Origin of the sequence: Pseudoxanthomonas sp. Root630 (assembly GCF_001427585.1) — a bacterium.
GTDB lineage: Bacteria > Pseudomonadota > Gammaproteobacteria > Xanthomonadales > Xanthomonadaceae > Pseudoxanthomonas_A.
In genome coordinates this window covers 172,422-230,092 of the sequence record NZ_LMGY01000017.1, presented here as the reverse complement: position 1 = coordinate 230,092, position 57,671 = coordinate 172,422, and the positions used below count along the sequence as shown (strand labels likewise).

General features: G+C 65.5%; 48 protein-coding genes, 1 tRNA gene and 3 pseudogenes (1 of these 52 only partly in view). 21 read left to right on the top strand and 31 right to left on the bottom strand.

Going from position 1 to position 57,671, the window contains the following annotated elements; translation table 11 throughout:
* The 13 genes from ccmA to ASD72_RS15690 form a co-directional block, all read left to right on the top strand.
* Positions 1–182, top strand: the end of a protein-coding gene (gene ccmA / locus ASD72_RS15750; protein WP_056880893.1) for a heme ABC exporter ATP-binding protein CcmA. It extends 463 nt beyond the left edge of the window; the window shows 182 of its 645 coding nt (coding positions 464–645); its start codon lies beyond the left edge, outside the window; its stop codon occupies positions 180–182.
* Positions 179–865: a heme exporter protein CcmB gene (gene ccmB / locus ASD72_RS15745; RefSeq protein ID WP_056880892.1), complete on the top strand. Its 687-nt coding sequence runs from the start codon at positions 179–181 to the stop codon at positions 863–865. The genes ccmA and ccmB overlap by 4 nt, the downstream gene beginning before the upstream one ends.
* 15 nt (positions 866–880) lie before the next feature.
* A complete protein-coding gene (locus ASD72_RS15740; protein WP_056880891.1) occupies positions 881–1,639 on the top strand; it encodes a heme ABC transporter permease in 759 nt (252 codons plus the stop codon).
* Positions 1,636–1,803 carry a heme exporter protein CcmD gene (locus ASD72_RS15735; protein ID WP_056880890.1) on the top strand — a complete coding sequence of 56 codons (168 nt, stop codon included), beginning with the start codon at positions 1,636–1,638 and terminating at the stop codon, positions 1,801–1,803. The genes ASD72_RS15740 and ASD72_RS15735 overlap by 4 nt, the downstream gene beginning before the upstream one ends.
* A gap of 4 nt (positions 1,804–1,807) precedes the next feature.
* Complete coding sequence (ccmE, locus tag ASD72_RS15730) at positions 1,808–2,272, top strand: cytochrome c maturation protein CcmE (RefSeq protein ID WP_056880889.1); 465 nt, start codon at positions 1,808–1,810, stop codon at positions 2,270–2,272.
* A gap of 222 nt (positions 2,273–2,494) precedes the next feature.
* On the top strand, positions 2,495–4,435 hold the full coding sequence (locus ASD72_RS15725; protein ID WP_056880888.1) for a heme lyase CcmF/NrfE family subunit: 1,941 nt from the start codon (positions 2,495–2,497) through the stop codon (positions 4,433–4,435).
* Positions 4,432–5,028, top strand: a complete 597-nt coding sequence (locus ASD72_RS15720) for a DsbE family thiol:disulfide interchange protein (protein WP_056880887.1) — start codon at positions 4,432–4,434, stop codon at positions 5,026–5,028. Before ASD72_RS15725 ends, ASD72_RS15720 begins: the two co-directional genes overlap by 4 nt.
* Entirely contained in the window at positions 5,025–5,483 is a 459-nt protein-coding gene (locus ASD72_RS15715) for a cytochrome c-type biogenesis protein (RefSeq protein ID WP_056880886.1), read from the top strand. The genes ASD72_RS15720 and ASD72_RS15715 overlap by 4 nt, the downstream gene beginning before the upstream one ends.
* On the top strand, positions 5,483–6,493 hold the full coding sequence (locus ASD72_RS15710; RefSeq protein WP_155944686.1) for a tetratricopeptide repeat protein: 1,011 nt from the start codon (positions 5,483–5,485) through the stop codon (positions 6,491–6,493). Before ASD72_RS15715 ends, ASD72_RS15710 begins: the two co-directional genes overlap by 1 nt.
* 254 nt (positions 6,494–6,747) lie before the next feature.
* The gene (locus ASD72_RS15705) at positions 6,748–7,875 is read left to right on the top strand and encodes a homoserine O-acetyltransferase (protein WP_056880884.1); all 1,128 of its coding nucleotides are present in this window, start codon (positions 6,748–6,750) and stop codon (positions 7,873–7,875) included.
* Between the two features lie 231 nt (positions 7,876–8,106).
* Positions 8,107–8,694 carry a cysteine dioxygenase family protein gene (locus ASD72_RS15700; protein ID WP_081420381.1) on the top strand — a complete coding sequence of 196 codons (588 nt, stop codon included), beginning with the start codon at positions 8,107–8,109 and terminating at the stop codon, positions 8,692–8,694.
* 59 nt (positions 8,695–8,753) lie between these two features.
* Positions 8,754–8,839: transfer RNA gene (locus ASD72_RS15695), tRNA-Leu, on the top strand.
* A 124-nt stretch (positions 8,840–8,963) separates the two neighbouring features.
* Positions 8,964–9,956, top strand: a complete 993-nt coding sequence (locus ASD72_RS15690) for an acyltransferase (protein ID WP_056880882.1) — start codon at positions 8,964–8,966, stop codon at positions 9,954–9,956.
* Positions 9,957–10,200: 244 nt separating this feature from the next.
* Here the strand turns inward: ASD72_RS15690 and ASD72_RS21020 are convergent, their stop codons facing one another.
* Together ASD72_RS21020 and ASD72_RS15685 are read right to left on the bottom strand one after the other, a co-directional pair.
* Complete coding sequence (locus ASD72_RS21020) at positions 10,201–10,683, bottom strand: hypothetical protein (RefSeq protein WP_155944685.1); 483 nt, start codon at positions 10,681–10,683, stop codon at positions 10,201–10,203.
* Between the two features lie 168 nt (positions 10,684–10,851).
* Positions 10,852–11,397, bottom strand: coding sequence for a hypothetical protein (locus ASD72_RS15685; RefSeq protein ID WP_155944684.1), 546 nt, complete (start codon positions 11,395–11,397; stop codon positions 10,852–10,854).
* A gap of 300 nt (positions 11,398–11,697) precedes the next feature.
* On the opposite strand from ASD72_RS15685, the gene ASD72_RS21560 reads away from it, so the two are divergent.
* Positions 11,698–12,147, top strand: coding sequence for a hypothetical protein (locus ASD72_RS21560; protein WP_235578032.1), 450 nt, complete (start codon positions 11,698–11,700; stop codon positions 12,145–12,147).
* A 159-nt stretch (positions 12,148–12,306) separates the two neighbouring features.
* On the opposite strand, the gene ASD72_RS15675 is transcribed toward ASD72_RS21560, so the two are convergent.
* The 9 genes from ASD72_RS15675 to ASD72_RS15635 form a co-directional block, all read right to left on the bottom strand.
* A complete protein-coding gene (locus ASD72_RS15675) occupies positions 12,307–13,242 on the bottom strand; it encodes an SDR family oxidoreductase (RefSeq protein WP_056880879.1) in 936 nt (311 codons plus the stop codon).
* 316 nt (positions 13,243–13,558) lie between these two features.
* On the bottom strand, positions 13,559–14,248 hold the full coding sequence (locus ASD72_RS15670) for a L,D-transpeptidase (RefSeq protein ID WP_056880878.1): 690 nt from the start codon (positions 14,246–14,248) through the stop codon (positions 13,559–13,561).
* Between the two features lie 150 nt (positions 14,249–14,398).
* Complete coding sequence (locus tag ASD72_RS15665; protein ID WP_056880877.1) at positions 14,399–14,668, bottom strand: hypothetical protein; 270 nt, start codon at positions 14,666–14,668, stop codon at positions 14,399–14,401.
* 175 nt (positions 14,669–14,843) lie between these two features.
* Positions 14,844–15,986, bottom strand: coding sequence for an acyltransferase family protein (locus ASD72_RS15660; protein ID WP_162250398.1), 1,143 nt, complete (start codon positions 15,984–15,986; stop codon positions 14,844–14,846).
* 37 nt (positions 15,987–16,023) lie between these two features.
* Positions 16,024–16,710: an ABC-2 transporter permease gene (locus ASD72_RS15655; RefSeq protein ID WP_056880875.1), complete on the bottom strand. Its 687-nt coding sequence runs from the start codon at positions 16,708–16,710 to the stop codon at positions 16,024–16,026.
* A complete protein-coding gene (locus ASD72_RS15650) occupies positions 16,707–17,591 on the bottom strand; it encodes an ABC transporter ATP-binding protein (RefSeq protein WP_056880874.1) in 885 nt (294 codons plus the stop codon). Before ASD72_RS15650 ends, ASD72_RS15655 begins: the two co-directional genes overlap by 4 nt.
* Positions 17,588–18,010, bottom strand: a complete 423-nt coding sequence (locus ASD72_RS15645; protein ID WP_200948908.1) for a GntR family transcriptional regulator — start codon at positions 18,008–18,010, stop codon at positions 17,588–17,590. The genes ASD72_RS15650 and ASD72_RS15645 overlap by 4 nt, the downstream gene beginning before the upstream one ends.
* A gap of 320 nt (positions 18,011–18,330) precedes the next feature.
* Complete coding sequence (locus ASD72_RS15640) at positions 18,331–20,487, bottom strand: TonB-dependent siderophore receptor (protein ID WP_235578031.1); 2,157 nt, start codon at positions 20,485–20,487, stop codon at positions 18,331–18,333.
* A 140-nt stretch (positions 20,488–20,627) separates the two neighbouring features.
* Entirely contained in the window at positions 20,628–21,023 is a 396-nt protein-coding gene (locus ASD72_RS15635) for a YciI family protein (protein WP_255357663.1), read from the bottom strand.
* A gap of 213 nt (positions 21,024–21,236) precedes the next feature.
* On the opposite strand from ASD72_RS15635, the gene ASD72_RS15630 reads away from it, so the two are divergent.
* A complete protein-coding gene (locus ASD72_RS15630) occupies positions 21,237–22,748 on the top strand; it encodes an arylsulfatase (protein WP_056880872.1) in 1,512 nt (503 codons plus the stop codon).
* Positions 22,749–22,928: 180 nt separating this feature from the next.
* Here the strand turns inward: ASD72_RS15630 and ASD72_RS15625 are convergent, their stop codons facing one another.
* The 5 genes and pseudogenes from ASD72_RS15625 to ASD72_RS15610 form a co-directional block, all read right to left on the bottom strand.
* The gene (locus ASD72_RS15625; RefSeq protein WP_235578030.1) at positions 22,929–23,450 is read right to left on the bottom strand and encodes a hypothetical protein; all 522 of its coding nucleotides are present in this window, start codon (positions 23,448–23,450) and stop codon (positions 22,929–22,931) included.
* 250 nt (positions 23,451–23,700) lie between these two features.
* Positions 23,701–29,484, bottom strand: coding sequence for a CHAT domain-containing protein (locus ASD72_RS15620; RefSeq protein WP_056880871.1), 5,784 nt, complete (start codon positions 29,482–29,484; stop codon positions 23,701–23,703).
* Between the two features lie 57 nt (positions 29,485–29,541).
* On the bottom strand, positions 29,542–29,946 hold the full coding sequence (locus ASD72_RS15615; RefSeq protein ID WP_155944682.1) for a hypothetical protein: 405 nt from the start codon (positions 29,944–29,946) through the stop codon (positions 29,542–29,544).
* 620 nt (positions 29,947–30,566) lie between these two features.
* A pseudogene (locus ASD72_RS21555) lies at positions 30,567–30,726 on the bottom strand (IS3 family transposase); the annotation flags it as partial.
* Between the two features lie 165 nt (positions 30,727–30,891).
* Positions 30,892–31,899, bottom strand: a complete 1,008-nt coding sequence (locus ASD72_RS15610; RefSeq protein ID WP_056880869.1) for a LacI family DNA-binding transcriptional regulator — start codon at positions 31,897–31,899, stop codon at positions 30,892–30,894.
* A 92-nt stretch (positions 31,900–31,991) separates the two neighbouring features.
* Here ASD72_RS15610 and ASD72_RS15605 point away from each other — a divergent pair, with 92 nt between their 5' ends.
* The 5 genes from ASD72_RS15605 (at position 31,992) to ASD72_RS15585 (ending at position 36,671) form a co-directional block, all read left to right on the top strand.
* A complete protein-coding gene (locus ASD72_RS15605) occupies positions 31,992–33,044 on the top strand; it encodes a sugar phosphate isomerase/epimerase family protein (RefSeq protein WP_056880868.1) in 1,053 nt (350 codons plus the stop codon).
* 27 nt (positions 33,045–33,071) lie between these two features.
* Positions 33,072–34,298, top strand: coding sequence for a nucleoside permease (locus tag ASD72_RS15600; protein WP_056880867.1), 1,227 nt, complete (start codon positions 33,072–33,074; stop codon positions 34,296–34,298).
* Positions 34,299–34,309: 11 nt separating this feature from the next.
* Positions 34,310–35,434, top strand: coding sequence for a Gfo/Idh/MocA family oxidoreductase (locus ASD72_RS15595; protein WP_056880866.1), 1,125 nt, complete (start codon positions 34,310–34,312; stop codon positions 35,432–35,434).
* Between the two features lie 61 nt (positions 35,435–35,495).
* On the top strand, positions 35,496–36,353 hold the full coding sequence (locus ASD72_RS15590) for a sugar phosphate isomerase/epimerase (protein ID WP_056880865.1): 858 nt from the start codon (positions 35,496–35,498) through the stop codon (positions 36,351–36,353).
* Positions 36,354–36,407: 54 nt separating this feature from the next.
* On the top strand, positions 36,408–36,671 hold the full coding sequence (locus ASD72_RS15585) for a cytochrome c (protein ID WP_155944713.1): 264 nt from the start codon (positions 36,408–36,410) through the stop codon (positions 36,669–36,671).
* A gap of 30 nt (positions 36,672–36,701) precedes the next feature.
* Here the strand turns inward: ASD72_RS15585 and ASD72_RS15580 are convergent, their stop codons facing one another.
* From ASD72_RS15580 to ASD72_RS15530, 11 genes are all read right to left on the bottom strand, one after another.
* On the bottom strand, positions 36,702–37,445 hold the full coding sequence (locus ASD72_RS15580; protein WP_056881077.1) for a DUF1080 domain-containing protein: 744 nt from the start codon (positions 37,443–37,445) through the stop codon (positions 36,702–36,704).
* A gap of 56 nt (positions 37,446–37,501) precedes the next feature.
* Entirely contained in the window at positions 37,502–38,077 is a 576-nt protein-coding gene (locus ASD72_RS15575; protein WP_056880863.1) for a gluconate 2-dehydrogenase subunit 3 family protein, read from the bottom strand.
* On the bottom strand, positions 38,077–39,762 hold the full coding sequence (locus ASD72_RS15570; RefSeq protein ID WP_056880862.1) for a GMC family oxidoreductase: 1,686 nt from the start codon (positions 39,760–39,762) through the stop codon (positions 38,077–38,079). The genes ASD72_RS15575 and ASD72_RS15570 overlap by 1 nt, the downstream gene beginning before the upstream one ends.
* Positions 39,763–39,789: 27 nt before the next feature.
* Complete coding sequence (locus ASD72_RS15565) at positions 39,790–40,617, bottom strand: TIM barrel protein (protein ID WP_235578043.1); 828 nt, start codon at positions 40,615–40,617, stop codon at positions 39,790–39,792.
* Positions 40,618–40,970: 353 nt separating this feature from the next.
* Positions 40,971–41,816 (bottom strand): aldose epimerase, encoded by an 846-nt coding sequence (locus ASD72_RS15560; protein WP_056880861.1) that lies wholly within the window; start codon positions 41,814–41,816, stop codon positions 40,971–40,973.
* Positions 41,806–42,843 (bottom strand): glycoside hydrolase family 43 protein, encoded by a 1,038-nt coding sequence (locus ASD72_RS15555; protein WP_056881075.1) that lies wholly within the window; start codon positions 42,841–42,843, stop codon positions 41,806–41,808. The genes ASD72_RS15560 and ASD72_RS15555 overlap by 11 nt, the downstream gene beginning before the upstream one ends.
* Before the next feature lie 15 nt (positions 42,844–42,858).
* Complete coding sequence (locus ASD72_RS15550) at positions 42,859–44,343, bottom strand: MFS transporter (protein ID WP_056880860.1); 1,485 nt, start codon at positions 44,341–44,343, stop codon at positions 42,859–42,861.
* A gap of 56 nt (positions 44,344–44,399) precedes the next feature.
* The gene (locus ASD72_RS15545) at positions 44,400–47,090 is read right to left on the bottom strand and encodes a glycoside hydrolase family 3 protein (protein WP_155944681.1); all 2,691 of its coding nucleotides are present in this window, start codon (positions 47,088–47,090) and stop codon (positions 44,400–44,402) included.
* Between the two features lie 8 nt (positions 47,091–47,098).
* On the bottom strand, positions 47,099–48,781 hold the full coding sequence (locus ASD72_RS15540; RefSeq protein WP_056880859.1) for a glycoside hydrolase family 43 protein: 1,683 nt from the start codon (positions 48,779–48,781) through the stop codon (positions 47,099–47,101).
* Between the two features lie 71 nt (positions 48,782–48,852).
* On the bottom strand, positions 48,853–50,778 hold the full coding sequence (locus ASD72_RS15535) for a sialate O-acetylesterase (protein ID WP_155944712.1): 1,926 nt from the start codon (positions 50,776–50,778) through the stop codon (positions 48,853–48,855).
* A gap of 53 nt (positions 50,779–50,831) precedes the next feature.
* Positions 50,832–53,015: an alpha-glucuronidase family glycosyl hydrolase gene (locus tag ASD72_RS15530; protein WP_056880857.1), complete on the bottom strand. Its 2,184-nt coding sequence runs from the start codon at positions 53,013–53,015 to the stop codon at positions 50,832–50,834.
* 110 nt (positions 53,016–53,125) lie between these two features.
* Here ASD72_RS15530 and ASD72_RS15525 point away from each other — a divergent pair, with 110 nt between their 5' ends.
* Positions 53,126–54,187 carry a LacI family DNA-binding transcriptional regulator gene (locus ASD72_RS15525; protein WP_056880856.1) on the top strand — a complete coding sequence of 354 codons (1,062 nt, stop codon included), beginning with the start codon at positions 53,126–53,128 and terminating at the stop codon, positions 54,185–54,187.
* Positions 54,188–54,293: 106 nt separating this feature from the next.
* On the opposite strand, the gene ASD72_RS15520 is transcribed toward ASD72_RS15525, so the two are convergent.
* From ASD72_RS15520 to ASD72_RS21550, 4 genes and pseudogenes are all read right to left on the bottom strand, one after another.
* Entirely contained in the window at positions 54,294–55,721 is a 1,428-nt protein-coding gene (locus ASD72_RS15520) for a sugar porter family MFS transporter (RefSeq protein WP_056880855.1), read from the bottom strand.
* Between the two features lie 71 nt (positions 55,722–55,792).
* Positions 55,793–56,503: a hypothetical protein gene (locus ASD72_RS15515; RefSeq protein WP_235578046.1), complete on the bottom strand. Its 711-nt coding sequence runs from the start codon at positions 56,501–56,503 to the stop codon at positions 55,793–55,795.
* 40 nt (positions 56,504–56,543) lie between these two features.
* Positions 56,544–57,422: pseudogene (locus tag ASD72_RS15510) on the bottom strand (xylose isomerase); the annotation flags it as partial.
* Between the two features lie 44 nt (positions 57,423–57,466).
* Positions 57,467–57,671, bottom strand: a pseudogene (locus ASD72_RS21550) (xylulokinase); the annotation flags it as partial.

The following is a 57,671-nucleotide window of genomic DNA, read 5'->3' as shown; positions in this document are numbered from 1 at the left end:
CCTCGCCGCTGTGGCTGCTGGACGAACCCTACGCCAACCTCGACCTGGACGGCATCACCCTGGTCAACCGGATGATTTCCGCGCACCTGCGCGATGGCGGTGCCGCGCTGGTCACCACCCATGGCGCGTACGCGGCCCCACCGGTGCAAACCCGCATGCTGGTGATGGAGCGTCCGGCATGAACCCGACGCCCTCCCTCCTCCAGACCGCCCGCGCCCTGGTCGTGCGCGACGTGCAGCTGTTGTGGCGCCGCCGTGGCGATGCGCTGCAGCCGGCGCTGTTCGCGCTGCTGGTCGTCGTGCTGTTCGCCCTCGGCCTCGGCACCTCGCCGCAAGCACTGTCGAAGGTCGCGCCGGCCGTCCTGTGGGTCGCCGTGCTGCTGGCCGGCCTGCTGTCGCTGGACACGCTGTTCCGCGGCGATGCCGAGGACGGTTCGCTCGAACAATGGATCCTCGCCCCCGTGCCGCTGGCCTGGCTGGTGCTGGTGCGCGTGCTGACCCACTGGGCCACCACCGCCCTGCCGCTGGTGATCGCCGCACCGCTGCTGGGCGAGATGCTGCACCTGCCGCGCAGCGACCTGCCGATGCTGCTGGCCACGCTCGCGCTGGGCACGCCGCTGCTGAGCCTGCTCGGCGCGGTGGTGGCCGCCCTGACGGTCGGCATGAGGCGCTCTGGTATCCTTGTGGCCCTGCTGGCGCTGCCGCTGTACGTGCCGGTGCTGGTGTTCGGCGCAGGCGCCGTGGCCGCCAACGCGCAAGGCCTGGATGCCTCCGGCGCCCTCCTCTGGCTGGCTGCCGGCCTGCTGCTGTCGCTGCTGCTCGCCCCGCTGGCCGCCGCCGCGGCGATCCGCATCGCCCTGACCTGAAGACCGACGCTGCGCATGAATCCACTCGTCCGCTGGTTCCACCAACTCGGCTCGCCGCCCTACTTCGACCGCTTCGCGGCGCGCTGGACGCCGTGGTGCTACCTCGCCGCCATCGTGCTGCTGGGCGTGGGCCTGTGGCAGGCGCTGTTCGTGGCCCCGGCCGACTACCAGCAGGGCGACAGCTTCCGCATCCTCTACATCCACGTGCCGAGCGCGTGGATGAGCATGTTCGTGTTCGGCCTGATGGCGTTCTACGCGGCCATCGCGCTGATCTGGCGGATCAAGCTGTGCGAGATCCTTGCGATGGCGTGCGCGCCCACCGGCGCGGCGTTCACCGTCATCACCCTGGCCACCGGCAGCATCTGGGGCAAGCCGATGTGGGGCACGTGGTGGGACTGGGACCCGCGCCTGACCACCGAACTGATCCTGCTGTTCCTCTACCTGGGCGTGATGGGCCTGTACGGCGCCATCGACGACCGCCGCAACGCCGCGCGCGCGGCCGGCCTGCTGGCCATCGTCGGCGTGGCCATCCTGCCGGTGATCCGCTATTCCGTGGTGTGGTGGAACTCGCTGCACCAGGGCCAGACCATCCGCGTGTTCGGCGATTCCAGCATGGACGACAGCATGGTCCTGCCGCTGGTGCTGATGGTGGTGGCCACCAAGTTCTGGTTCGCCGGTTCGCTGCTGGCGCGCGCACGCGCGGACAACCTGCGCCGCGAAGCCGGCAAGGACTGGGTCGCCAAACTCGCCGCCGCGAAGGGGGCTACGCCATGACCTACCTGGAATACGTCATCGGCGCCTACGCCGTGTTCGCCCTCGTGCTGGCGTGGGATTTCCTCGCGCCGCGCCTGCAGGTGCGCCGCGAACTGCGCGCCGCGCGCCTGCGCGCATCGCGCGAGACTCGTCGCAACGCCGCCCCCGCCGACCTGGAACGCTGACCGCATGAATCCCGTCCGTCGCCGCCGCCTGCTGTTCGTGCTGCTGGCCCTGCTGGTCGCCGGTGCCGCCACCGCGCTGATCGCGATGGCCCTGCAGCGCAACGTGGCCTATCTGTACACGCCGGCCGAAGTGCTGCGCGGCGACGCCAGCGAGCGCGCCCGCTTCCGCCTCGGCGGCATGGTCGAGAAGGGCTCGTTCAAGCGCGAGTCCGGTTCTCTGGTGTCGCAGTTCCGCGTCACCGATGGCGACGCGCAGCTCACCGTGCGCTACGGGAAGATCCTCCCGGACCTGTTCCGCGAGGGCCAGGCCGTGGTCGCCACCGGCACGATGCAGGATGGCGTGTTCGTCGCCGAAGACGTGCTGGCCAAGCACGACGAGACCTACATGCCCAAGGAAGTCGCCGACAAGATGGGCAAGGCGCACCAGAAGCACGACGTGCAGGCCGCACCGACGGGGCCGGCGAATTGATCCCGATACCCGCCGCGACTTCCCTTCTCCCCGCGCGCGGGGAGAAGGTGCCCGAAGGGCGGAGGAGGGGCGCTCGCGCTTCTCGGCGCGTGACCCGCGGACAAGCTTCTGGCCAGCGCATCCGGACGTCTTCCCGTCACTCCCACCTCGGCGACTCCGCTCGCCCCTCACCCGCCTTCGGCACCCTCTCCCCGCAACGCGGGGCGAGGGAATGGACGACTGATGCTGCCTGAACTCGGACAAATCGCGCTGATCCTCGCGCTGCTCATCGCCGTGCTGCAGGCGCTGCTGCCGCTGGCCGGCGCGCACCGCGGCAAAGCCGCCTGGATGGACGTCGCGCGCCCGGCCGCCTATGCGCAGCTGTGGCTGGTGATGCTCGCCTTCATCGCGCTGACGGTCGCGTTCGTGCAGCAGGACTTCTCGGTGAAGTACGTCGCCGACAACTCCAATTCGCTGCTGCCGATGGTCTACCGCTACACCGCGGTGTGGGGCTCGCACGAAGGTTCGCTGCTGCTGTGGGCGCTGGTGCTGGCGATCTGGACCGGCGCAGTGGCGCTGTTCTCGCGCGGGCTGCCGGACGTGGTGATGGCGCGCGTGCTCGGCGTGATGGGCGTGGTCGCGGTCGGCTTCCTCGCCTTCCTGATCTTCACCTCCAACCCCTTCATCCGCCTGCTGCCGTCGCCGGGCGAAGGCCGCGACCTCAACCCGCTGCTGCAGGATCCGGGGATGATCATCCATCCGCCGCTCCTGTACGTGGGCTACGTGGGCTTCGTGGTGCCGTTCGCGTTCGCGATCGCCGCGCTGCTCGATGGCCGCGTGGATGCGCGCTGGCTGCGCTGGACGCGTCCGTGGACGAACGTCGCCTGGGGCTTCCTCACCCTCGGCATCGCATTGGGCAGCTGGTGGGCGTACTACGAGTTGGGCTGGGGCGGCTGGTGGTTCTGGGATCCGGTCGAGAACGCCAGCTTCATGCCCTGGCTGGTCGGCGCCGCGCTGATCCATTCGCAGGCGGCCACCGAGAAGCGCGGCACCTTCCGCGGCTGGACGCTGCTGCTCGCCATCGCCGCGTTCTCGCTGTCGCTGCTGGGCACGTTCCTGGTGCGTTCGGGCGTGATCACCAGCGTGCACGCGTTCGCCGCCGATCCGAGTCGCGGCGTGTTCATCCTGATTTTCCTCGGCATCATGATCGGCAGCTCGCTGCTGCTGTACGCATGGCGCGCACCGCAGCTGGCCGATGACGCCTCGGAGAAGTCGTACTTCGCGGCGAACTCGCGCGAGACGCTGCTGCTGGCCAACAACCTGCTGCTGACCGCCGCCTGCGCGATGATCCTGCTGGGCACGCTGTACCCGTTGATCGCCGATGCGCTGGACCTGGGCAAGATCTCGGTGGGCCCGCCGTACTTCAGCCTGTTGTTCATCGTGCTGATGGCGCCGCTGGTGGCGCTGGTGCCGTTCGGCCCGCTCACCAAGTGGCAGCGCGACAAGGCCTCCCGCCTCGGCGCGATGCTGCTGCCGTGGGCGCTGTTGGCCATCGTGCTGGCGGTGGTCGCGTACTTCGTCGCGCCGCAGGGCAAGCTCAAGGCGGCCGCCGGCATCCTCGGCGCGATGTGGGTGGGCCTGGGCACGCTGCGCTTCATCTGGTCGCGCCTGCGCGCCAATGGCCGCTTCACCCCGGAAATGCTCGGCATGACGCTCGCGCACACCGGCATCGCGGTGTTCCTCGTCGGTGCGTTGCTGGTGGAAGCGCTCAACGTGCAGCGCGAACTGGCGGTGAAGCCGGGCCAGACCGTCGAGGTCGGCCGCTGGGGGTTCCACTTCCAGGGCGTCGATGAAACCCAGGGCCCCAACTACCTGTCCGACCGCGGCCACGTGCAGGTCCTGCGCAACGGCACGCCGGTGACGCTGCTGCACCCGGAGAAGCGCGCCTACGCCAGCGGCGGCCAGGTGATGACGGAAGCCGGCATCCGCCCGGGCGTGCTCGGCGATGTCTACGTCGCCATCGGCGAACCGCTCGGCGATGGCGCCTGGTCGCTGCGCGTCCACATCAAACCCTTCGTCCGCTGGATCTGGCTGGGCGCCGCCCTGATGGCGCTGGGCGGCTTCGTCACCGCCGCCGACCGCCGGTTCCGGAACCACAAGACATCCGAGGCGCGTCCCGCATGAACAACGCTTCCGAACTCCCGCCGTCGCCGCCGCGTTCGCGTGGCGCACTGACCTTCGCGCTGGTCATCATCGGCCTGTTCTTCGTCGGCCTGATGGGCCTGCTGTACTACGGCGTGAAGCAATCCGACCGCGCCGGCCGCGATGCGTTGCCCTCGCCGCTGATCGGCAAGCCGGCGCCCGCGTTCGACCTGCCGCTGCTGCACGAACCCACCAAGCGCGTCACCAACGCCGACCTCGCCGGCCAGCCCTATGTGATGAACGTGTGGGGCAGCTGGTGCCCGGAGTGCCGTGTCGAGCATCCGATCCTCACCCAGTTCGCATTGACCAAGCGCGTGCGCTTCATCGGCTACAACCTCAAGGACGAGCGTCCCGATGCGCTGCGCTGGCTTGAGCAGTTCGGCAACCCGTACATGATGGTCATCGCCGACGTGGAAGGCCGCGCCGCGATCGACTGGGGCATCTACGGTGCGCCGGAAACCTTCCTCGTCGACGGCAATGGCGTGATCCGCTGGAAGCATGTCGGCGCCATCGACCAGGCCACCATCGACCACCAGCTGATTCCCGCGCTGGAAAAGATTGAAGCCGGCCGATGAACGCCTCCCCCGTCCTCCTGGTGCGCGCCTTGCTGCTGGCCCTGCTGGTCGCCGTCGCCGCGCCGGTCTTCGCGCAGGTCAGCGACCCCACGCCGCTGCAGTTCCGCGACGATGCCGAGGAAGCCCGCTTCCACAGACTGACCGCCGAACTGCGCTGCGTGATGTGCCAGAACCAGTCGCTGGCCGATTCCAACGCGCAGATCGCCCACGACCTGCGCCGCGAAGTGCTCGACCTGATGCGCCAGGGCAAGGACGACGCGCAGGTGAAGCAGTTCCTGGTGGAGCGCTACGGCGAGTTCGTGCTGTACAAGCCCGACGTTGCCCCCGGCACCTACATCCTCTGGTTCGGTCCGCTGTTGCTGCTGCTCGCCGGCGGCGTCTGGGTGGGGCGCATCGTCGCGCGCCGCGCGAAGCAGCCGGCCCCGACCACCGACGACAACGACCAGGAGTGGTGATGACCACCTTCGTGATCCTCGCCATCGTGCTGTCCGCGGCGGTGCTGCTGGCGGTGCTGTGGCCACTGTGGCGCAGCGCCAAGCCGCTGGTGATCGGTGGCGTGGTGACGCTCGGCATCGCCACGTTCGCGCTGTACCGCGTCGTCGGCACGCCCGCCGCGCTGGAACCGCAGGCCACCACCCCCGGCCCGGCCACGCTGGAAGAAGCCATCGGCCAGCTCGAAGCCGAACTGAAGAAGAAGCCGAACGAACCGGAGGGTTGGCGCCTGCTCGGCAAGTCCTACGCAGCGCTGCAGCGCTACGGCGATGCGCAGAAAGCGTTCGAGCGCGCGGTGCAGCTGATGCCCGACGACGCCGACCTGCTGGTGGAAGCCGCGCAGGCCCGCCTGTTCAACAACGCCGACCGCAAGCTCGATGCGCAGGCGATGGCGCTGCTGGACCGCGCGCGCCAGATCAATCCGGGCCACCAGCGTGCCGCATGGTTCGTCGGCCTGGCCCAGCGCCAGGAAGGCAAGCCCGCCGAGGCCGCGAAGACCTGGGAGCCGTTGCTGGCCCAGGTGGATCCCAACACCGCCGCCACGCTGCGCACGCAGATCAACGAAGCCCGTGCCGAAGCCGGCCTGCCGCCACTCGCCGATCCTGCACCTGCGGCGGACGCATCACCCGCGCTGCTGACGGTCACCGTGGACCTCGCGCCCGCGCTGAAGGAGAAGCTGGCACCGGGCGATACGCTGTTCGTGTTCGCCCGCCAGGTCGGCGGCCCGCCGATGCCGGTCGCGGCCAAGCGCCTGCCGGTGGCCGCGTTCCCGATGACGGTCGCGCTGAGCGACGGCGACAGCCCCATGCCGACGCTGAAGCTCTCGCAGCTGCCGCAAGTGCAACTGGTGGCGCGCATCTCCAAGGGCGGCGCCGCCACCTCGACCGCCGGCGACCTGGAAGCCACCGCCATCACCGCCGACGTGAAGGCCGGCAACGCCTACACGCTGACGATCGACCGCGTGGTGCCGTAAAGCCTCTACGCAGTGCTTCGCACTTCCTTCTCCCCGCTTGCGGGGAGAAGGTGCCCGGAGGGCGGATGAGGGGCAGAACGCGGTCTTCCTGCGTGCGCCGAGCCACTCCCCACACCGTTCGCCCCTCACCCGCCTTCGGCACCCTCTCCCCGCTTCGCAGGGCGAGGGAAAGCGGAACGTCGTGACATCCGCACGCAGCCCCGCGATGCGCTGGCGAAATAGCATCGCCCGGCGGCATTGCCTACACTGCCCGGATGACCGAATTCATCCCCCCCGGCACCCGTTTCCATCCCCTGCCCACGCCGTTCCGCATGAAGCGCGGCGGCGAGCTGCATGGCGCACGGGTGGCGTACGAAACCTGGGGCACGTTGAACGCGCGCCGCGACAACGCGGTGCTGATCGTCACCGGGTTGTCGCCCGATGCGCATGCCGCGCGCAGTGCCGGCAATCCGGACGAAGGCTGGTGGGAGCCGATGCTGGGCCCGGGCAAGCCGATCGACACGGACCGCTGGTTCGTCGTCTGCGTGAACTCGCTCGGCAGCTGCAAGGGTTCCACCGGCCCGGCCTCGATCAATCCGGATACCGGCGCGCTGTACCGCCTCGACTTCCCCGAGCTGTCGGTGGAGGACGGCGCGAATGCGGCGTTCGACGTGGTGCGCGGGCTGGGCATCGAGCAGCTGGCCTGCATCATCGGCAATTCGATGGGCGGCATGACGGCGCTGGCCTACCTGCTGCTGCATCCGGGTGCCGCGCGCACGCACATCAACATCTCCGGCAGTGCGCAGGCGCTGCCGTTCTCCATCGCGATCCGTTCGCTGCAGCGCGAGGCGATCCGCCTGGATCCGCACTGGAACCACGGCCAGTACGACGACGACACCTATCCGGAATCCGGCATGCGCATGGCGCGCAAGCTGGGCGTGATCACCTACCGCTCGGCGCTGGAGTGGGATGGCCGCTTCGGCCGCGTGCGGTTGGAGTCGGACCGCCCGGACGAGGAGCCGTTCGGCCTGGAGTTCCAGGTGGAGAGTTACCTGGAAGGCCATGCGCGCCGCTTCGTGCGCCGGTTCGATCCCAACTGCTATCTCTACCTCAGCCGCTCGATGGACTGGTTCGACCTGGCCGACTACGCCGGTGAAGATCGGGCAGACGGCGACGTAGTGAAGGGCCTGGCGAAGATCCGCGTGCAGCGGGCGCTGGCCATCGGCGCCACCACCGACATCCTGTTCCCGCTGCAACAGCAGCAGCAGATCGCCGATGGGCTGGCGGCGGGCGGGGCGCAGACGGAGTTCCTGCCGCTGGAATCGCCCCAGGGCCACGATGCGTTCCTGGTGGACTACGACCGGTTCGGCCCGGCGGTCCGGGACTTCCTGGCCGGCCTCTGAGCCGTATTTCCTTCTCCCCGCTTGCGGGGAGAAGGTGCCGAAGGCGGATGAGGGGCGAGCGCGGTCTCGGCCCATGCACCGATGCGCCCCCACTCCGTTCGCCCCTCACCCGCCTTCGGCACCCTCTCCCCGCAAGCGGGGCGAGGGGAAAAGCGGGCTATTCCGCACCGCACGACGCCCTGCCCGGCTGGCCCGGCTAAAATGGCCCCACTTCCTGACCCGGGCCATGTCATGACCCTCGATTTCCCCGGCGCCGACAAACTGGTCGCCTCGCTGGACGCCGCCGTTGCCCTGGGCAACGACCGCGCCATCACCGATGCGCTGCGCAAGTCGCTGTGCGAACTGATCTGCGACGAGGACGTCCGCCTGCCGGCCTGCGTGCTGGAGCCGATCTCCGACCATTACGCGCGGCGCGAGCTGTACACCAGCCCGGAGCACGGTTACAGCGTCATCGCGATGACCTGGGGCCCCGGCCAGGGCACGAAGATCCACGATCATTCGGGCATGTGGTGCGTGGAAGGCGTGTGGCGCGGCCGTCTGGAGATCACCCAGTACGAGTTGGCCGAGCACGACGAGGTGCGTTACCGCTTCATCCCGGCCGGCACGATCGAGGCCGGTACCGGTTCGGCCGGCAGCCTGATCCCGCCGCACGAGTACCACACCATCCGCAACCCCAGCGACAAGGCGGTGGCGGTCAGTCTGCACGTCTACCAGCGCACGATGGTCCGCTGCGGCATCTACACGCCGGAGGAAGAAGCAGGCACCAGCGGCTGGCAGCGCCGCGGCGAGCGTCTGTTGGGCACCGACCAGGTCAATTGAGCCCTGCGCGGCCCCGCTCTGTCGGCGGGAGGCCTTGCTCGGCTATACTTCGCGTCCGCGCCGGAGTGGCGGAATGGTAGACGCAGCGGACTCAAAATCCGCCGCCCTTAAAAGCGTGTGGGTTCGAGTCCCACCTCCGGCACCAAGATCAAACCCTGGACCTCCAGGGTTTTTTCGTTTGTGGCCAGCCCATCTAGGTAGGATGGGTTGAGCGCGGCGATACCCATCGCTGGAGGGGGTGAGGGTGAGATGGACGCTATAGTCGCGCCGTGACCTACAACCCTGCCCTGGACGGAATCAGAGCGCTGGCCGTGATCGCGGTCCTGCTGTTCCACGCGAGGATTCCATGGGCGCAGGGCGGTATGGGCGGCGTGGACGTGTTCTTCGTACTGTCGGGCTACCTGATCACCCGGATACTTGCCGGCGAGGCTGCGGCCACCGGCACGATCCATCTGCGCCGCTTCTACGTGCGCCGCTTGCGCCGGCTCTACCCCGCACTGCTTGCGTTACTGGCGACGTACTTGGTTTTTGCTCCGATGGTTTTCCCGGCGGTGACCAAGGATCAGTGGCTGATCGAGCCGCTGGCCGGCTCGCTCTACCTGTCCGACTACTACCGGGCCTTCGGCCTGGAACCGAACTATCTGACCCACCTGTGGAGCTTGGCGGTCGAGGAACAGTTCTATCTGCTTTGGCCGCTGCTCCTGCTGGGAGTGACGCGACTCGAGCGAGGTGCTGCGATACGCGTGCTGGTGGTGGTTTTCATTGTGGCTACGGCGTGGCGTGCGTGGTCCGCACTGAACTGGGCGAACGACGAACAGCTTTACTACCACTTCGATATGCGCCTCTCCGGGCTGGCGCTTGGTGGCGTGCTGGGATACTCGCGCATCGAGGCGCGGCAATGGGTGGGGTGGCTGGGACTCGCGGGCACGATCGCGTGCGTCCTGATCGTCAGCAAGGACGACGCGCTCTACTACGTGGTCGGCATCACCGTGACAGAAGTCGCTGCCGCACTGCTCGTGGTCGGCGCGCCGGCCGCGCTGGGCCGCCTGTCGTGGCTCGGGAAGATGTCCTACGGACTTTACCTTTGGCATTACCCACTAGGTCGATGGGCGCGCGATCTTGGTGCCACTCCGTGGGAACAGTTCGCCTTCAGCTTGGTTGTAGGCCTTGCTCTTGCGGCCATCTCTTTTCATACGATCGAAGCCGCTTTCCGTCAGGTGTCGGGAAGGGCTTCGTTAGACGGCGTGAAACTGGACGCGTAGCCCACCAGCTACTGGGGGCAGCCTCGTAGGATGGGTTGAGCGAGGCGATACCCATCACCATGACGCCTACAAGCCGTGACTTATGTGTGTCGCTTCACCCAACCCATCCTACGTAATGCGCACGTCTAGGGGAAACTCATTAGTTAGGACAAGCTTTGCTAGCGCAACATCATTGCCGCGTGACGATACCGATGTCGGGACTCACTTCGTTGACCACAATCTATGCGATGGCGCCACCTGCACCCTACTTGCAGGATGGGCTGTTCCGGGTGGCAGGCGGAGTAAAGATCCGCTTGCGACTATCGATTGGCGAGGGCGCAAATGCAGTCGTATCAGTCAGCTGGATAGTGCACTGATTTGGCGCGCCGTCGTGTTTGTAGACTGCTGCATAGCTATGACTGGCGAGCGGGGTGAAGGTCAGGACAATACGACACTGCGCCCAAGTCAAGCCACCCTCGTATCCGATGGACTCCATGCTGAAACTCAGGGGCTTTCCGGCCGGGATCGGCACTATGCGCTCGCGCACCTTGATCAGTTCACCCGGCGAGCGCATTCCGCGACATGACTCGGACTCCTCGTAAATCGTGGCTCCCGCAAACACACCTCCCGACGCCACAAGCTTCAGCTCAGCTCGCGCACCGTCAGCGGGCGAGACATACGGAGGCGTGGCACAACCGCCAATGAAAAAACAGGCCAACACCAGACCACTGCTCTTCCAGTACTTCATGAGTTTCCTTGAGGGTGGAAATACGGGACAGAGTGCAATTACTTGCGCGCGGCACCACCATGAGCTAGCTGCTGTTGCATCAATGGCAACCTGACGGCTGATCGGAAGATCAGTTGCTGAATCAAACTGCTCCGCGAAGCGGCTTCCGCTTGAACGAATTGTTGGGTGCTACTTCTTTGGCCGCTTGATCTTAAGCAGGTCGGCGTTGAGAAATGATCTGCCTGCACACGTGAGATTGTATTCTTCTGCCGCCAGACGCTGCTTCTCTGATATTTCAGCCATTCGCAACTTGTAATCGTCGTGTCGATCGCCGATTTCGTTGTACTCTTCGATTTTTGCATTGTAAGCATCCATGCGAAAACTTTCGCCAGCCTCGATAGCCATCTTCATCTGATCGAGTTCACCGCGGATCTGCGCTTGTTGTTTGACGAGATCGTTGCTCTCCCTTACCTGCACGTTGTACGCCTTCCTCTGGCGTTCCATTTCATCGTCCAGAGACACGCACTGCCTGAGCTCGGCTTGGTTGAGTGGCGGCTTCGTTTGATTCCCCTTCGAGAGCACAGCTGGTGCGACGCTCGAGAGTGCAAGTCCTGTTGCAAGCAGCAGATAACGCATGATTTCCCCGTAGTAATGCCCAACTGCCTGATGGCCGGATCTTGGTCCGGCTATACAACCTGCCCACAGCGCACCGTAGCGCACCGTTTGGCGGGCCATCCCCTTGATGCGGTTCGATCTTAGGGTGGCTGGGCCTGGCTAACAAGCCGACGCATAACCGCACCCCGCAGCGCGCAGCATGTGCACCCTGACTGACGTCTGCCTGCCAGGGGTACGGCATTCCGAGTCGCAGCCTTCCCAGATGCGCCACTTCGTACCGCAGCAGCACCGCAGGTCAAGTCCGCGACCATCGGACTCATCGCCGCGGGAGATATCGCGTTCACCACCATAGGGAAATCGCCCCGCCAGACGTCTACCTTGATGATGGGGCGCTGTTCGCAGCCCGTGCACTGTCGAACGATGATCAAAGACCACCCGAATCCTTACCTCCAGGCCTCGCTCCGCGAGCTATCCGCCGCCCTGGATCGGTGTGCACGCCAACTGCGTGCGGCGAATGGGACCGTAGAGCGCGAGGACATAGCACACCTGCTCCTCGCCGCCGCCCAGCGCCTCGCCCCCCAGGACAAGCGCCCGGGAGAGCCGATCAATCGCGTACGCGCGGGTGCGGAGGTCCTTCCAGACTTTTGGCCACGCTACGAACGCGAGAAGCGCGCGATGCGCTGGCACCTGTTCCACCAAGCCGCCGAGGCCGCCGGACTCACGCCTGCGGACTTCGGCGAGTACCTCACGCTGACGGGGCGTCCCCTGATGGATCGCGTCCTGGAAAGCGAGGAAGGCTACCGCGAAGCCCTGGATTGGATTGAAGAGGCCCGTCGTGTAGGTGATCGGGCCTCTCGCCAAGCCGAGTAAGACCACGCAGCGACCCTGCAGACAAACAAAGGGGCCATACGGCCCCTTCGCTTTGCGAAACAGGAAACGGGGGGCAGAGTGCGATCTCGCAAGAAACGCACCTTGAGCCCCACTCCGGCGGCACAACGCGATCCCCTGCGGCTCAACCCTTGCTTCGCACTACGCGCTTTGCGCCTGGCGACTGCCGAACGCCGTACCCGTCAGACGCTCCGATTCCAGCCACAGGCGCTCGGCAACAGCGATGTCCTCGGCTTGCGCAGGTACCTTGGCGATGACCGGATGGCCGCGCGTTTCGCTCAGCTTGTCGGGACCGTAGTAACCGCCCGCCTGCGCCGTCGGCGCGGTCGCGGCGTACAGCGGAGGCAACGCGCCCTGATCGGCGGGTTGGAACAGGAACCACAGATAACGTCGGGCCAGCGCCTGCGGGCTGCGGGGGCCGGCACCGTTGGGGAGCAGGTCCGTGCGCGATATTCCGGGGTGCGCGGCCAGGCTCTGGATGCCCCACCCTTCCGTCGCACTCCGGCGCTGCAACTCGAACGCGAACAACAGGCACGCCAACTTCGACTGACTGTAGGCAGCCATCGGCACATAACGATGCCGCGATTGCAGGTCGTCGAAATCGATCGCACCGCTGCGCGCGGCGATGCTGGACAGCGACACGACCCGGGCACCGCGTCCCTCGCGCAACAAGGGCAACAGCCGGGCCTTGAGTGCGAAGTGGCCCAGATGGTTCGTGCCCAGCTGCAATTCGAAACCGTCGGCGGTTTCCTTCCGCTGCGGCGGCGTCATCACCGCCGCATTGTTGACCAGCAGGTCCAGGCTGCCATGCGACCGCAGCAGGGTGTCGGCGAAGCTCTCGATCGAGTCCAGATTGGCGAGATCGACGGCGCCGAAGCGCACGCGGGCCCTGGGCAACGACCGGCTTATCTGCTCGACGGCGGCCGCGCCCTTGGCGGCATTCCGGCCTGCCACGATGACCGTGGCGCCCGCCCGCGCCAGCGCCAGGGACACGTGGAAGCCGATGCCGCCTGTTCCGGTGACCAGAGCGGTTCGCCCTACCTGGGACGGGATATCGGATGTGGTCCAGCCTGCCATGACAGTTACCTTGATGGGGGGAAAGATAGGCGCGCAAACGCGGCGCGACGCGGGCAATGCGGCGCAGCACAGGAAGTGACGAATGTTCGCGTGGTCGTCGCGATGCAGTGTTGCGGCGCGACTTTAAGAAGCCTTTAAGGCGTGCTGGACGATCCGGAATCGCTCAACGGACGTGCGCGCGATGTTGGCAGGAAGCCGCTTGTGCGCGATATCGCAATCCGCGCACAAAAAAAAGGAGGCGCGCTGCGCCTCCTTCCATGAATCTGTATGACGCCGGGGGCGTGCGGCAAGACCCGCCGCGATGCCGACGCGCCTGTCACTTGCGGGCTGAGCGTCCGCGCTTCTTGCCGGCGTTTGCCGCCGAGTCCGCGCGGCTCTGCGCGAACTCCGGGAAGGTCTCCTCGATCGAGTCCTTGTCCGGGAGGATGTAGAACACCCCGCCCTTCTCGAACGTCGGCTGCATGATCCGCTCGTAGAACTCGGGCGCCACGTTGATGCAGCCGTGCGTGATGCGATTGTCATCGGGCGTGGGCGATGCGAGGCGTTCCACACGCTTCTCGGCCGGGACGCCGGTGGCGGTCGGATGGATGGAGACCGCGGAATCGTAGTCGACCCACAGCACGCGCCCCGCATCGATGGACGGGCCGAAACCGCCTACGAAGCGACCTGCAGGCGTCGTGCGATCGCGGCCAGGAATTTCGCGAAGCGCGAGACCGGCGACACCGGGAGCCGTGTGATCGCCAACCGCCGATCCGAAAAGTCCGGGAGCCGCGCCGCGAGGCCGGCCGTCGCCACCGAACACCAGGATCTGCGCAGCGGCCTTGTCGATGATCGCGAAGGGATAGCCCTGGCTGTCCTTGGTCGCGACGATCCAGCCTGCGAGCGCGATCACCGTGTCGGAGACGTCCTGGCCTTCCGGAAGCTGGTCGGCGGCAGCGGCCGTTTCTTGCTGGGCGTCACGCTCGGCCTTGGGCGCCGCGAAACTCGCGAACGTCAGCGTCAGCATCAGCGCGCCGGTGGCGGCACGGATTGCAGGGTGTAGGCAGGTACGAATGGCGCAGGTCCTCAAGAAAAACGGAAACAAGAGAGCCCGGTGGCCAGCCATGGCCACCGGGTCCCGGGTTCACTCTGTGCGTAACGAATCGTGCAAGCGCGATCAGCCGCGCGGCACACGGCGCGGCGCCGCTTCGAGCTGCCGCACGCGGCCTTCGATCTGATCCAGGCGCTGGTTGGCCTGCTGCGCGGACTGATTTGCAGCGTCGGCACTCTGCGCCGCGCCCTGCACCTTCGTATCGAGCTGATCGAGGCGCGAGTTGATCCCGGCGAACTCGTCGTCGTAGGTGGCACAGCCGCTGAGAGCCACGCCCGCCACCATCGCCACACCGAGCACACGCGCCGTCGTCATGAATCGCTTGTTCGTAAACATTCCAATCCTCCTTCGTCTGGGAGCAGGGAATATAGCGGCCTTTCCGGTGGGTGCCGCAACGTACCTTCAGCCTGGATTGGCGTACGTGGACGCAGCGTGAAATTGCCGGAATTTTTGCGTATTCCGGCTCCAACCCAGCGATTCAATGCGTGCCAGCGCAGGACGTGACCGACGATCACAACGTATCCGTGCCGACCATCGCAACTGGAGGTGTGGACGGCCGCACCGTTCCATTCAACAGCCGACCGATCACCGTGCGCCGAACCAGCCACTGGTAGCTGGCGAACGACACCAGCAGCGTGACGATGAGTGAAGACACAAACTTAACAATCCAGTGCAACGGCATGTCCAGCAGCCGATACTGGACCGCCAGCAATACTGGCAAGTGGACGATGTAGACCCAGTAGGCGCTGTCGGCGAGCCAACGCATCGTCGCGCTGCGCGACCTCAGCCATCGCCTTGCGGCGAGCAGGCACCAGAGTGTCATCCAGAAACCTGCGCAGGCTTCCAGCAACGCCCTCACGCCACGCGCTACGGCCGATGGCGGCGCGTCCATGAAACCATCGGTCCACCGGAACAACACGCCATACGAAATCACCGCGCCGGCCAACAGGAAAGGCGAAAGCGACCGCAGGCGATCGAGCAATGCGCCGTGGTGGAACAGTTGGTAACCGAATGCGAAATACAGCCCGAAGAAGGCCAGTGCCCATAGCGCCGGGATGAAGAACTCCGGTGCCGGCCACGGCGTTCCGACCAGCGCCAATGCAGGAGCCGTCAGGAACGGGAACAGCACGACCAGCATCGTCGCGGGCATCGCGGCGATCCGGTTGCCGATGCGACCCAGTTCCAGGGTGGACGCCACCCACACCATGAGCGTGAACAACGCGAGGTAGAACAGGAACCACAGGTGCGCCCAGCCGGGCATCGACGGCATGGCGCCGTGCTGATCGACATACGTGCGGATCCACGCCAGCGCCGGCGATGGCCGCATGACGGTGTCCGCCGCATGTTCCGTCAGCCACGCCATGCTGGCGAGCACCGGCGGCGTGAACAACGCCAACGGCAACAGCACGCGTGCGCAACGATTGCGGAACAGGCCCGCCATGCCGCGGCGCGCCACCAACAGGGCCGCGAAGTAACCCGCGAGCGCGAAGAACAGCGGCATCCGGAACATGTGCATGAACCAGGCGACCGCATCGACGGTCCTCGATCCTCCCGCGTCCGCGGCAGGCCAGACCGGATGCATCAGCGGACTGTAGGCAAGCGCCGCATGGAACACCACGCCGGCCAGCATGGCCAGCGCGCGCAGGTTGTCCATGTGATGGACGCGTTCACCGGTCTGCATCGCATTGCGCTCAGAGGAACGAGGCCTTGCGCGCATGCACCCAGCCCGCGGCGAGGATGGCGATGGCCATCACCGCGAGTTCGCCGCCGATCAGGCCCAGCACCTGCGGACTCCAGACGATGGCGTCGCCCTGCAGGTGTTCGCGGATGCCGTGCATCGTGCTGACCCAGTAGAGGAAGGGGCCGATCAGCGTCATCAGCGCCAGCATCGCGAACACGTTCCAGCCTTCGGAATCCACCGCGATCACCACGCACAGCGAGACGCAGAAATTGGCGAGCATGAACAACGCCACCACCACCAGCCACGGCACCGCGCCGTCGGCGCGCGGCGTGCCCAGCACCAACGCCAGCAGGCCGCCGCCGACCAGCAGGAACGGCACCAGGAAGATCGCGAAGTTGGCCAGCAACTTGCCCCAGAACACATCCATCGGCGTGACCGGCAGGCTCATGACGAAAGGCTGGGTCTGCTCTTTGCGCTCGGCCATCACCGAGGACTGGATGGCATAGGAACCGACCACGAGCAGCAGCACCAACAGCAGCAGCGCACCGGCCGAGGCCAGCAGCGGCGTGCCCATGCCCACCAGCCCCATCGCCAGCAGCATGCCGGCGACGAAGCCTGCGAGCTGCTTCTGGTAGACCTGCCAGTCCTTGACGATCAGCTTGCGGACCATCGCGGCATCGGATGCGAGCCAGTTCATGCGTTGTGCCCTCCGCGGACGGTGGTGACGAAGATGTCTTCCAGCGACATCGGTTCGACCGATTCGACGGCGAACCCGAGCGCTTGCAACGCGGGCAGCGTGCCGGCATCGAACGTGCCGGTCTTCACTTCGAACAGCGGCGCGCTGTCGCGGACCGAGGCCACGCCCGGCAGCCGGCGGATCGCATCCGCCCCTTCGCCGCGGCACAGGATCCGCCGCCAGCCATCGAGGAAGGATTCCTTGTCGCGCGACGCGACGACCCGGCCGCCGTGCAGGAAGGTGATGGAATCGGCGATCTGTTCGATGTCGGCGGTGTTGTGCGAGGAGAACAGGATCGAACGCTGCTCATCGCGCAGCACGTCGGCCAGCGCGTCCAGCACCTCCCCGCGTGCGACCGGGTCCAGGCCGGTGGTCGGCTCGTCCAGCAACAGCAGGCGCGGATGGCGCGCGAAGATCAGCAACAGCAGCGCCTTGACCCGCTGTCCGTGCGAAAAACCACCCAGCGCCTGCTGCGGCCGCAGGTCGAAACGCTTCAGCAGGTCCTGCGCATAGGCCTCGTCCCAGCCGGGATAGATGTTGCGGACGAAATCCATGTGCCAGCGCAGCGTCTGCCCCCGGTACAGGCGCATGTCGTCGGAGGCATAGCCGATATCGCGCTTTACCGCGACCTGCGCTTGCGGCAGTGCCTGGCCGAGCACCGCGACCTTGCCGCCATCCGCACGGACCAACCCCATCAGCATGCGCAGCAGGGTCGATTTGCCGGCGCCATTGACGCCGACGAGGCCCATCACCTGGCCCTCGGGAAGTTCGAGGTCGATGTCGTGCAGGGCGAACGCGTCGTACTGCTTGCGCACGCCTTCGAGCGCGATGGCGGGTGTCATTCGGGTTTCCTTCGGTCGGGATTCATGGGCTTCGACATGCCCGGATCGCTGGACAAGGCTTGCTCTACGCGCTCGATGATCTGTCGTCCGTCGAGCCCGAGTTTCCTGGCCGCCTCCAGCAAGCCGGCCAGTTGGGATTGGAACTCCTGCGCGGCCAGCGTCTGCGTCGCATCCAGGGTTTCGGCGACGAAGGAGCCCTTGCCTTGGCGCGTCACGATCACGCCGGCCCGTTCCAGTTCCAGATACGCGCGCTTGACCGTAATCACGCTGACCCGGCTGCCCGCCGCCAGTTCACGGATGGAAGGGAGAGGCGCGCCGGCCTTCCACGTTCCCGCCATCACCTTGGCGATCACCTGCTCCATGATCTGCGCGTACATGGGGGTGATCGAATGCGGCGACAGCAGCAGATCGGTATCCATGCAACCCTTGCGTGGTGGGATTCAGCCGCGTTGCGGAGGCTTGTCTTCGCACCGACCTGCGGCCTGAGCGCCTGACCCGCGCCCGTAGCCGGTTGTCCAGACGCACCACAGTCTGTGCATAGTCAGTATACACAGAGATTAACAGTCGTCAACGGGCCAGGCATCCAGGCGGGGGGGCCTCGGCGCCTGGATCCCGCTGCGCCAACGACCTGGCAGGCGGCTCAATGAGCAAACGGGATCAGAGCGCTGCCCGGCGTTGACCACGCATCCAGGACAGCACTCTGACCCCTGCTTCAGATGCCGCAGCGGCCCTGCGCGGACTACCAGTCGATACGCAGGTCGAGGGAGGCGTTGCGTGCCTCACCCAGCATGTCGAGGTTCCAGTACTTCCGGTTGAACACGTTGTTGAGGTTGCCGGTGAGCGTGGCGCTGCGCCCGCCGATCGTGGTGCGGTACTGGACACCGGCATCGGCCACGGTGCGGCCGGGAATCAGCACGCGGTTGGCGTCCTCGTAGTACTGGTCGCCGGAGTAGCGGACATTGCCGTGCAGGCTGAGCCCATGCAGCGCGGCAGGACGGTATTCGATGTTCGCGACGTACTGCCGCCGCGAGGAGCCTGCCGGCCGGTTGCCGATCAGCGCCGCATTCTCGGGAGACAACTCCTCGAGGCTGGCATCCATCCACAAGCCGCCGACACCGATGTCCAGCCGGTCGGTGATGCCGACGCTGGCGATCGCTTCGAAGCCGCGATACAGCGTGAGGCCGTCCTGCACCAGGTAGCGCTCGTCGCCGCGCCACTGGTCGATCTGCGCGGCGCGTTCGACCCGGAACGCCGCCGTCGTGATGCCGAAACGACCGGTCTGGTACTTGGCGCCTACCTCGTACTGCTTGCTGGTGGTGGCATCCAGCACTTCGCCTGCATTGGCATAGGGGGGCTCGCTGTCGAAGCCGACACGCCCGGCCGATTCGAGCGATTCCACGTAACTCGCATAGACCGAGACCGCATCGACGGGCTTGTAGATCAGCGCGACGGTGGGCGTGAGCGCGGAGGTCGCATAGCGCGAGTCGACGGTGGGGTCGCCGTCCAGGTCGCGCTGTTCGTAGTCGACGTAGCGCGCGCCCAGGATCGCCTGCCAGTGTTCACCGAAATGCACGGTGTCGCTGGCGAACACCGACATCTGGCGTTCGTCGCCGCTCACCGGCGCGAGGCTGAAATCCGGCACGTGGGTCGAGAGGAAATCCAGACGCTGGTACAGGTTGCCGGAGAAGTCGTTGCTCCAGTACCAGTCGTTGCCCCACTGGTCCCACGTGCGCTGGGCCGCCGCGCCCAGCACGAGGTCGTGCTCGATGCCGCCGGTGACGACCTGGCCGGTCACCAGCGCCTGGGCCACGGTGTTGCGCATCACGCCGGCGAAGTTGTAGACGCTGCCTTCGTAGTCGCCCGCCTGGTTGAGCAGGTTGGCGAACATCTTGTTCGAATAGTGCTCACGGCGGCTGCCGCCCACGGTGACGTCCACGTTCCAGCGTTCGTTGATCCGCCATTCCAGGCCGGTGGTGACGTTCGTGGTCACGGCCTTGTAGTACGAATTGCGCACGCGGACGTTTTCGTAGTCGTAGGTCGGCCTCGGCAGGCGCTCGCCTTCGTACGTGTCCCAGTAGAAGTACAGCGGCTCGTGCTTGAGCTTGTTGTCCTCGCGCAGCACTTCGGCGTGCCACAGCAGGTTGTCGCCGATCGGCTGGTCGACCGCCAATGCGATCAGGGTGCGATCGAGGCCGGCACCGTTGTAGGCATCACCGCCCTCCTTCACCACATTCACCCGGTAGCCCAGCGAATCCGGTCCGCCGATGTGGTCGCTGGCATCGACGTGCAGCGAGAACGCGCTGTCGTTGCGCCAGCCGAGCGCGGTGGAGAACAGCGGCGCGGCGGTGGGCCGCTTGGTGCGGTAGCTGATGATGCCGCCCGGCGCACCGAACCCGTACATGAAACCACCCAGGCCCTTGAGCGCCTGCACCGACTCCACGGCCTCCAGCGGGTATTCGCCGCCCCACTCCATCAGCATCGGCACGCCATCGACGTAGTGGTTGGTGACGCCGATGCCGCGGATCTGCGTGCCCCACCAGGCCGTCGTCGCCGAGGGTTCGGCGGCGTAGACCGAGGGATCGTTGATGAAGACCTGGCCCAGCGTGGTGGCGCCGCGCTTCTCGATGTCTTCCTGCTCGACCACGGTGACCGAGAACGGCGTATCCAGCAGCCGCTTGGTGCCCAGCGCGCCGGACCTGGCATCGAGATTGAGGTTGAGCCCCAGGCGTTCGCCTTTGACGTGCACGGCGTCGAGGGTCACCGCCGGGTCCGGGGTGTCCTGCGCGGTGTCGATGGCCTCCTGGGCCGTCGCGGCGAGGGGTGGGGTCAGCAGGAGGGCGAGCGAGAGGAACAGCGGCGTGCGCGCAGGCGCGCGCGGGGTGCGGATCGTGGACACGGAATCAGCCTATGGCGCGGAAGTGGCTGACTGCGTGGCGCAGCGGCTGATGGGTGCAGTTTACCAAATGCGAACGGATCGCAATTGACCCAGATCAACGGCGGAGCCCATCGCCCCCGCCCGCGGGGGGCACCCAAGCCTTATCCGGCCAGGTAGAACGCCATGGGGATGAGCTCGACGGCCCAGCCACCGGCTTCGCCCAGCGTGGCCGCCGGGTGCATGGAGGCGATACGCAGCGCTTCGTCGTGGCTGTCCGCCTCGATGATGAAGAAGCCGCCAACCACTTCCTTCGACTCGGTGTAAGGGCCGTCGCTGATCCGGGTCTTGCCGTCGACCGGACGCAGCGTCCGCCGGCCCTCCAGGTCGCCCAGCGACGCGGACACCCGCACCCGGCCGGTCGCGCGCATCTTCTCGTCCAGCGCAGGGCACTGGCTCACCAGCGCCTCGACATCCTCGGGACGCATCGCAGCGAACTTCCCGGGGGTGAAATAGGCGAGGCCGAGGTATTTCGTGGGAGCTCCTGAGGGCGGGGATATCTCGGCGACGAACCTGCGGGCGGGGAATCGACATGCGCCGACACGGCATGCGGAGGACCGCACCACGCCCAACCGCTACCGGCAGGAAGCGGATATCGGAGCATCCGGTCGCTCCAAGTAGATTTACCGACGGTCACTACGTCTTTTTGCTGTAGCTCGGGCCTGACGAGGTACGCCACGCTGCCAGGCGTCCTCAACGGTGACGACTGGGCCATGGCCACCAAGGCGAAAAATCAGAAGCCGAACATCCTGTTCATCATGGGCGACGACATCGGCTGGTTCAATGTCAGCGCCTACCATCTCGGCACCATGGGGTACGAGACGCCCAACATCGACCGCATCGGGCGCGAAGGCGCGCAGTTCACCGACTGGTACGGCCAGCAGAGTTGCACGGCCGGGCGCGCCGCGTTCATCACCGGCCAGTCGCCTATCCGCACCGGCTTGACCAAGGTCGGCCTGCCGGGGGCATCGCTGGGGCTGGGGCCGCAGGATCCATCGGTGGCGGATGTGCTCAAGGACCTCGGTTACGCCACTGGGCAGTTCGGCAAGAACCATCTGGGCGACCGCGATGAGCACCTGCCGACCATGCATGGGTTCGATGAATTCTTCGGCAACCTCTATCACCTCAATGCCGAGGAAGAGCCGTTCTACGCCGACTACCCGAAGGATCCGAAGTTCCGCGAGAAGTTCGGGCCGCGTGGCGTACTGCGCTGCAAGGCCGACGGCAAGGGTGGACAGTCCATCGAGAACACCGGTGCGCTTCCCAAGGAACGGATGGAGACGATCGACGAGGAGTTCCTGGCTGCCGCGCAGGATTTCATCAAGCGCAAGCATACCGAAGGCGTCCCCTGGTTCTGCTACTTCAATTCCACGCGGATGCATGTCTTCACGCATCTCAAGAAAGAATCGCAGGGCGTCACCGGATTGGGCCTCTATCCGGATGGCATGGTGGAACATGACGGGCACGTGGGCCGGTTGCTCGCGCTGCTCGACGAGCTTGGCGTAACGGAGAACACGGTCGTCGTCTACACCACGGACAACGGCGCCGAGGTATTCACCTTCCCGGATGGAGGCGCGACGCCATTCCGCGGCGAGAAAGCCACCAACTTCGAGGGCGGCTTCCGTGTTCCCTGCATGATTCGCTGGCCTGGCGTCATAAAGCCCGGTCAGCGGATCAATGGCATATGCGCGCACGAGGACTTCATTCCGACCTTTGCGGCAGCCGCAGGCGAACCCGACCTTGTCGACAAGGTGAGGAAGGGCCACACGCTGAATGGCCGTCCGTTCAAGGTCCATCTTGATGGCCACAACCTTCTTCCGTTCCTCAAGGGCGACGAGAAGCAATCACCTCGCGAAGGTTTCCTGTACTGGAGCGACGATGGCGACTTGCTTGCCGTCCGCGTCAACCAGTGGAAGATCGCGTTCATGGAGCAACACACCGAAGTCTCGGCGGAAATGCCCATGGGCGTATGGCAGGGGGAATTCACCAAACTGCGCGTCCCGATGCTCTACAACATCCGTTCGGACCCGTTCGAGCGCGGACCGTCGAGCTTCATGTACGGCCTGTGGAATGCCGAACACGTCTGGGTACAGGTGCCGGTTCAAGGCCTGGTCGCCAAATGGATCGAGACGTTCAAGGAATTCCCACCACGCAACAAAGCCGCGAGCTTCACCGTGGGCGACGTGATGGACAAGATCACGACGGCAAGCGCCAACCAGAACTGAGGCCGCATCGGTTACCGGAAAGTGGGCGAGCTTGAAGGTGGCAGCAACGCCCGCTTTGGTTCAAAGGTGGAGACAGACGGACAAGGACGTCCGCTTCCGGGCAGAAGCGGACATCAGCGAACCCATGAACTAGGCAGGCCCACGAATCGGGTTCGGCTTGAACAAACTGCCAGGAATCATCTAGCGACTCTTGATGGACTCCACCACATCCACGACGTACTTCTGATTGAATCCGGCCACAAACGCCCAGAAAATCAGTTTTGCGTATTCAGAAGGACCATCAGCATGCTGGAGAAAGATCGCCTCGAATCCTTCAGGACTCAATCCTTCGTCGGGAACAATTTTTGGAAAGAGCTCGCCACTGATGATGCCGGAAATGAAGAGTGTATAGAGTAGGCACGCCAGTATGCCCCCCACGAGCGACGGGATGACCAGGCCTAACCATGAGCCAGATAGCTCTTCTATCTCAGCGTCCGAGAGATTGGAAAGGTTGCGATGCATGCCAACGTAACCGCCGATGTTCCCCACGATAAACGTCAAGACGGGAACGGTGAATGGCCCTGCTTGTAGTGCCGCGATGGTAGATAAACCAAGCAAGACGATGAACAACAGCAGTAGCTTGCGCCAAACGAGCTTGAGTCCTTGTTGCCGAGTCATAACGGCCTCCGATGTCATATCCAACTGCCAAATGGCCGAATCCAAGGATCCGGTAATACGACCAGTCCACATGCCCCGCGGTACAGCGCCATCCTCTTGATACTGCTCGATCCTAGGGTTTCAACACGTCGTGCGGGCAAGGCCAAAGATCGTGTTGCATGCCCGCGTGAAGGAAGCCCGCGAGCGCTGCGCTTGGCCGCCCCGCCCCGTCCAGGGCGGGGGCAGTAGCGAGAATGCGTCCCGAGGATTGGCGGGGCCGCACATTCGATGGCGCTTTGCATCCGCGGTGAAGCAATCACTTCTTGCGCGCGCCCTGGGTGGCCTTGCGCGCATTCGTCTTCTTCCTTGCCGTCGTCTTGCCACCCGTTGTCCTGCGACCCGTTGTCTTGCTGGCTTTTGCCGGTCTCGCGGTTGTCTTCCTGGCAACTGTCCGCGTTGTTCCGGCTTGAACTGCAACGCCGGGCACAGCCACTGCCTTCTTTGCCTTCGTTGCCTTCTTCCGGGCGGCAGGCGTGGGCTTGTTGGCGACGCGTGGCGAGCGAGCTTTCGCTGTTGCCGCCGGCACGCCTGGCAGGTTGGCGTGCACCAAGGCGCGGCGCAGCCGATCCCAATGCCCCTGCTCTTCCGTTGCGGAGTCTTCCGCAAAGAAGACCGCAGCCTCGTACCAGAAACGAATATAGGCGGCGATGGAATCTCGCTGCCCTTCGGTCGCAGATAACGACATCCCGAATTGGTACAGCGCGCTGATGTGGCCTGCCTGTCTGTCGTACTCATCCTGGCTGACGTGTTTGCCGCCGGCCGGCAGCAGCGATGGCGGCGTGGCCAGCAACAATAGCTTGAGGTCCGCCAGATCGACGTCATCCCAGAATTCCACCGCCGCTTCGTCGCGTTCGAGCTTTGCCGTGCAGTGCTCCATCATGGCCGCATAGCTGGGTAGCGTTGCCCCTGCCTTGGCGCCTTTCCTACCCTTGACCGCGATCAATCCGGCGATGATGATCGCCGACAATGTCTTTTGTGCCTGCGCATCACTGGTCTCGATCACCAGTTCATCGTGAGTAGGCACATGCCCGAGTCGCTGTTCGATTCCCTTCTGCGTGGCATCCCATGCTGCTTGCGCCGCCAGCACCAATCGCGCCAATGCGGCCTGGCGGTCCGCGCGGGTGTGCTGCAGCACGAACCAGCGTCGCAGGAACGTGCTCAGATCGAACCAGAGCAAACCGCTGTTTTCCAGGTTGGCCAGCGATTCCACTTGTGCCAGCGCCTTCCTCGCGGCAGCTTGCCAGGACTGCATCTGCTTGCCAGGATGCGCTTGCGCCTGCATCGCAATGCGCAGGCAGAGACGGGCATGGATGACCCGCGTCCGCGCACTGATTGAACGTCTCGCGTTAATGCGCCCCTGGATCAGCTCCGCCGAGAACTGATATGCGCCCATGCTTTCGCAGGTGGAGATCGCCGCATCGAATACATTCTCAGACCCCAGCCAGCGCGCCGCTTCGCCGGCCAATGTCTCCAGCAACGGCGCCCGGATCGCCTCCAGTGCACTCCCTGTGAGGCCCATGCAGGCCGTGGCCCTTTCGCGCAACCAGTACTCCAGTTCGCGTGGGGTGCTGAATTGCGGCGGTCGCGAAAAACCGCTCCTGCGCAAAGCGCCATAGCTCGGATCGCCATAGCATTGGTACGCTCCCCAGGTCGGCGTGCTGTCGCTGTGACGGGCGTACGTCACCTCGCGGGCACGACGGACGGCATCAATGAAGCGATCGCCATGGCGGACCATGCATGCATAGAACGTTTCCGCGAAACGCTGTGCCGCAGTGTCTTCGACGGCCCATCCGGCGGCGACAACGGCACGGCAACCGATCTCCATGAAGCTGTTGGCGAAGCTCGAGGCCATCTTGGGTGCATTGCGCGCCACGCCTGGTTGGCGCCCCAGATGGCAGCAGTTGATGAACACCATCTCGGGAACCTGTGCTACGCACTCGCGCACGTCATCCGGGGTCAGCAGGAGCCATTGACGCTGCGCTGTTCCGTCAGCCTGCGCCGCATTGCGCTCATCGGACGCACCACGTGTGCCCGTCGATGCCGCAGAGATTCCTGCTCCCAAGGGGGCTTTGGCACTGGATTCTGCATCCGCCGCATTCACCAGCAAACTGCCGATGACCATGCCGGTACGGGGCGTGGCGCCCGCGCCACTCAGGGGTCCGAGGTAGTCCACTACGCCATGCCCAGCGAAATGGATGACACGGTAGGGGCGCCGCCCGAGCTCGTCACGTACCTGCATCGCGGTGGGCTGGTCCAGATAGGTCACTTCAAAACCAGCGGTTCTTAGCACGTCCGCAACCACCTCCGCTTCGCGACGGGCCCCCGGCAATGGCGGAAGACCCTCCACCACGGGCTCGCCGATCACTAGTGCGCTGTTGTGGCTGACGCGCTCGCGAGGCGTGTAGCGCGCACTGCGCAGCTGGCGGATCATGCCTGACTGCACAGACAATGGCAGCTTGGAGCCAGCATCAGCCAGTTCCCAGGGCAGGCTGGCCGCACTCTGGTTGAGGGTAAGCAGGACATCGTACTGCTCAAGGGCGAAGTGCTTGAGCTCAAGGGGAAGGAGTTGATTGAACAACACTCGTCCCAGCGTTCGGTCCGTACTCAGTTGTTGGTCTATCTCGCGTGAGTAGGCTTGGATTTCCGCGATGTCGATGTCGCGTTTCATGACCGGGACGGCCGCCTGGATGCCTGGCAACGAATAGCGCAGGCGCCCACCGATGGCGCGTATGTCGAGCCGCCGCACCGTGGTCGCGCCACGCCCTTCGTCACGCAGACGGCGCAAGGCATCGGCCCGCTCTTCCAAGCCGGCGGCAACACGGAACCGATCGCGGAACTCTTCGGTATCGATGAGCTTCGGCAACTCTGCGACCAGCTCAAGGGCTTTGTCTTCGTATACCTCGATCAGCTCGACTTCACCTATGCTCTGCGAGGTGTCGTTGCCATCGGCTGCCTGCTGGCGCTCGATAGCGACGGACTGCGCGTCCTGTACCCCTTGCAGTATGGCGCGGGCGCACTCGCTGACGGACATGCCGCTGACAGATGACCCAAGCAACACGATGCTGAACGCCGTACGCTCGTTCGATCTTGCTCCGCTCAACGCGGTGCCGAACCATCCCAGGATGCCCCGCCTGACCGTGCCGCGAAGCTCGCCTACAGACAACTCTCCCGGGCGACCGAGGCCTACGACGATCGCGAATGGCGAGCGCCTGTCGTGGGTATCCTGCCTGCGCTCGAACACCTGGAAACTCTCCACCGGCCCCGGATAGACGCCCAGCTCCAGCGCTGTCTGCATCTGTCCGTCGAACTGGCGGTCGATCTCCGCTTCCGATCCCTGCATGACGTCGCCCTGGTAGTGGCCCACGATCAAGGGATAGCGAGCGAAGCGCAGTCCGCCATTCACGACGCGCAACGTGATGGGGTCGGCATGGCTCGCCGTCAGCATCGCAACGTCGGGCACGGTAGCGCCCAGCAGGCTGTACAGCAGTTCCCGACGGCTTGGGCGATACGGTAGTTGCTCCTGTTCCAGGGTCTCCAGCTGCACGCCGCGCCGTGCTTCTTGCAGGCTCTTCCAGTCCTTCGGCAGCAAGTTGGTCTGGCCCCGCTCCAACAGCTCGAAATACGCGCTGAAGGCACGCCGGAACGCGGGCAGGTCACCATGCTTGGCGTTTGCGTAGTAAGTCGGAATTCCAGGGACCAAGCCACTCTCGTACGAGACGGTGCCATCGCCCGGCCCCCTCACGTAGCGCCCCTGTTGGTCAATGTCGACCACAGTGGCGTCGCGCGATTCGGGATCAACGAATCCAGCGACGTAGACGGCATGGCCCAGCGGCAACGCGGCAATGCTGTCACGCAAGGCCTGGCGACCGCGGGCGGCCAAGGTCATCGCGCCAGCGGACAGGCTCGGGCGTTCACTGGCCGGGATCCCATTCTGGTCGTACAGCTTGTCCCAGACGGACTGGTTCGCCCAGATGCGCCCCGACTGCGGCAGCAATTCGTGGAAGCCCGGAAAGGTCGCCGCCACCGTCAGGAGTTCCGTTTGCGTTTGCGGGGACATTCCGGCAATCAGCCCGATCTGCTTGTTGTCCCGCAGGAGGGCCCTGACGATGGCCATGCTGCCGGCATTGGGAGTACCCAACATCAGCAAGCGATTGCGGGCCGACAGTACGAATCGCTCGCGCAGCCTAGGGTGCCGCGCGAACAATGCACGCGCCACCAGCCCACCCATCGAATGCGCCACCAGCCGCAGTGGCCGAGGACTGCCCTCCGGCCATTCGCTGGCAAGCCGTGCGGCCAGCGCATCCGCGGCTACGTGAATCGGCTTGCGCCAGTCGTAACCTGCCGACAAGACAAGTTCGCCACGCATCTGCAGCGCTTCTTCCAGGTCGCCATAGAACTTGTCCATCGGTCCAAGTGGATACACCTCACGCGTGCCCGGACGCGGATACGGCGCGTCCTGCGATTGCGCATCCAACACAAGCTTTGGGAAACCGCCGCAGAAGAAGTCGATCAAGTCGACCCACAGGCGATTGTTGTCCTTGTAGGCCAGTTCCGTCCCCATGATCCCCGGCAAAACCACGTTAAGTGGCGCATCGGGCTTGACGGCACGGTTGGCGACCAGGCGCGGCCGCTCGGTGATCCGCGACAACAACTGCAATCTTTCATACTGCGCGTCATCGCCGATCAAACCAATCTGAACGCGCTTCAGCGATTCGCCCTGGCTGAAGTAGTGGAAATGATCCACGCGCGGAGTCTGGTGGAAGAAATAGCGGACCCCGCCGCTACGTGGCGCCCCGCCAAACATGCTGGAGGTTGGAACCACCAGATCGTGCGGCTCGCCGAAGAATCCATCGGTGATCAGCAGTTTCAGGCGCTGCACCAGTCCACTTCCCACGCAGTCGCCCGCAATCACTGTCAACCGCTGGCGCAGTTCGGGCGCTGCATCATTGAGCAGGCCCATCAAGGGACTGGTGGGGCTCATCGCCTCAATCCCAGGAAAGTGCTCGCGTTCAAGGCGCTTCTTGACTACCGTCGCAATGACGTCGAACACACAATCGGCCACGAACCGGGGCCCTTGCGGCACGGCCTGGCGCACCACATTGTAGAAAATGCTCAGCCAGCGATCCAAGCGATTGCTGGCCAGCCACGTACCCCGAATCGGGGAGCCCGCTCGCACCAGTCTTTCTACCCGCAACTCCTTGGTCCGCATCACTCGGATCAGTTCGCGCAATCTTGCGGCATCTTCGGGCTGGCGACTTTCGAACAGTTCAAGCTCGCGCGGAAGGATTCCGTCCTGGCCGAACTGGGCCCGCGACAGCAGCTCGCAGACCAAGCCTCCACGCGAATGGGCCAGCATGTGCAATCGGGCACCTTCGGGCAGGCCCTTTGCCAGAGCAAGTGCATTGGCAATCGGGTTTTCGCCCAGGGTGGCGTGATCGAAGCCATACATTGCGCCTTGGTAATGCCTGAGCAATGCGTCGCGGACCCCGCTTCCCGCCGGTTTCCACAGACCTTCGAATGCCCCACCCGTGCTGGAGAAGAAACCGTGTACGAGCACCAGCGCCTCGCCGCTCGAGGATAGCCTGGCAGGCGCTGAGAGCCGCTCCGCATACGCCGTCCGCCCATCGCACTGGTAAAGCCCCAAGCCTCCCGAGCGGCCAGCGACCGCGCGTCCGTCGGCCAGCAGCGCAGCCCTGTCTGCAATGACGCTGGATGCGTGGTTCTTGAGAGAGTCGATGCCCAGCCATGCCTCCACATCCACACCCAGGATCTTCAGGCCCTTGATGACCAGGCCGGCCGCGCCGCGCTGGGTCGGCGCATCCGAGCGCAGAACCAGTGACGTTGCGTCATCGCGCTGTCCTGGCAGATAGCTCACCTGGTTGTCGAGTTCGCCGCCTCCGGCGGTAAACAACGACAAGCCGTCCCCCAGCTCGAGTTCCACCATCTCGCCTTCGGCCGCAAGCGCCGCCAAAGCATCACCGCCACCCCGCATCTCCAGAAGATGGCTGGATTTGACGAATCGACGAACATGCTCACTCATCGCACTGTCCTCTTCGCTGGATGCCGGGATCACGACGGCGCCGTGCGCCGGTGAGCTTTACTCGTTCGAATCGCCTTCCTCGGCGGTGATGCCGTTATCCGAGGCGCCTTTTGTCTGGGGTGACTCCTCCAGTGCGCCAACATCTCCTTGCCAGCCCGTGAATTCTTCGCGGATGAATTCTTGCCCGACGCGACGACTAAGCAGCGGACGTATGCGCTCGTTCCTTGACAGCATTTCGTACAGTTCAGTGCTTTCCGCCTGTATCTCGATGTTCAGACCAGGCGCTCCGATATGCCCGCCCAGCCTGGATTCCAGCAGCTCGAGGATGCTTTGATCGTTCGCTATGTCCGCTTCGGAACTACCCAGAATGGACTCATCAATCCCTCTGCCGCGTTCGTCTATCCAAGCGGCTTTCAGCCACTTTCCGTCTACATGAAGAAGTATCGTCCGACGCTGGCTCATGACGCGCTCCATACAAGAAACCCGGATTGCTGAAGGTCGAGGCTAGAAACCGTGTACAGAAAACTCCCGGAATCTTCCGCTGATTGCGCAAGTCAGGATTGCGACCTGCGGAGAAGGAAATCTGCAATGAGACGTCATGGAGGGCCCTCGTCAGCGCTTTGAAGGCTTACGTCGCATGGAAGCCACAATGTCTCTGCGGCCAGCGCAGGGTGACGCGCACGCACCTCGGAGCCGACGGCCTTGAAGATGCATGGAGTTCTGGGGATGCAGCCCAAGAGAAGCGAGGCCGCCCCCGATGATCCTTACGACCGCATCACGCGACTACCGGCTGAAGCACTTCCCCCCCCAGCGCGGCTCCGATTGGAGCCGCCTCAGCCAAGGTCAACGACCCCTCTTCTCTTGGCAGGACAACATTCGCCAAGTAAATGCATGTATACGATGAGCGGTCGTCCCACTCGCGCACCTCAACATTCCTCGCGTGGTGCTCGCGCCAGCCGCCCAACCGTGGGGGCCGTGGAGCCTCGGCCACAGGGTCTTGCTGTGCTCGTGGTTGAAGCGATGCCAGTTGTCGCTACTGTATGGCACGCTTGGTCGTAGTGGTTGGCGACACCCGGAGTATGTCGACGGCGCCAGGCGGCCTTCAACAGTGCATCCATCGCCGGTTCGCGCGCCGAAACGCACTTCATCGACCCTCCAACGACCGCGCGCATAGGGGTCGATCATCACGGCCGGATACAGGCAGCCTTCGGCGGTACGCAGGCCGGTGATATCGGTGACCCAAGCAAGATCGTGCTGCTTGACCCTGAACCGCCGATGCAGGCGATTGAGTACGAAACATCAGCAGAGCGATATCGAAAAAATGTTGCGTCGGTCGGTCGGATCCAAGGCCGGAAGCCGACATGGGCCCAAAGCCCACTGACGTTCTGCTGCGCACCAGTGCCCTGGCTACTCCACACGCTTAGCCGTGGACCCACGCAGCATCAGGGCAAATTCCAGCGTCTGCTGATGCGGCACGTCCACACCATCGATGATGGCAAGCAACAGCTTTACGGCTCGGACGCCGATCTCGCGCATGGGCTGGCTGATGGTGGTCAGGGGCGGGTTGAGGTACCGGGACGACGCCAGATCGTCGAAGCCGACGATCGAGACGTCATGAGGCACGCGCAGGCCGAGGTCGCGACAGGCGGCCAATACGCCCAGCGCCATCTGGTCGCTGAAACAGAACGCGGCCGTTGGTGTACCGCTGCCCTGCCCCAACACTTGAGTGGCCGCCGTGTAACCGGACTCAACGGAGAAATCCCCTGGAACGAGCGTCATCTGCCGAAGGCGGCCGCGCGCCCTGGCGGCGCGCCTTGCTCCTTCCAATCGTTGTTGATGCAGGGGATTGTCGGGTGGTCCACCCACCACGACGATATGTTCGTGCCCCAAGCCGTACAGATGCTCCATCGCGGCACGCGCGGCGGCGGCGTTGTCGATATGGACGCTGGGAATGCCCAGCGCCGGATCGAATTCGCAGCCATTGACCACCGGCGCATGCGGGCCTAGCTGTTTGACGATCTCGCGTGCCGTCGGCGGCAGCCGATGTCCCAGGACGATCAAGCCATCCGCCTCGTTTCGGCGCAGCATTTGCGCGTAGCGCTCTTCACGATCCGGCTGGTGCTGCGTATCGCCCAGCAGCACGGCATAGTCGGCCGCCTGTGCCGTTTCTTCCGCGCCTTGCAGGATCTGCGCGAAGAACGGATTGGCGATGTCCGGCACGGTGACCAGAATCTTGGCGCTGCGCTGCGTCTTGAGCGTCCTGGCGATCGTGTTGGGGACATAACCCAGCGTGGCCGCCGCCTGCTCGATACGCGCGCGCGTCGCCGGAAGCACTTTTTCCGGCCGCGAGAGCGCACGCGATACCGTCCCTGCCGAGACCCCCACGTGTTTGGCGATGTCGTAGATCGTTGCCATATCAGCCCTGGCACCTCCGGTGCGCTGCACAACGCATCCTCCGATGACCCCATGCTAGGATGATGCAATCGATTGCATCAAGGCCTATTGCCGTGAAGACAGTCAAGGGTCCCGCGCTGTTCCTGGCGCAATTCATCGGTGACGAGCCTCCTTTCAATCGATTGGACACATTGGCCGAATGGGCCGCCGGACTTGGCTATTCTGGCGTACAACTGCCCACCAGCGCGCCCTCCATCTTCGATCTGGCGCAGGCGGCCCACAGCCAGGCCTATTGCGACGACATCGCCGGCACGCTGTCCCGGCACGGCATCCAGATCACCGAGCTGTCCACCCATCTGCAAGGCCAGCTGGTCGCCGTCCATCCCTCCTACGACCACCTGTTCGACGGCTTCGCCCCACCGGAAAAGCGCGGCAATCCCGCAGCGCGCCAGGCATGGGCGGTCGAACAGGTGATGATGGCGGCCCAGGCCAGCCAGCGGCTCGGACTGACGGCGCACGCGACATTCTCCGGCGCGTTGGCCTGGCCCTACTTCTATCCCTGGCCCCAGCGGCCGGCGGGGCTGGTGGAAGAAGCGTTCGCCGAGCTTGGGCGTCGCTGGCGTCCCATCCTGGATGCCTTCGACGCACGAGGGGTGGACCTCTGCTACGAAATCCATCCCGGCGAGGATCTGCATGACGGAGCGACCTTCGAGCGCTTCCTCGACGCGGTGGATCATCATCCGCGCGCCAAGATCCTCTACGACCCCAGCCATTTGCTGCTGCAGCAGATGGACTATCTCGGTTTCATCGACCGCTATCACGAGCGCATCGGCATCTTTCACGTCAAGGACGCCGAATACCGCCCCAGTGCGCGCAGCGGCGTCTATGGCGGGTATGAAAACTGGATCGATCGTCCAGGCCGCTTCCGCTCGCTGGGCGATGGCCAGATCGACTTCAAGGCGATCTTCTCCAAGATGGCGCAGTACGACTTCCCCGGCTGGGCTGTACTGGAATGGGAGTGCTGCCTGAAGCATCCGGAAGATGGCGCGCGCGAAGGGGCCGCCTTCATCCGCGACCATCTGATTCGCGTGACCGGGCGCGCCTTCGACGACTTCGCCGACAGCGGCACAAGTCCCGAAGCGCTGCGCGGCATGCTGGGGATTTGAACGAACACCGACCTGGGAGGGGAAGTCATGACGTTCGCCATGTCGCGCCTGAGCGCGATGATGTTCCTGCAGTTCTTCATCTGGGGGGCGTGGTTCGTCACCCTGGGCACGTATCTGGTGCAGGGTCCGCTGCAGGCCAGCGCAAGCCAGGTGGCGACCGCCTTCCTGAGCCAGTCCATCGGCGCCATCGTCGCGCCGTTCCTGGTCGGACTGATTGCCGACCGGTACTTCGCCGCGCAACGCATCCTGGGCGTGCTGCATCTGGCCGGGGCGGCGTTGATGTGGTTCGCGTCCACGGCGGACAGCTTCGATGCCTTCGCCGCCTACGTGATGGCTTACATGCTGTTGTTCATGCCGACGCTGGCCTTGGTCAACAGCGTGGCGATGCGGCATATGCGGTCGCCCGAGAAACAGTTTCCACCGGTGCGGGTTGCCGGCAGCATCGGCTGGATCGTGGCAGGCGTGCTGATCGGCTGGCTGGGTTGGGAGCAGGCGCACCGGCTGGAGCTCACGTTCCGCATGGCGGCGGCCGCTTCGTTGATGCTGGGGCTGTACGCGTTCACCCTGCCCCATACACCCCCGCTCGCGCAGCAGCGCAACGCCACGTTGGGCCAGGTCGTCGGACTGGACGCGCTGCGCCTGCTGAAGTCGCGCTCGTACCTGGTGTTTTTCCTGGCCTCGATCGCCATCTGCATTCCGCTGTCGTTCTACTACAACTTCACCAATCCGTATCTCAATGACCTGGGCGTGCGGGGCGCGGCCGGCTTGCAATCGCTGGGCCAGGTGTCCGAAGTGCTGCTGATGCTGGCCATGCCCTTCCTGTTCGCGCGGCTGGGGGTCAAGACGATGCTGGCGGTCGGCATGGCCGCCTGGGTGCTGCGCTACGGGATGTTCGCCTATGGCGATGCCGGCAGCGGATTCGCGCTGCTGGTCATCGGCATCGTGCTGCATGGCATCTGCTATGACTTCTTCTTCGTCACCGGCCAGATCTATACCGACGCCCACGCAGGCCCGGCAGTGCGCAGCAGCGCGCAAGGTTTCATCACGCTGGCCACCTATGGCGTGGGCATGTTGATCGGCACCTTCCTTTCGGGCGCGGTGGTCGAGCACTACACCACGCCGGCGGGCCCCGACTGGCAGAAGATCTGGCTGTTCCCGGCCGGCGTGGCCTTGGTCGTGTTGGTGGCCTTCTTGCTGTTGTTCCGCGAAGGCCCGGCGACCGCCGCTGCGCCCTCTTCTTCGTCCGCAAGCTGAGGAGCCGGGGCATGGGTAAGCTGGGGGTCGCCATCGTCGGTACCGGGATGATCGGCGCCGTGCATCGCCGCGCGGCCTTGCTCGCCGGTGCCGTCGTCCGCGGTGTCAGCGCGTCCTCACCGGAACGTGGCGAAGACGTGGCGAAGGCCTGGGACGTGCCGCGCGCCTATCGCGATATCGGGGAGGCCCTCGCCGACCCGCAGGTGCAGGTGGTGCATGTGTGCACCCCCAACCATCTGCACCGTGCGATGGCGCAGGCCGCGCTGGAAGCCGGCAAGCACGTGATCTGCGAGAAGCCGCTGGCCACGACACGGCAGGACGCACAGGCCTTGGCCGACCTGGCGGCCTCCACCGGCCTGGTAGCCACGGTGCCGTTCGTCTACCGCTATCACCCTGTCGTTCGAGAGGCGCGCGCACGCATCGCCGAAGGCGAACTGGGCCCGCTGCGACTCATCCATGGCAGCTACCTGCAGGATTGGCTGCTGGATCCAGCCAGCAACAACTGGCGCGTGGATCCAGCGCTGGGTGGCGCTTCCCGCGTGTTCGCCGACATCGGCTCGCACTGGTGCGATCTGGTGGAATGGGTCAGCGGAGAACGCTTCGTGGAGGTCACCGCTGCATTCGAAACGGTGATTGCGCAACGGGCCGCCACCACCGGGCTGAGCTTCGCCACGCCGGCGGCGGGCGGCACCCTGCAATCGGTCGCCAGCGAGGACGTGGCCGCGGCCCTGTTCAAGACCGGCAACGGCACGCTGGCCTCGTTGACGGTCAGCCAGGTGTCGGCCGGACGCCGGAACCGCTTGTGGTTCGAAATCGACGGCGCGAAGGCGAGCGTGGCGTTCGATCAGGAGGACAGCGAACGGCTCTGGATCGGCAGGCCCGACCAGCGCGAAGAGATCTTCGTGCGCGGTCCGGGTGCGGGAAGTGCCGAGCAGCGCCGGCTGTCGGTGCTGCCGCCCGGCCATGCGCAGGGCTATGGCAACTGTTTCGACGCGTTCGTCGCGGACACCTATCGCGCCATCGTCGCCGAGCGGCCTGAAGGGTTGCCGACGTTCGAAGACGGACTGCGCTCTGCGCTCATCGTCGACCGCGTCATCGCCTCGGCCAGGACGCGTGCCTGGACATCCATCCTTTGATCGACCCAGAACAGGATCGGCTCTCCGCCTTGTCCGCATCCATCCGACCGCCGAGTACACCATGACCATCACGCCATTGCGCAGAATCGCAACCGCCATGCTGCTGTTCTTCTCCTCCTTGCCCGGCTTCGCCAAGGACGCCGCTACGCCAGCCAAGCCCGTTGCGGTGCAGATGTACACGCTGCGCCATGTGGCTTCGCTCGACGAGCAATTGAAGATCGTGCACGACGCCGGCATCCGGGCAGTGGAAACCGTCGGTACGCAGGGTGTCGACGCGGCGGAGTTGAAGCGATTGCTGGACAAGTATTCGATCAGGGTCATCTCCAGCCATGTGCAACTGGCGGATCTGCGCACGAATCTGGATAGCGTGGTCGCCTTCAACGAGGCGATCGGCAACACCGTGCTGGTGGTGCCGTATCTGAGCGAGAAGGAACGGCCGACCGACGCGGCCGGCTGGACGGCCCTGGGCGAAGAACTGGCCGGCATCTCGCGACAGGTGCAGGCCAAGGGGATGACGCTGGCCTACCACAACCACGACTTCGAGCTGGTCGATTTCGCCGGCAAGACAGGGCTCGACTTGCTGTTCGAAGCGGCCGGCCCCGGGCTCAAGACCGAGCTGGATCTGGCCTGGGTGGCACGCGCCGGACTCGACCCGGCGGCGACGCTGGGCAAATTTCGCGGACGCCTGTTCGCGGTCCATGCCAAGGACAATGCAGCCCAGGGCCAAGCGCAGGACGAAGGCGGCTTCGCTGCCGTCGGCAGGGGTGTGCTGAACTGGACGTCGATCCTCTCCGCCGCCGAAGCAGCGGGCGTGCAGTGGTTCATCATCGAGCATGACCACCCGCACGATCCTGCTTCGGTCATCAAAGCCGGCGCGGACTACCTCGACGAACACCTGCCTGCGGCCGCAGTGCGCTGATACGGGAGTCACCCCATGCGGAAACTTGTCATGCTGGCCGGCCTGTCTCTCGTGATGGCGACCTTCGTCCCCGTCCTGGCGGCTTCGCAGGATGCGCCCACGGGCGCCCGGCTCTATGCCGCCCAGTGCTCGGCGTGCCACGGCGCGAATCGCGCCGGCATGCCGGGTACCTTTCCGGCCCTTACCGACGTGGGTGAGCGGCTGGACGAAAAGCAGATCAAGGAAAAGATCGTGAAAGGTGGTGGATTGATGCCGCCCTTCGCTCAGCTCTCGGAGAAGGACATCGACGACCTGATCGCCTTCCTCAAGCAGAAGTAGGCAAGAAGCGGGCAGCGGCCCACCCGCTGCCTAGAGTTCACGCACCCAGATATTGCGGAAGCTGACCTTGGCGTCGTGATCCTGCAGGACGATCGGCGCGCAGCCGTGGGGCGGGTACGAGGGGGCGCCGATGTACTCTGTCCTGCCCGACACGACAGTATCATTCTGCACCAGCACGCCGTTGTGCAGCACCGTGATGCGTGCCGGCGAAACAAGGCCGCCGCCTTCGGAGAATCGTGGTGCCTTCCAGATCACGTCGTAAACCTGCCATTGGCCCGGTGCGCGCGACGCGTTCACCAGCGGAATGGCCTGCTTGTAGATCGACGCCGCCTGCCCATTGGAGTAGGTCGGATTGTCGTAGCTGTCGAGCACCTGCAGCTCGTAGACCTCCTGCAGGAAAATGCCGCTGTTGCCACGCTGCTGCCCATCGAAACCCCGGGTTTCGGTGGGAGTACGCCATTCAACATGCAGCTGGATGTCGCAGAAGCGCTGCTTCGTGCGGATCCCCTTGCTGCCCGGCACCACGGTGAACGCACCGTCGGCGACCGCCCAGCGCGCCTCACCGCCCTGCTCCGCTTCCCAGGCTGAAAGATCCTTGCCGCCGAACAGCACCACGGCATCGGAAGGCGCGCCGTCCCTGGGGGTCGCCACCGTCGCCGGAACCGGTTTCCAGACTTCCGTCCTGGCAGGATCGCCTTGCGGCCCACCCGCGCCTTGCGCAGCCGCGGGTGCTGCGGCCAGCAGGCAGGTGGCCAGCAGGATCGGTTGTGTCATCCGGGTCATGGCGTTTCCAGTGAGGGAGTGAGGCTCAGGCGGATCGCATGGCCCGCTCATTCGGTGGCCCATGCGGGCGTGCCCGGCGTGTACGCCAGATCGCCGTCATAGCGCCCCGGCACGGCGACGTACTGCAGCGCCTCGGTTGCACCCTGGCGCGAGGTGAAGAAGCTGAAGATGGCCAGTTGCTTGAGCATCGTGAAGTAGTGCGCCTTCAATGGCCCTCGATTGCCGCCGCCGCCCCTCGCCGTGGCGGCCAGCTGCGTCCTGGCTTCGGCATCCAGCGTGCGCAGGAGCGCGGTGCGCGCCTCGTGCGTCAGCGCAAGAAAACGCCGGCCGCCGCGTCGGTCCAGATCGGCCAGACCGTCCCGGAGAATCGCCTGGTTCTCAGGCGTGTAGCAGTCGACCACGTACCGGGCGATGAAAGCCCCCGCACCCGCATCTTTGGCGCCCGGCGTCCTGGTACGCGGCAGAATGGTATCGGCCACTTCGTCCAGCAACGCGACATCGCTAGCGGAAAAGGCGCTCGCGCCGCCCGGAACAGGCCCTTGCGCGTAGGCGGACGCAGGCAGGCCGATCATGGCCGCGCCCGTGGCAGCGGCGATCATCTTCAGAAGTTCTCGACGCTCCATCACAGGTTCCCCGCCTTGAGTTCGCGCACCGCGTGGTCCGCCGCCCTTGCGGTCAGCGCCATGTACGTCAGCGACGGATTCACGCAGGCGCTGGAGGTCATGCAGGCGCCGTCGGTCACGTAGACGTTCGGCGCATCCCAGACCTGGTTGTGCATGTTCAGAACCGAATTCTTCCTGTCGCGTCCCATCCGTGCGGTTCCCATTTCATGGATGCCCATGCCAGGCGCGTAGTCGTTGTCATGCGCCTTCACATCCTTGATGCCTGCGGCCTCGAGCATTTCGGCGGCATCGCTGCCCATGTCCTTGCGCATCGCCAGTTCGTTCTCGCGCATGGACACGTCCATCGCCAGCACCGGCAGGCCCCACTTGTCCTTGCGGCCCGGATCCAGGCTGATCCGGTTGTCGTGGTACGGCAGCATCTCGCCGAATCCGGTCATGCCGATTCGCCAGTCGCCGGGCTGGGTCAGTGCGTCCTTCAACTCGGCGCCGATGTTGAGTTCGGCGATCTCGCGGGACCAGCCGGTGCGGCTGGCGCCGCCCTGATAGCCGAAGCCGCGTGCATAAGCGCGCTTGTCGCTGCCGACGTTGCGGAAGCGCGGAATGTAGAAACCGCAGGGACGACGACCGGAGTAGTACTTGTCCTCGTAACCATCGACGCGGCCCGATGCGCCCACGCGGAAATGATGGTCCATGACGTTGTGTCCCAGTTCGCCCGAGGAAGAGCCCAGGCCACCTTCCCAGACATCGGTGGCCGAGTTCATCAGCAACCACGTGGAATTGAAGGAAGAAGCATTGAGGAAGACGACCTTGGCCGTGTACTGGTAGGTCTGGCCACTTTCGGCATCGATGATCTCCACCCCCCGCGCTCGCTTGCGATCCTTGTCGTACAACACCTCCTTGACGATCGAGAACGGCCGCAGCGTCAGGTTGCCCGTCTTCATCGCAGCCGGCAGCGTGGCCGATTGGGTGGAAAAGTACGCACCGAACGGACAGCCCAGGATGCACTTGTTGCGGTACTGGCAGTTGACCCGGCCCTGTTCGGGCTTGGGCTGGGTGATGTTGGCGGTGCGCGAGTGGATCAGATGGCGCGTACCACCGAAGGCCTGCTTGATACGCAACGCCACGTCTTTCTCGACGATGTTCAGCGGAATGGGGGGAAGGAATTCGCCGTCGGGCAGCACATCCAGACCCTCACGCGTGCCGGCGATACCCGCGAACTTCTCGACGTAGTCGTACCAGGGCGCGATGTCGGCATAGCGGATCGGCCAGTCGGTAGCGACCCCCTCTTTCAGGTTCGCTTCGAAATCCAGATCCGACAAACGATAGCTCTGTCGGCCCCAGAGCAGCGATCGCCCCCCGACATGGTAGCCGCGGTACCAATCGAAACGCTTGGTTTCCGTATAAGGGCAATCCTGCTCGTTCGCCCACATGTCCAGCGTGCTCTCGCCAAGGCCGCCATCGCGCACGCGGACCGGGAACTTCGCCCGCATCTCCTGGGTGGGATGATTGCGATGGGGAAAGTCCCACGACTCCTTCATCGCGTTCACGTAGCCCTTGACGTGTTCGATGTTACGCCCGCGTTCAAGCATCAACACTTTGAGGCCTTTTTCGGTCAGTTCCTTGGCGGCCCAGCCGCCGCTGATTCCCGAGCCGACGACGATGGCGTCGTAGTGATTGTCTACCATGGGTGTTTGCCTCGGTGGATATCGGATTCAGACGTCACACAGGCGTATCGCTTCGCGCAGCGAAGAGATCGGATCGGCGGCGGCAGGCACGAATTCCTGCGCGATGTAGCCGTCGAAGCCGGTATCGCGGATAGCGCGACAGATGGCGCGATAGTTGAGCTCCTGGTCCTCGCCGATCTCATGTCGGCCAGGCACGCCCGCGGTGTGGTAATGCTTGAAGAAGGCATGGTGTTTGCGGATCGTGGCGATCACGTCGCCTTCCATGATCTGCATGTGGTAGATGTCGTAAAGCAGGCCGAAACGATCGGAGCCCAAGCGCTCGCACAGCGCCACGCCCCAGCCGGAGCGATCGCACAGGTAGTCGGGGTGATCCACCTTGGAATTCAGCAGTTCCATGACCAGCGTGACGCCGCGCTTCTCCGCATGGCCCAGGATCCGCTTCAAACCGGCTTCGGCGTTGGCCAGGCCCTCCTGCGGGTCCATGCCGTTGCGATTGCCCGAGAAGCATATGAGATTGTGGTAACCGGCGTCGGCCACCAGATCGATGTGGCGCGTATAGCGGTCGACCAGCTCATCATGGAACTGCGGCGCGGCAAAGCCCTTGTCCAGGCCAAGTTCTGCGCCGTTGCACATCGAGCTGAACACCCCATGCGTCTTCAGCGTCGGCCAGTCTTCAGGCCCGACCAGATCGATGGCGGCGAATCCGATGCCCCTGACTGCTTCGCACAACTGAACAATCGACAGTTTCGGGAAAGTCCAGCGCGCAACGGAGTGCTTCAGCCTACCCTTGAGCGGCGTCGTTTCACCGGTTCCGGCTACCAACCCGGCACTGGCCAGCCCAACGCCGCCCACCACGGCGGCGCGCAGCGCATCCCTGCGTGTGAACCCCGTGCCCTGCACGCTCACACACCGGGCCTCGGAGCGGCGACGCCTGGAATCCGTGTTCCAGACATCGCGGTCATCACGGAAGAAGATGCATCGCACGCGATGCGAAATGCCGGCCCGATCGGATAGACATACATCGATTTCCCGGCCTCCCAACCGGCACGAAGCTTCGACGTTTCGCCTCAATGCAATCGATTGCACCATAAAGCAGCCAAGTGCTCACATGCAAGACGTGGCGCACGAATTCTTATGTTGCGAGGCACAACAATCCGAGTACTGCGCGTGCGCCGCAGTGCCACTCCCGGTGTCCTTGTGCTCCTGCTTTACACCTCAGCAGGATGCCACGCGAGCTCGAACGTCAGGGCGAGCCGCTGGCCCGGTGACAGGATGTGCGGCGCCAGACTGAAGGCATCTGGCGGGCCCGTCTGCGGCTCTACGCACGTGGCGAGTGCGGCACCATCAAAGACGACCCAGTGGTCCGTATCGGCACGCAGGCAGAGGCGCTGCCTCTCCCGCTCGAGCACGATCTCTTTCCGCACGACGAAGCAGTCGTCCCAAGGCCCAGGCGTAGGCGGCACGGTGGGCAACGTTGCGATGCCCGACGCGTCGAGGGGATACATCGCCTCAGGATGGAATTCCAGGCCATCGGGCTTGCGAAACCAGGGATGCCAACCCAATGCGGCTGGCATGGCCAGGTCTTCCGCCTGCACGGACAACATCAGGTGAAGGATGTTGCCGGTGAGCGTCACGGACTGCTGTGCAACGCCGCCGAAGGGCCAATAGCCGTCGCGTGGCAGTGCCAGCGACAGGATGGCCTGCGAAGGATGCGGTGCATCGAGCCGCCATGCGCGCGAGTAGCCGACGCCATGGATGGCGTGCGAACCGAAGTTCGTCGGTACCCGGTATGCGCGCCCACCGAAGTCGAAGCGCCCTTCCCTCACCCTGCCCGCCCACGGCACCATGGGATAGCAGCCCCACCCGATCGTCGCAGGTGCTTCGTCGGGGCCGAGCAGCCAGTCCACGCCGGCGAACCTGATCTGCGCGAGACGGCCGCCGGCCTCGGGCGCCAAGGCCACTTCCAAAGGGCCGCGCCGCAACCAGTGCAACGGACCCGGAGGCATCGGCGCCAGCGCGTCATCCCATGCGTCGCGAGGCCCGTCATCCGCCATAGGGATCGATCGTGCGGATGCTTCCATCTGACTCATGATGCAGCACCGTGCACTTGGCCGTGCGCAGATGCGTGACGCCACCGGAATGCAGTGCGTCGTGATAGAACAGGTGCCACTGGCCACCGAACGCGCAGATCGAGTGATGGGTAGTCCAGCCGACGACCGGCTTCAGGATCACGCCCGCATGCCGGAAAGGCCCGTACGGGTTGTCGCTTACGGCGTAGCACAACAGATGCGTATTGCCGGTCGAGTACGACAGGTAATAGCGGCCTTCGTACTTGTGCATCCACGGCCCTTCGAAGAAGCGCCGTGCGTGATCGTCAGCGCGCAGCGGTTTCCCGATTTCGTCGAGAATCACCACCTCGCGCGTCGGTTCGGCCAGCGCCGTCATGCTGGCATCCAGTCGCGCGATACGGGGACCTAGCGCGGGCGCATCGCCGGCAGGCTCCTCGTGTGATGCGTCGTAGTGGTTCTCCCGGTATTTCTGCAGCTGTCCGCCCCAGATCCCACCGAAGTACAGGTAGTGCGTGCCGTCATCGTCCTGGAATACGGCCGGATCGATCGAGTACGCGCCGGGAATGGGCTCTCGCTCGGCTGAGAAAGGCCCCTCCGGACGATCGCTGACGGCCACGCCGATGCGGAACAGGCCGCTGTCGTCCTTGGCCGGAAAATACAGGTAGTACCTGCCATCGCGCGAGGCCGCGTCCGGCGCCCACATCTGTCGGTCGGCCCACGGCACGTCGCGCACGTGCAGGACCACGCCGCAATCGGTGACCTCCCCGTCCGGTGTATCCATCCTCAGCACGTGGTAGTCCTCCATGCCGAAATGCCCGCCTTCGTCGTCGAACGGCGCACCGCCATCGATGTCGTGCGAGGGATAGATGTAGAGCCGCCCCTCGAACACGTGGGCCGAGGGATCAGCGGTGTAGATATGGGTCACCAGCGGCCTGGAGATGGCGTGCGCCGCCAAGTGCTTGAGGCGTGCTTCATGCGTGGTGGCGTCGTCGTGGAGGAGCGTGTCGGTCATCGTCGGCATCCAGGATCAGGCCACCGCGCCGGTGGTGCGGCGACGCTGGTCGAGTTCGTGTTCGATGCGCGTCTCCATGCGCTTGTCGATTTCGTAGATGAAGAGCAGGGCCACGGCGGCCAGGAATGGAAGGGAGCAATAGAGGCTCACCGTCATGCGGATGCCGTCCACGACGGCCGCGGGCTGCTGGTCCGCGCCTGCCTGGTAGCCGTGGTGCGCCAGGATGCCGGCCACCAGCGCGCCACCCACGCTGAGCCCGATCTTCAGCCCGCACAGCATCGCGGAGAAGATGATCGCCGTGGCGCGGCGGTCGTTCTTCCATTCGGAGTAGTCGGCGACATCGGCGGTCATCGCCCACAGCAGCGGGATCGTGATGCCGTAGCAGAACCCGTGCAGCATGAAGGCGCCGAACACCATCGGTACCGCGGTCGGCGGGAAGACGTAGAACGCCAGCAGGAAAAGGGTGGATACGAACAGCGCGCCGCCGAACACGTCGCGCTTGCCGAACCGATCCGCCAGCCGGCGCGACGCCCCGATACCGAGGATCATGCAGAGGATGCCGCTGCCGTTGAACAGGCTGAAGGCGGAGGTGGCCGGATCCTCGGGCCACTGGAATCCGGCCAGGCCCGCGCTGGTCAGCGCGGCGTTGAGACCGGTGATGAGAGCATTGAACCCCGAAGCATCGAGGAACGACGCGAGCGCCGCTTCGCTCATGTAGTACTGGAAATAGTAGATGTAGGTGCCGCCCTTCAAGGCCAGGTTGACGAAGACCAGCACCGTCAGCACCAGCATGACCTGCCATGGCCGGTTGCGCAGCAGGTCGGCCAGGTCCTGCAACACGCCGGAGGACTGCGCCCTGGTCGGCACCACCCGTTCCCGGGTCGTCAGGAACGTGACCAGGAAGAAGACCGTGCCGACGATGGCGAAAACCGTCATCACCCGCTCGAACCCCTGGACGCGATCGCCATCGCCGAGGATGAGCACGAGCGGCATCAGCAGGACCTGGATGACGAACTGCGCAATCATCACGGCGACGAATCGGTACGCCGACAGGCTGTTGCGCTGGGCCATGCTGCCGGTGAGCACGCCGCTCAATGCGGAGTACGGCAGGTTGTTCGCCGCGTATACGAGCACCAGCAGGCTGTAGGTAGCCAGCGCATACGCGATCTTTCCGCGTTCGCTGAAATCCGGCGTGCTGAACGCCAGCAGCGACAGCACGCCGAACGGGATCGCCGTCCACAGGATCCAGGGCCGGAACTTGCCCCAGCGCGTCGCAGTGCGGTCGGCGGCGATGCCGATCAGTGGCGTGAAGACGAAGGCCCCCACCAGGCCGACCACGAAGATGATCGTCGCAGCGGTCGCGGGTGGCAGCCGGTAGACGTCGGTGTAGAAGAAGGCGAGGTACGTGATCAGCGTCTGGAAGATGAGATTCGCGGCCAAGTCGCCCAGGCTGTAGCCCAGCTTTTCGCGGATCGAGAGGCGGTGTTCAGCACTGGCCATGCGGCGGTTTTCCCTGGGTTGGAGAAGGTGGCAGGTCAAGCATGGGGCACGGCGTGTCACTCACGGCGCGCCTCCACGTCGAAGGTGGCGCGTGCGCGTACATCGGCGCTCGAACCGCCGACACGCAGCTCATAACGCCCCGGCTTCACCAGGTATCCCCCGGAGGCCTCGTCGTAGCGGCGCAATGCGCTCGCGGGTGCCAGCTCGAACGACACCGTGCGCCGCTCGCCTGGCGCCAGGTGGATACGCTGGAACCCGCGCAGGTCCTGCTGCGCATCGCCGGGACTGGCGTGCAGCGGACGCAGGTACAGCTGCACCACCTCCTCGCCCGCGCGCTTTCCGGTATTGGCCACGTCCACCTCGACGCGCAGGCGTCCGTCCATGGCAACCGAGCGCGCGTCGGTACGCAATCCGCGATAGTCGAACCGGGTATACGAGAGACCATGTCCGAACGGATACAGCGGCGTGCCGCGGAAGTACCGGTAGGTACGCCCTTCCATCGTGTAGTCGTCGAACGCCGGCATGGCCTGGTCGGCCCTGTAGAACGTGACCGGCAAGCGACCCGCCGGATTGATGTCGCCGAACAGCGCCTCACCCACCGCGGTGCCGCCGCGCTGTCCCGGATACCAGCCCATCAGGATCGCCGGCAGTTCCGCATCGGCCCACTCCACCGCCAGCGCGGAACCGCCGGTCAGCACCAGGACGACGGGCTTGCCGGTGGCATGGAGCGCTTCCAGCAGGGCGCGCTGCGTGGCGGGCAGGCGCAGGTCCGTGCGGTCGCCACCGGCGAATCCGGGATAGTTGACCGTCATCTCCTCGCCTTCGACATCGCCGGTCAGGCCGCCGACGAACACCACCACATCCGCCTTGCGCGCGACCTCCAGCGCCTCCTCGAACGGCGGCTTCGCTCCCGGCATCCGCCAGGCCAGGCGTACGCCCGCGTCGCGCTCGGCGTCGTAGTACTCCAGCCGCAGGTCGTACGCGCGCCCGGCCTGCAGGTCGAGCTCCACGCCGTCGCTGCGCAGGCGATCGCTGTTCGTCCAGTGGTCCAGCACGCGCTCGCCATCCACGTAGAGGCGGAGGCCGTCGTCTGCAGCTGCTTCGATCCGGTAGCGGCCTGAAACAGGCGGCAGCAGTTGCCCGCTCCAGCGGATGCTGAAGTGGTCGCCGGGAATACCCTGCCCGGGTGCCGCCTCACCCCGTGCCAGCAGGTTGTCGGTCGGCGAACCGCGGTCCCAGCGGAACCCGATCTGCGCATCGGTACGTACCAGCGCGGGCGCACCGGACAGGTCCTGGGTGCGGAAGTACTCGCCGCGCAGACCGCGCTCGGGGGAGTCGGCGGACGGCCGCAGGTACGCGGCCTCGATCAGCGGCGTCGCCGCCGGATCGTCGCGACCCTCCACCAGGTCCACGCCGCGCGCATAGGTCACGTCGACGCCCTTGGCGGCCTCGCGAATGCCCTGCAACACGGTCACCGGGGCAGCCGGCGTACCGAAGTAGTTGCCCAGCAGCGCCATCGTGTCGTCGGCGGTGGGGCCGATCACGGCGATACGCTTCAGGTCGCGCGACAGCGGCAGCAGTCCATCGTTCTTCAGCAGCACGAGCGACGAACGTGCGGCCTTCAGCGCCAGTGCGTCGTGCGCGGGCGCCTGGTTGACCGAATACGGAATGCGCGCCCAACGTACGCGCTCCGGCGGATCGAACATGCCCAGCCGCATGCGTGCGGCGAACAGCCGGGTGACCGCATCGTCGATCTCGGCCTCGCTTATCCGGCCCTGTCTCACGGCCGCGGGCAGCATGGCGTACTCCTCCCCGCATTCGAGTTCGGTACCGTTCTTCACGGCCAGCGCAGCGGCCTGCTCGCGGGTATCGACGATCTTGTGGTTCTTCCAGACGTCGACGATGGCCCAGCAGTCGGAGACGACGTAGCCCTTGAAGCCCCAGTCGCCGCGCAGCACGTCGCGCAACAGGAACCTGCTCGCGCTGGCGGATTCGCCATAGACGCGGTTATAGGCGCCCATCACCGCATCCACCCTGCCCTCCTTCACCAAGGCTTCGAACGCCGGCAGGTAGGTGTCGTACAGATCGCGTTTGCTCGGCCGCGCGTCGAAATGGTGGCGGTCGGCCTCGGGGCCGCTGTGCACGGCGAGGTGCTTCGCGGTGGCGTCCAGCTTTCGATACACGGGGTCGTCGCCCTGCAGGCCGCGCACGAAGGCGACGCCCATGCGCGCGGTCAAGTACGGATCCTCGCCGTACGTTTCCTGGCCCCTTCCCCAACGCGGGTCGCGGAAGATGTTGATGTTCGGCGACCAGAACGTCAGGCCCTGGTAACGGCCATGCTGGCCGTCGCGCAAGAATTGGTGGTGCTTGGCGCGCGCTTCGTCGCTGATGGTGGTGGCCACTTCGTCCATCAACGGCACGTCGAAGGTCGCCGCCAAGCCGATGGCTTGCGGGAACACCGTCGCCTGCCCGGCGCGTGCGACGCCGTGCAGGGCTTCGTTCCACCAGTCGTAAGCGGGAACACCCAGGCGTTCGATGGCCGGCGCAGCGTTCTGCATCTGCGCGGCTTTCTCTTCGAGCGTCATCTGCGCGACCAGCGATGCGGCACGCGCCTCGAAACTGCGGGAGGCATCGAGCCAGGGCTTCGCGTCGGCCGCCTGCGCGGACCAGGAGGTCCAGGCGGCGACACACAGGGTCAGCGCGCACAGACCGGGCGCAACGCGGCGGGCGATGGAAACGGAAGGCATCGGCATCATCATTCGCTCCTCGAAGCGCGCTCGTCGCGCGCGAACGGTCCCAACAGGGCACCGACGAAACCGCCGGCGCGATCGGTGCTCAGCACGGTGCCGTCGACCCGGTCGGCGAGCCTCTGCCAACCCCGTCCATCGCCGGCGTCGAATGCAAACCCATAGTCGCCCTCGTCGCCTTCGATCTTCAGGCGCAGCGCATGGGTCACCGCGATCTCGCGCGTGGCAAGCGTGCGCGTGGCCCCGCTGCCGTCGCGGGCGTCCAGGAAAACGGCGATGCGATCGCCGGCCAAGCGGCGGACGCCGAGGAAGTACCAGTACGCCTCGCTCTGGAACGCCGCAAGTCCCGCCGCTACGCCGGCAGCGGGCACGCTCATCGCAGTGCTCGCCTCGAAGCGCAGATGCTGCTGGCGGCGGCCGAGGAACGCCGGGTTACGCAACGTCTCAAGTCCTTCCGTCAATGGATGCACGGCGAGCGCGCCTGGGCGCGAGGTCAAGTCGGCCCATGCGGTCTTCGGCACGCGCACGCGCAGCCATTCCGCTGCCAACGCCGGGGCGTCGAATTCGTCGCGGTGGACGAAGTTGCCGGTGGCTGGTGTTTGCATGGCCTTGCCACGCATCCATGCGGGGGCACGCACGGCATACGGAATGGTCTGGCCAGCAGGCAGGATCTCGGGCCAGCCGTCGCGCCACTGCACCGGCAGCAGATAGGTTTCGCGCCCGGTGTTGTAGTGGCGCCCCTGATAATTTCGACTGGCCAGGAACACGGCCCACCATGAGCCATCCGGCCCTTCCACGAGATCGGCGTGGCCGGCATTGGTGATCGGCAATGGCCTGTCCGACGGAAGGTCGCGCTGGGTCAGGATGGGATTGCCCGCATACGGCATGTACGGTCCCCAGACTTCGCGGCTGCGGAGCACCACCTGCGAATGCTGGGGACCGGTACCCCCTTCCGCGTCGGAGAGGTAATACCAGCCCTCGCGCTTGTAGAGGTGCGGACCTTCGATCCAGATCGGATTCTTCTCCGGCTCCACGCCGCCGTCGATCAGCACCTTGCGCGGGCCAACCGGCTGGAATCGTGCCAGGTCGATCTCCTGCATCCAGATGGCGCGGTGTCCGTCATAGCGAGGTGGGCCTGGCGGCTCGTCGTTGTTGAGCAGATAGATCTTGCCGTCGTCGTCGAAGAACAGGGATGGATCGATGCCGCCGATGCCGGACAGCCAGTGCGGGTCGGACCACGGTCCGGCCGGATCGCGCGCCGTGCTGATGAAGTTGCCGCCACTGTCCGTGGCGGTGGTAACGACGTAGAACGTGCCGTCGCGATACTCGATGGTCGGCGCGAAGATGCCGCGCGACACGCTCAAGCCGTCGAAGTCCAGTTGCGTGGGGCGGTCGATGACGTTGCCTATCTGCTTCCAGTGCACCAGATCCGCGCTCTCGAAGACAGGAATGCCCGGGAAGTAGGTAAAGCTGGAGTTGACCAGGTAGAACTTGCCGTTGGCGGCCACGATGCTGGGGTCGGCGTGGAAGCCGGCCAGCACCGGATTGCGGTAGTAGCCGGCCGGCAGGGGCACATCGAAGGCGGCGTCGCGCCCGGCGTACTCGAACCAATCGAAATAGACCGGTGGCGCCTTCGCGGGCGTTTGCGCATGACTGACGGCGGCGAACAGCAGGAGCGTCGTCCACAGCACGCTTCGCCCCGTGCAGCGAGATGCGCGGCTTCCATGGGTCTGTCGATCGAGACGGTGCTGGGTGAATGGCTTCATCGCGGCGGCTCGGCCGAAGTGATGGGAAGTTCGAAGGGACCGGCCGGCAATCCCGTGGCATCGCGCAGCGTGCACACCGGGCCATCGGCCCAGCAGTAGCGCACCCGTTCGGCGTAGCCATCATGGCCACTGCGCAGGACGACCGCGCGCCCGTCGAGGGCCGCATCGGCGTACTCGCAGCGGCGTTGGGCATCGCAGAGTTCGAAGCCGATCGGGCCGTTCGCGCCGGTGGTCGCCAATGCGACCGGAACGTCGTCGAAGGCGATCCTGATCCCTTCCCGCGTGCGCGATGCGGAGCGCGCGACCGGGCCGGACGGTGGCAACGCCCGTTCGCCATAGACGACATGGCGTGCGGCGCGTGCCAGACGGCGGCCGAGCTCCTGCTTGTTGGGTGGATGGATGTCGTAGGCATCACCGATATCGACGGCGACCACCAGACCGGAGTGCGCATCCTCGCCGACCACACGCCGTTGCGCCTCGCGCACCTGCGCCCAGCCACTTTCGATGGGTGCGGTCGGCGGCATGCCATAGCCGGCCAACTGCACCACCAGCATCGGAAGATCGCGTCCGAACCGATACCGCCAGTCATCACGCAACGCGCGCAGACGCGCGGCATAACCGGCGCCCTCCCCCGTGTTGGATTCACCCTGGTACCACAGCATGCCGCGCAGGCCGTAATTACCGAGCGGCGAGATCATGCCGTTGTAGAGCGTCGATAGCCCGGTCGCCGCTTGCCACGGCGCGCGCGGTGGTTCGCCCACGCCGCGCGCAGGACGATACTGCCACGGAACATCCAGCACCACGCGCGTGCCATCGTCGAAGCGCAGCGCCTGCGCCTCGGCGGGGCCGGCCAAGCCGCCGTCGCGGTAGGTGTCCAGCACATTGACCACCACGATGTTGACGCCCGCGTGGAGCCGCCCGGCAGGAAGCGCATAGCGTCGCCCTTCGCTGGCGCCGTCATCGCTGCCGACGACGGTACCGTTCACCCAGGTCATGTCCGTCTCGTCCGCCGCGCCGAGTTCCAGCGTGGCGGCGCGGCGGGCTTGCGCGGCCGTCAGCGTCACCTGCGTGCGGTACCACATCATGCCGTTGTAGTCGGCCAGTTCGGTCACGCCCCAGCGCTCCCAGGCTCCCAGTGTGGCGGGCGCCGCTCGCCAATGCGTGCCGGGCGCATCGGCGCGCCACGGCATGTCGTCCGGGGCGACGCCCGAATGGCCGGTCCACCACTGTTCCCAGTGGCGCCCCCAGCGGGCCACGGCCGCAGAGGTATCGGTGGCATGGAGCGACAGCACATCGAGCACGCCGTCCAGGTCACCGCCGGTTCGCAGAGCGGCCACGCTGGTCCAAGCTTCGATGCGCGAACCGCCCCATGCCGCCTGGATCAACCCCATCGGCACATCCACCGTCTTGCGCAGTTCGCGCGCGAAGTACAGGCACGCTGCCGAGAAGTCGCGCACGCTGTCGGGCGACGCGGCCCGCCAGCGCACCTCACCGGCGAAGCGCGATTGCGGTGTCACGGCGCCGCCCTGCGGAACGACGAACAGGCGGATGTCCGGATCCGTGGCGGAAGCGATCTCGCTGCTCGCATCGAGCGCGCGCCACACCGGCAGTTCCATGTTCGACTGTCCGGAGCACAACCACACATCGCCCACCTGGATATCCCGGAGGACCTGCGTGGCCTGGCCCGCCTTGACTACCAGCGTGTGCGGACCACCGGCCGCCTGGGCAGGCAAGGTGGCCTTCCAGCGTCCATCCGCGCTGGCGCGCACGTGGGTCGTCTTTCCTGCGAACGTCACCGTTACGCCGCTGCCGACCTGCGCTTGGCCCCAGAGGCGGATGGGTGCCTCGCGCTGCAGCACGGCATGATCCTGGAACAGCGGATGCAGCAGCACCGTCTGCGGCGGCTCCTGCGCACGCGCCATGGACGCGCCGAGCAGCAACAGCGCAACGCCGGCCGAGCATGCGTGCAGCACGCTCATCGTCCGTCTCCCGGCGCGTAGGGGGACTGCAGCGCCTGGTAGTACGCCAGCGGGTGCGGCGGCGGCGCTTCGTCCGCCGGCAGCGCAAGACCGTTGATCGACTGGAAGTACGCCACGCTGGCATCGCGCCACCACTGCGCTTCGTCGCGCTGGATGCGCAGGAACGCCGCGACATGCTGGTGACGCGGTGCGTCCACCCTGCCGCGCAACCCGTCCCAGGTGGCCTGCATCGCTTCAACGTAGCTGACGCCGCGGGTGTAACGGTGGACCAGCTCATTCCACAAAGGCCGCCCGGAGCCCATGCGGTGTTGCCACGGCACGCGATGGAACCAGAGCAACAGGTTCTCCGGCACCTGTCCGATGTCATCGAAGGTTCGAGCGACCGGGGGCGCGTACTGGGACACGCTGCCGCTGCCGCGCGAGGTGCGGTCGAACCCGACGCCATGCCGGTTTGCACGATGGTAGTAGACCGACGTCCAGTCTGCGCGTGGTCCTCCGTCGACCCAGGGTCCTGGCCCGTAGTGGTGACCGCGCGCCATCAGGTGATGCAATCCGAGCGGCGTCATGTAGTCCACCGCCGCTTCGCGCGAGCCCATCATCATCCCGACCACGGACGCCACCACATCGGGAGCGCGGGAGAAGGTCATCGCCACCCAATCAGTCGCGATGTCGCGCGCGGACTGGTGCGGGTTCCAGGCCAGGCGACCGAACGCGTACCAGTTGGCCTGATCGAAATGCGACCCGCTCCACGTACGGTCGTCGCCGATGTTGGCCACGCCCGCGATACCGGACAGCGCATGGCCCTCCAGCGATCCCTCGATCACCCGCGCCACGGTGGAGCCGGAACCCCGCGCATGCGTATCGGCCCGCAAGACCTCTTCGTACAGGGGGCCCAGGTAAACCAGGTGGGTGGCGAAGCCCAGGTACTCCTTCGTGATCTGGAATTCCATCATCAGCGGCGTGCGCGGCATCGCACCGAACAGTGGATGGAACGGTTCGCGTGGCTGGAAATCGACCGGGCCGTTCTTGACCTGGACCAAGACGTTGTCGTGGAAGTTGCCATCCAGGCCCACGAACTCGTTATAGGCCTGTTTGGCGCGATCCTCCGGCACCTCGTGCGCGTAGACGAACGCCCGCCACATCACGACACCCCCGTGCGGTCGTACCGCGTCCGCCAGCAGGTTCGCACCTTCGGCGTGCGTGCGACCGTAGTCCTGCGGGCCGGGTTGCCCTTCCGAATTCGCCTTGACCAGGAAGCCGCCGAAATCCGGGATGAGCGCATAGATCTCGTCCGCCTTCTCGCGCCACCAGCGTTGCACGCCGGGATCGCGCGGGTCGGCGGTAGCCAGGCCGCCCAGCTCGATGGGCGCACTGAAGCGCGCGCTCAGGTAGACCCGGATACCGTATGGCCGGAACAGGTCCGCCAGCGCCACTGCCTTGCGCAGGTAGCGCGGCGAAAGACTGAGTGCGTCCGCATTGACGTTGTTGAGCACGGCGCCGTTGATGCCGATAGAGGCGTTCGCGCGTGCATAGTCCGTATACCGGGGATCCTCCCAGTCCGGCAGCGTCTGCCAGTCCCACAGCGACCTGCCCGCGTATCCCCGCTCGACGTAGCGGTCGAGGTTGTCCCAGTGATTGAGCACGCGCAGCTTGATGCGCGGCGCCTCCCTGACGTGGAGTCCATCGAGCGATGTGCCTGTCTGCAACAGGCGCAGCAGGTGGAACACGCCATACAGCACGCCGATGTCGCGATGGGCCGCGATCACCAGCGCGTCGCGGCCATCGATGCGCACCTCGCGAAGGAGGAAGCCTTCCTCGCCAAGTCCCTCGATCTCCTGCCGAAACGGCAAGATCCACGGGGACGATTCCGGCGTGCCTATCAGCAGGGCGCGTGCGGCAGGAGGCGCCACGTGCAGTCGGGGCGCTGTGCCCAGAAACCCGGTGAGGCCACGGCGCAATTCGTCGCGGGCGGCGCGCTGGGTCTGCGTGGCGTCGGGCGCGACCACATCGCCGAGACGGACGCGGTACCCGTCCAGCCGGGCCGGATCTGCGTGCACATACCGCATCCATACGTCATAGCCGTCTTCGGCCCGCGCGTCCGCTACGCACAGCAGCAACGCCAGCAGGCCAACGAGCAGCCCCCATGGAGGGTCGCTGCGTCGCGAGGTTAGCGGTAACATCCCGGGGTGCGACGGACACGGGGCCGAGAAGTGTTCCATCATCCGCTCCTGCGCCCGGCCCAGGCCGGACCGCAGCGCGGTGCCGTCAAGGTCGAAGAAGGGAACGCGTGTTGAACAAGCCGAAGAAGTCGGTCCGACGGAAGAGCAGCGGCGTGACGATCGATGAAGTGGCCGCCCTCGCGGGTGTGTCGCCCATGACGGTCTCGCGGGTCATCAATGGCCAGGGCAAGGTCCGCGACGTTACCCGCGAGCGCGTCATGCGCGCGGTGCGCGAGTTGGACTACACCCCCAACCTGGCCGCCAGCTCGCTCGCGGCGGCGCAGCACACGCGCATCGCCTTGATCTATACCAACCCCAGCGGCGCCTATCTGCGCGAACTGCTCGTGGGCCTGCTGCGCGTGGCCTCGCGCACCGCGGTGCAACTGGTCATCGACTATTGGGAAGACCTGGATGCCGACGCCGAGCGCAAGGCTGCCCGCGCGCTGGGAAGCCGGGTCGATGGCGTGATCCTGCCCCCGCCCCTGTGCGAATCCCGTGCGGCGGTGACCGAGCTGATCAAGGCCGGCATTCCCGTTGTCGCCATTGCGTCCGGGCGCTTCAGCGACGATATCTCCTGCGTGCGCATCGACGATTTCCACGCCGGCAAGGAAATGGCCGAGCACCTGCTCCAGCAGGGCCATACCCGCATTGGTTTCATCCGTGGCCGCACCGATCTCAGTGCGAGCTCGCGACGCTACGACGGCTTCGTTACGGCCCTGCACGATGCCGGCCTCGAGGTGGAGAGCGAACTCGTGCAGCAGGGCGACTACACCTACCGTTCGGGTCTGAAGGCCGCGGAGAAGTTGCTCGCGCTGCGCAAGCCACCGACTGCGATCTTCGCGAGCAACGACGACATGGGGGCGGCGGCGATCTCCGTCGCTCACCGCAGGGGGCTCGACGTACCGCGCGATCTGTCGGTGGTCGGCTTCGACGACACGTCCGCCGCAACCACCGTATGGCCCGAGCTCACGACCATCCACCAGCCCATCGCCTCCATGGCCAACGCTGCCATCGATATCCTTCTGCGCAGCGTCCGACGCAAGGCGGACAGCACGCGCGTGCTGATGGATCATGTCGTCCCCCATCGGCTGGTCACCCGCGATTCGGTGGCGCCCCCGTCCAAGCGACGCTAGCGCGATACGCGGCCTCACGACCTTGCCACCATCGCCCGCTGGGGCAGACGCTGCACCACAAACGATGTCTGCGTGGAATGGACGGGAAGAGGGCCGGTCATCGCGCTCACCCCTCCATCTGCTCCAGTTCCTTACCCCGCGTTTCGTGGACGAACCGGAGCACGAAGAAGACCGAAACAATGGCGGCCAACGTGTAGATGCCGTAGGCGCCGGCCAGGCCGATGCTGCCCAGCAGGATCGGGAAGGTCACCGTGATGGCGAAATTCGACGTCCATTGCGCCGCGCCCGCCACCGCCAGCGCCGAGCCGCGGATCTGGTTGGGGAACATCTCGCCCAGCATCACCCACATCACCGGACCCCACGACATATTGAAGAAGATGACGTAGAGGTTTGCGGCCACGAGCGCCAGCGTCCCCATGCCCTCCGGCAACTGCAGATGGCCATCGACCAGCGAGCCGCTGGCGAAGGCCCATACCACCAGCGCCAGCGACACCGCCATGCCGACCGAGCCGATCCACAGCAGCGGCTTGCGGCCGATGCGGTCGATCAGCAGCACGGTGACGATGCAGGCGCCGATGCTGAGCGCGCCGGACAATACGTTGATGGCCAGCGCATCGTTCTCGGAGAAGCCCACGGCCTGCCACAGCACTGCGCCGTAATAGAACACCACGTTGATGCCGACCAGCTGCTGGAACGTCGCCAGACCGATGCCGACCCAGACGATGGGGCGGATCTTGCCGGTCGTCTTGTTCTTCAGATCGGAGAGCTGCGGGCGATGGTGGTCGGCCGACAGCGACGCATCGATCTCGGCCAGCTTGGCCTGCGCTTCGGCTCCGCCGAACAGCCGCGTCAACACGCGCAGCGCTTCATCCTTGCGACGCTTCACCACCAGGTAGCGCGGGCTTTCCGGAATGGTCAGCAGCAGCACCAGGAAGATCACCGACGGCACCGCCTGCATCCAGAACATCCAGCTCCACGCGGCATGTCCGCCCCACAATGCTTCGGTGGAGGCGCCCGCAGCCTTGGCCAGCAGGTAGTTGCTCAGGAAGGCCGTGAACAGGCCGCTGATGATGGCGATCTGCTGTACCGTGGCGAGCCGGCCGCGATAGCGCGCCGGTGCGACCTCGGCGATGTAGGCTGGCGAGATCACACTGGCGGCACCCACCGCGAATCCACCCAGCACGCGCGCGGCGATGAAAAGCAGCGACGTGTGCGCGGCGCCAGCGCCAATGGCGGACAGCAGGAACAACACGGCCGATATGATCAGCACGCTGCGACGCCCCCACTGGTCGGCCAGGCGCCCGGCTACGAAAGCGCCGAACGCACAGCCCAGCAGCATGGAAGCCACCTCGAACCCGATCCCTGCCGAGCTGGACTGGAAGGTCTGCTTGAGACCGTCGATCGTGCCGTTGATGACGCCGCTGTCGAATCCGAACAGGAATCCACCAATCGTCGCCACGCAGCTGATCAGGATGATGAAACGGGTGTTTTCGCCATGGGCGATGTCGCCTCGCTCGAATGCAGTCGTGCTCATTCGCGTCGCCCCTCCAGGCTAGTCGACTTGAAATCCGTCCCCCGCGGATTGCCGCGGGGGCATCTTCATGCTCAGCGCAGCAGATACTGGTTGAGCAGGTTTTCGTAACGCTCCTGCTTGCCGCTGGTCTGCCTGGGTTCGCCCTGCGCGGCGGCCAGCGCCGCCAGATCGGCCAGGCCCAACGCACCGGTCTCGAAGTCCTTGCCCTTGCCGCTGTCGAAGCTGGCGTAGCGCTCCTTGCGCCATTGCTCCCACGGCGACTCGGTCAGCAGCGCGTGCGCCACTTCCAGCCCGCGCGCGAACGCGTCCATGCCGCCGATGTGGGCGATGAACAGGTCTTCCAGGTCGGTCGATTCGCGACGCACCTTGGCATCGAAGTTCAGCCCGCCCTCCAGCCCGCCCTGGCGCAGCACCACCAGCATCGCGCCGACGGTGTCGTACAAATCGGTCGGGAACTGGTCGGTGTCCCAGCCGTTCTGCGCGTTGCCGCGGTTGGCATCGATGCTGCCSAGCAGCCCGTGGTCGGAYGCCACCTGCAGGTCGTGCTCGAAGGTATGGCCCGAGAGCGTGGCGTGGTTGGCCTCGATGTTGAGCTTGAAGTCCTTCTCCAGCCCATGCTCCTTCAGGAAGCCGGCCACGGTGGCGCTGTCGAAGTCGTACTGGTGCTTCATCGGCTCCATCGGCTTGGGCTCGATCAGGAAGTTGCCCTTCAGCCCGATGCTGCGGCCGTAGTCGCGCGCCACCGTCAGGAAGCGGGCAAAGTGCGCCACTTCGCGCTTCATGTCGGTGTTGACCAGCGAGGCATAGCCCTCGCGGCCGCCCCGCCACCTGCAGGTCGTGCTCGAAGGTATGGCCCGAGAGCGTGGCGTGGTTGGCCTCGATGTTGAGCTTGAAGTCCTTCTCCAGCCCATGCTCCTTCAGGAAGCCGGCCACGGTGGCGCTGTCGAAGTCGTACTGGTGCTTCATCGGCTCCATCGGCTTGGGCTCGATCAGGAAGTTGCCCTTCAGCCCGATGCTGCGGCCGTAGTCGCGCGCCACGGTCAGGAAGCGGGCRAAGTGCGCCACTTCGCGCTTCATGTCGGTGTTGACCAGCGAGGCATAGCCCTCGCGGCCGCCCCAGAACACGTAGTGCTCGCCRCCYAGYTCGACCGTGGCTTCCAGCGCCGCCTTCACCTGCACGGCGGCACGCGCCACGACGGCGAAGTCCGGATTGGTCGAGGCGCCATTCATGTAGCGCGGATGCGAGAACAGGTTGGCCGTGCCCCACAGCAGCTTGACGCCGGTCGCCTCCTGGCGCGCCTTGGCCAGGCCCACCATGTGCTTGAGGTTCTTCTCGTACTGGCCGATGTCCTCGGCRTCCGGGGCCAGGTCGATGTCGTGGAAGCACCAGTACGGCACGCCCAGCTTGGTGAAGAACTCGAACGCCGCATCGACCTTGGCCTCGGCCGTGGCCATCGGGCTGCCCGCTTCCCACGGGAAGTGGCGCGTGCCCGGCCCGAACGGATCATGGCCGGCGTTGCAGAACGTATGCCAGTAGCAGACYGCGAAGCGCAGGTGCTCCTGCAGGGTCTTGCCGCCGATGGTCTTCTGCGCGTCGTAGACCTTGAACGCCAGCGGRTTGTCCGAGCCGCGCCCTTCGAAGGGGATGCGGCCGATGCCGGGGAAGTATTCCTGGGCGCCGATGAAGGGCTGCGTGCTCATGAGGCGGTGTTCCTGTGGTTGTGCGAGGTGTCGCGTGGGGGACGTCAGCCGCGTTGCAGCGGGGTGACGGCATCGAGATGGCGGAGGAAGCGGGCGTAGGCCGTCGCATACGCCTGCGCGCGGTCGGGATCGGGGCGTGCGGACAGCGCGGGATCGGTGGCGACATGCGTGCGGGCGATGTCGGCGATGGACGCGGCATCGCCACCAGCACGACCCACCGCCCACAGCGCCTGCAATGCCGCACCGAAC

Coding starts and splice junctions, on each gene's coding strand:
- ASD72_RS15660 (WP_162250398.1), bottom strand. CDS start 15,986: ATGGACAACCTGCGCGCGCTGGCCATGCTGGCCGGCGTGGTGTTCCAT.
- ASD72_RS15670 (WP_056880878.1), bottom strand. CDS start 14,248: ATGCTGACGCTGACGTTCGCGAGTTTCGCGGCGCCCAAGGCCGAGCGT.
- ASD72_RS15555 (WP_056881075.1), bottom strand. CDS start 42,843: ATGACCGACACGCTCCTCCACGACGACGCCACCACGCATGAAGCACGC.
- ASD72_RS15700 (WP_081420381.1), top strand. CDS start 8,107: ATGACCCTCGATTTCCCCGGCGCCGACAAACTGGTCGCCTCGCTGGAC.
- ASD72_RS15560 (WP_056880861.1), bottom strand. CDS start 41,816: ATGGCGGATGACGGGCCTCGCGACGCATGGGATGACGCGCTGGCGCCG.
- ASD72_RS15705 (WP_056880884.1), top strand. CDS start 6,748: ATGACCGAATTCATCCCCCCCGGCACCCGTTTCCATCCCCTGCCCACG.
- ASD72_RS15590 (WP_056880865.1), top strand. CDS start 35,496: ATGACCATCACGCCATTGCGCAGAATCGCAACCGCCATGCTGCTGTTC.
- ASD72_RS15575 (WP_056880863.1), bottom strand. CDS start 38,077: ATGGAGCGTCGAGAACTTCTGAAGATGATCGCCGCTGCCACGGGCGCG.
- ASD72_RS15620 (WP_056880871.1), bottom strand. CDS start 29,484: ATGAGTGAGCATGTTCGTCGATTCGTCAAATCCAGCCATCTTCTGGAG.
- ASD72_RS21560 (WP_235578032.1), top strand. CDS start 11,698: ATGATCAAAGACCACCCGAATCCTTACCTCCAGGCCTCGCTCCGCGAG.
- ASD72_RS15600 (WP_056880867.1), top strand. CDS start 33,072: ATGACGTTCGCCATGTCGCGCCTGAGCGCGATGATGTTCCTGCAGTTC.
- ASD72_RS15715 (WP_056880886.1), top strand. CDS start 5,025: ATGAACGCCTCCCCCGTCCTCCTGGTGCGCGCCTTGCTGCTGGCCCTG.
- ASD72_RS15740 (WP_056880891.1), top strand. CDS start 881: ATGAATCCACTCGTCCGCTGGTTCCACCAACTCGGCTCGCCGCCCTAC.
- ASD72_RS15725 (WP_056880888.1), top strand. CDS start 2,495: ATGCTGCCTGAACTCGGACAAATCGCGCTGATCCTCGCGCTGCTCATC.
- ASD72_RS15585 (WP_155944713.1), top strand. CDS start 36,408: ATGGCGACCTTCGTCCCCGTCCTGGCGGCTTCGCAGGATGCGCCCACG.
- ASD72_RS15685 (WP_155944684.1), bottom strand. CDS start 11,397: ATGGCCCGCCAAACGGTGCGCTACGGTGCGCTGTGGGCAGGTTGTATA.
- ASD72_RS21020 (WP_155944685.1), bottom strand. CDS start 10,683: ATGAAGTACTGGAAGAGCAGTGGTCTGGTGTTGGCCTGTTTTTTCATT.
- ASD72_RS15520 (WP_056880855.1), bottom strand. CDS start 55,721: ATGAGCACGACTGCATTCGAGCGAGGCGACATCGCCCATGGCGAAAAC.
- ccmB (WP_056880892.1), top strand. CDS start 179: ATGAACCCGACGCCCTCCCTCCTCCAGACCGCCCGCGCCCTGGTCGTG.
- ASD72_RS15735 (WP_056880890.1), top strand. CDS start 1,636: ATGACCTACCTGGAATACGTCATCGGCGCCTACGCCGTGTTCGCCCTC.
- ASD72_RS15615 (WP_155944682.1), bottom strand. CDS start 29,946: ATGAGCCAGCGTCGGACGATACTTCTTCATGTAGACGGAAAGTGGCTG.
- ASD72_RS15665 (WP_056880877.1), bottom strand. CDS start 14,668: ATGTTTACGAACAAGCGATTCATGACGACGGCGCGTGTGCTCGGTGTG.
- ASD72_RS15545 (WP_155944681.1), bottom strand. CDS start 47,090: ATGCCTTCCGTTTCCATCGCCCGCCGCGTTGCGCCCGGTCTGTGCGCG.
- ASD72_RS15535 (WP_155944712.1), bottom strand. CDS start 50,778: ATGGCGCGTGCGCAGGAGCCGCCGCAGACGGTGCTGCTGCATCCGCTG.
- ASD72_RS15530 (WP_056880857.1), bottom strand. CDS start 53,015: ATGTTACCGCTAACCTCGCGACGCAGCGACCCTCCATGGGGGCTGCTC.
- ASD72_RS15610 (WP_056880869.1), bottom strand. CDS start 31,899: ATGGCAACGATCTACGACATCGCCAAACACGTGGGGGTCTCGGCAGGG.
- ASD72_RS15595 (WP_056880866.1), top strand. CDS start 34,310: ATGGGTAAGCTGGGGGTCGCCATCGTCGGTACCGGGATGATCGGCGCC.
- ASD72_RS15630 (WP_056880872.1), top strand. CDS start 21,237: ATGGCCACCAAGGCGAAAAATCAGAAGCCGAACATCCTGTTCATCATG.
- ASD72_RS15655 (WP_056880875.1), bottom strand. CDS start 16,710: ATGAACTGGCTCGCATCCGATGCCGCGATGGTCCGCAAGCTGATCGTC.
- ccmE (WP_056880889.1), top strand. CDS start 1,808: ATGAATCCCGTCCGTCGCCGCCGCCTGCTGTTCGTGCTGCTGGCCCTG.
- ASD72_RS15580 (WP_056881077.1), bottom strand. CDS start 37,445: ATGACACAACCGATCCTGCTGGCCACCTGCCTGCTGGCCGCAGCACCC.
- ASD72_RS15710 (WP_155944686.1), top strand. CDS start 5,483: ATGACCACCTTCGTGATCCTCGCCATCGTGCTGTCCGCGGCGGTGCTG.
- ASD72_RS15550 (WP_056880860.1), bottom strand. CDS start 44,343: ATGGCCAGTGCTGAACACCGCCTCTCGATCCGCGAAAAGCTGGGCTAC.
- ASD72_RS15645 (WP_200948908.1), bottom strand. CDS start 18,010: ATGGATACCGATCTGCTGCTGTCGCCGCATTCGATCACCCCCATGTAC.
- ASD72_RS15650 (WP_056880874.1), bottom strand. CDS start 17,591: ATGACACCCGCCATCGCGCTCGAAGGCGTGCGCAAGCAGTACGACGCG.
- ASD72_RS15675 (WP_056880879.1), bottom strand. CDS start 13,242: ATGGCAGGCTGGACCACATCCGATATCCCGTCCCAGGTAGGGCGAACC.
- ASD72_RS15570 (WP_056880862.1), bottom strand. CDS start 39,762: ATGGTAGACAATCACTACGACGCCATCGTCGTCGGCTCGGGAATCAGC.
- ASD72_RS15720 (WP_056880887.1), top strand. CDS start 4,432: ATGAACAACGCTTCCGAACTCCCGCCGTCGCCGCCGCGTTCGCGTGGC.